Origin of the sequence: Devosia sp. 1635 (assembly GCF_013185955.1) — a bacterium.
Classification (GTDB): Bacteria; Pseudomonadota; Alphaproteobacteria; order Rhizobiales; family Devosiaceae; genus Devosia.
In genome coordinates this window covers 450128-506781 of the sequence record NZ_JABAOM010000001.1, presented here as the reverse complement: position 1 = coordinate 506781, position 56654 = coordinate 450128, and the positions used below count along the sequence as shown (strand labels likewise).

Genomic DNA, 56654 nt, shown 5'->3' with positions numbered 1-56654 from the left:
CGACACACCTTCGGTGACGTTGGCACCAACGGAGCCAGCGACGCCGTAGCCATCGTTGACCTCACCAGCGATTTCCGAACGCTGATACTCACCCGTCAGAGCCAGAGTGAACATGTCGAAGGTTGCAGCACCCGACACCAGGCCGTGGAAGCGGTCGATTTCGAAGATGTCGTTGTTGTAGTAACCAGCAGCGGCCGTGATACGGAACGCGTCGAACTTGCCGGTGACGCCAGCATGAGCGCCCCACTCGTCGATTTCGCCGTCCATCACGCCGATACCGAAACCGGTCAGGTGAGCGGTGATGTTTTCGCCAGCATAGCTGACAACACCAACCAACGAACCGATCCGATCGGTGGCGACATTCTGCACGCCCCAAGCGTCACGGCCATCGATGTTTTCGAGACCAACACCGACCTTGACGCCATTGCCAACATCCGAGGTAACCTGGATTACCGAGCCGCCGAGAACGTCGAGTTCGTCGTCGTTGTCGAACATCACGCCGTTGTCGACGCCGCTGTAGCCGAAGGTGCCGAGGAAGTTGAGCGGCTGGCTGTCACCGAAGAAGGCGATCGAAGACTTGCGACCAGCCATGATGGTGGTGGTGTCGCCGATGGAGACATAAGCCTCATCGATATGCAGCGGCTCGTCATCGCCCCATGGGCTGGGAGCTTCGTTGCGGTAGCGAACGGCGTCAACCTGCTTGAGTGTCAGGACAGCCTTGGCAGGGCCAAAATCGCTCGACGAGGTGCCAACGAACTTGAGCCATGCGGTAACCTTGGTCTGCCAGTCATTCGACTCGCCAGGAACGCCGGGTGCAATACCACCAGGCCCGAGGTTCTCGCCGCCAAAATCGGGACCAATGAAGTCAGGGCTACCAACGTTGCCGGGGAGCCAGTATTCGTTGCCAATTGGCGTCAGGGCATCGTCATCAGCAGCGCGGTAATCGCCGAAGCGGAATTCGTAAGCAACGCCGCCCGAGATCTGCAGGCAGTTGGTGTCGGACGAGATCGTCAGGCCGGACAGGCCAAGCGAGTCACAAACGTCGAGCGAAGTGAGAACGCCCAGGTCGGCGGCGAAGCCAGCGGTCGAGAGACCGGCAGCAGCAACAGAACCGAGGATAAGGCTCTTGAGTTTCATTGTTGTTGACCTCCAAAGTCAATTCTTGGTGCCGGTTGCCCAGCGGTGCCGTAACGCGACCACACTATCGTGGTGCAGTGTGTTGCCGTCGCGTCGCGACCGACAAACGATCCCATGCATGGATTCGCAAGACCCACTCTACGCATACGCCCAGAGTACGCAATCACAGACAGGCCGTTTTGCCGCCGCAGCAATATGGTTGCGAAGTGGATGTTGCAGATTCAGCACAGGAACGTGAACTTCCTGTTAATAGTCCTTAACATCGGGTTAATTTGCTTGCCGCGCGAGCCACTTAGCAGGGGATCGGGATAGATTTAACGAGTTGAAGCCGTGGTTTTGACTGCTTGGTGTGGCATCATGCTTTGGCAAAAGATGGCGGCATTGTGCTGGAACTGGGCGAGGGTGAGCATGAGCAAGGTTGCGGTAGTAACCGGTGGGAGTTCGGGAATCGGCCTTGCGGCCGCCCGGGGTTTGGCAGAAGCAGGCTATCAGGTAGCGATCTGCGGACGAAACGCGGAAGCGCTGGAGAGCGTAGCCAATTCGATTGATGGCCATTGGGCGCGCTGCGATGTCACCGATGACCGGGCGGTCGCGGCCTTCTTTGCCGGCGTAGTGGAGCGTTACGGGCGAATCGACCTCGTCTTCAACAATGCGGGGCGGTTTGCGCCCACCACCAATTTCGGTGACCTGCCCGTGGAAACCTGGCGGGAAATGATCGACACCAATCTCAACGGCGCGTTCTACGTTGCTCGCGAAGCCTTTCGGCAGATGCGCAGCCAAACGCCGCAGGGTGGGCGCATCATCAATAATGGTTCGATCTCGGCCTATACGCCCCGCCCGGGCGCTGCCTCTTATACTGCATCCAAGCACGCGATTACCGGGTTGACCAAGGCGATCTCGCTGGACGGGAGAGCGTTCAACATTGCCTGTGGCCAGCTCGACATCGGCAACGCCGCCACTGACATGACGAGCGGGATGAACGGCGGAGCGCTGCAGGCTAACGGGACGATCGCGCCCGAGCCCACTTTCGATCTACGATATGTGGTGGAGGGCTTGCTCTATATGGCGAGTTTACCGCTCGAGGCCAATGTGCAGTTCATGACGGTGATGGCGACCACCATGCCGTATATTGGCCGGGGCTAGTTAAGCTCGATATTGCTCGGTGCCGTTGATCCAGGTGGCCATCACTTCTCGCGACGCGGAGAGATGGACAAAGCTGGCAACGGCGCCGGGGCGGAGATGGCCGTGCTCGGCTTCGGCCCCAATAGCTTCGGCTGGATAAAGCGAGGCCATCCGCAATGCTTCCTCCCAAGCCACGCCAATCTCGGAATGCATGAAGCGGACGGCGTCGATCATATCGAGATCGGCGCCAGCGAGGGTGCCGTCAGCCAGGCGCAGCGCGCCATCGGCGCGATAGATGGTGCGGCCATTAAGTGTCAGCGTGCGCAGGTCGGTACCAGTCTGCGACATCGCGTCGGTCACGAGGAAGATGCGCCCCGGACCGGCCTTGCCGCGCAGCGCAACGGAAATGGCGGCGGGATGGACGTGGATCCCGTCGGCGATGAGACCCGCGAACACTGCGCCATGCATGAGCGTGGCACCGACCACTCCCGGCTCCCGATGGCCCAACTGGCTCATGGCATTAAACAGGTGCGTGGCCATGGTAGCTCCCGCGGCAAAGGCGCGCGAAGCGGTGGCATAGTCGGCATCGGAATGGCCGATGCTGACGGTGACGCCAGCCTCGGCCAGCGCCGCAATTTGCTCTGGAGTGACGGTTTCAGCGGCTACCGTGCAAATCAGATACGGGAGAAGTGTTACAGCGGCTTGCAGTCGCGCGAGATCGGCAGAGGTCATCGGACGGATCAGGCTGGGATCGTGCGTGCCCTTGCGCGCCACGGCGAGGTGCGGGCCTTCCAGATGCAGCCCGAAAAAACCAGGCACCCCAGCAGAGGCGGCCTGCGCCCCGGCGGCAATGGCGCGTTCGTTGACCTCGGGAGTGTCCGTGATCAAGGTCGGCAACAGCGCGGTGGTGCCGAACTGGGCATGGGCGGCGCAGATCGTGCGGATGGCCTCAAGGGAGGGATCATTGTTGAAGAGCACGCCACCGCCGCCATTGACCTGGAGATCAACGAACCCAGGCACGACGCTGCCGCCCTCCAGCACGACGCGCTCGGCATTGCCGGGAATCTGATGTGCATCCACGATCGCGGAGACGTGGCCGAACTCCACCAGCAATGCTGCATTCTCATGCCAGCGCTCGCCATCAAAGATCGGAGCGCCGGAAATGGCCAGAAGATCGCTCATGGGCGGAGGTCCGTGTTGTTGAGCCGAGATCCACGGCTGATTGTTCGGGCAGACCGGGCTGCATCGCGGCTCATATAGCAAACAAATGGGCCGGAGCGAGCCTGCTGTAAGCAAAGCAGCGACTGTGGGAGGAGGTGGCGCCGGAGGCCGCTTTCAGCACGCCACGAGTTGTTGTGCCCAGCCTTGATGCACTTTCGCCGGCGGGTCACGAGCGAGGACGACTAGCCAGGGCGCCGATACGGGAACCCTCACCCCAGGCGAGAGTTGGTGTTTCGACCCTGCCATAACCTGAGGACAACATCATGAATGAAGTATCTTCCATCTTCCTGAGCGGCCTTCGGAATGCGCATGCCATGGAGAACCAGGCCCTTTCCATCATGAAGCCGCAGGTGAGCCGCATCGAGAACTATCCCGAGGTGGCACGCCGGCTGGAGCAGCATATCGCCGAGACTGAAGTGCAACTCTCACGCCTTGACCAGTTGCTCGAGGGCATGGGTGGAGACAATTCGACGCTCAAGGACATGGCATTGTCCTTCACTGGCGCGATGGCGGCCCTTGGCCACACGGTCGCGCCCGACGAGATCGTCAAGAACTCGTTTGCCAACTACGCGTTCGAGCATTTCGAAATCGCCGCCTACAAGTCGCTGCTGGCGCTGGCCAACCATATCGGCGACACGCGCGCCGTTGAGTTGCTGACGCAGAACCTGCGCGAAGAGCAGGACATGGCGGCATGGCTCGACCAGCATATCGAGCCAGTTACCCTGCAATATGCAGCGCTGCGCGAAGTGGGCGAAACGGCCAAGAGGTAATCGCGCCGGAATCGCCGGCAAGGAGAAGCAAATGAGCAAAACTCCCGTAAGCCACAGCAAGACCGATGACGTCCCCGCTAAAGGGGCGGACCACAAGCCCAAAAAAGACAAGCCCAGCGAGGGCGAGACTTCAGACCATCACGTGCCGGGGGCCGATGGCCCGATCGGTGCCGAGGCCGAAGACGATAACAATCCCTAACGGCACCCGGGAGGAGCAGGCACCCTGCCCCTCCCTTTTTTCCGCCCAACAAGAGGTTTTCATGCCCATAGCGCAGCGTATTTCGATCAATTTGCTGACCCGCAATATCGCCGACAACATCGCGTTCTACCAAGCCCTTTGTGGCTTTCAGATCGTGCACCAGGAAGCCTGGTATGTAGTGCTGGCCGCCAGCCCCGAGAGCCAGTTCCAACTGGGGCTGATCGACTGGGTGAGTGAATTTGTGCCCCGCGCCGCCCGAGGCGAGCCGCAGGGCGCCTATCTCGAAGTGGTCGTCGAGGACGTGGCGGGGGCCGTCGAGGCCATTCGCCGCTTCGGCACCGAGATCATCGAAGAGCCCACCACATTCGGGCCCATGACCCGCGCGGTGCTGCGCGATCTTGATGGCCATGTGATCGATGTCGTCTCGCCGGGTGCGCGGTACACGATCCCACCGCGGCGCACCGTCGCCTGACCCCTGCGGTTCTTGCCCGCGCAGCTATTTCTGGCTGCGCGGCACCGCAATCTCCCGGAAGTTCTCGGCAAGCTGATGCAAGGCACCCTGCATTTCCGGCCCGCTCATTGCGCGGCCATGGCCGGTGACCACGAGCTCGGGCTCCAGCGCTGCCAGGAGGCGCACCGATTGTTCCGCCGCGATCCAGTCCGGGGTGAAGTAACGCGGCGGCCCGTGCATTTCGGGCTCCTGCACCATGACCTCATAAGCCGATTCTTGGCCCGTGGTGATAATCGCATCGCCCGCCACCAGCGTCCGGTCGGCTTCTCGCCAGAGCGAGATATGGCCCCGGGTGTGCCCCGGGGTGTGCAGCCAACGCCACCCGGGCAGCACCGGCACTGCGCCACTTGGCGGCAAGAGCTGCAGCCATTGAGTGATATCGACCGGGTCGCGCGGAAATAGCGGTGCCAGCTTGGGCATGATGCCGCCATCGGCTGCCGCATCTGGCGGTGGATAGGCCTCTTGCCCGGAAAGGAACGGTGCTTCGAGGGCATGGGCGTATACGGGCACATTCCAGTGCCGGGCCAGATCTTCCAGCACTCCGACATGATCGAAATGGCCGTGGGTCTGGATGATGGCCGAAGGCGGCACGGCGCCAAAGCGCGACTCTGCGGCGTCCAGGATCTTGTTGCGCGAGCCGGGCAGCCCGCTATCCACCAGCACCCAGGGTCCAGTCGGGGCGCCGATGAACACCACATTGACCATGACGATGCGCAGGTAAGCTAGATCGGGCGCCAGTTCGCGCAAATGCTCGTCCTGCTTGGTTTCGTCGGCTCGAGCGTCCTGGCTCAGGGGGATCTGAACAGCCATGGTGGTTCCTTTGTGCTGCGGATGGTCAAGGCAGAGCAGTGGGCGACTAGGCGCCCCGTGTTTTCTGACCGCCCAAGGCAAAGGGCGTTCCCTCAGTCAGTTTCTGACAAGCGCGTTCCACGTCCTCGTCGCTGACATCGACCGGCAAGGAGGTATCGTCAGGAAGGCCAGCGCCGGTCTGGGCAATGGTTTCGTCCTTGGGACGGTCGTTGGCGCCGGTAGTCACTTTACTGCTGCTCATCGCTGTTCTCCCAGTTAACGCACGTTATCGGGACCCGGTGGGGCTGGTTTCCCAATGGAGAGTGGAACTGCCTAGGCCCACGGCGGTTGCAGTAGCAGCAACATGGGAGTTGAAATGGAACAGGACGGGACCCCCAGCGACCAGCCGCAGTCCGAGACTTCGGCGACCGTGACCGACCGCGGACGTGGCCCGGCGGAACGCGCCGTATTGGGCGAGGACCCACGCGGCAGCATTGTCCGCATCGTGGTGGCGGTAATCGTCTTTATCGTTGTTGCGGGGACGATCTTTTACATGTCGATGGGGTGACAACGCCATCGCGCCCGGTATTTAGGGTAATACTAAAGAGCTGCGCGGTTTTACGGAACCCAAAGGGTCCGGGCGTGCTTGTTTGTTCATAACCTGCCCAGGAGGCACTTATGAAGGCTCTGAATCTGATTACTCTACTGTTAATCATCATCGGCGGCATCAACTGGCTGTTGGTTGGCGCCTTCCAGGTCGATCTGGTGGCACAACTGTTTGGCGGCCAGGACGGGGCAATCGCCCGTATCGTTTACGTGCTTGTCGGCCTGTCGGCCATCTACCAGCTGGTGCCGTTCTTCAAGGCCATGTCCACGGACGAAGTGATCGCCGAGCGCGGCACCACCACGACGACGCGCCTGTAGTTTTATGCGCCGGCGGCCGGAGCCACGCTCTGCCGCCGGTTTTTTGTGTCTAGCATGGAGGGGAAATTGAATACGGCCAATCTACAGCTCGAAGGGCTTTACCTGGCGCTTGCCGCGGTGAACCGCGCCCTGATCGATGCCGGCGTTGTCAGCACCGAGCAGCTCGACCTGGCGTTCCGCAAGACCGAAGCCATGGCCATGGGGGCCGAGCGGATGAACAGCCTGTCTCCAGCCGAGCGCGATGCCGTGTGTTTCCCCATCCGTTTGTTGCAGACTGCCCTCGAGTCTCCCGAAACGGCTGACTTCACCGAGCTGGCTCGTACCGTGGGGATGACCAAGCCACGCTACAACGATCAACAATAGGGTGGGCGAGATGGCGGGCGAACAAGGCTCTTATCGGCGGATCGCTGTTGGGGAAGACGCCGGCAATGCGGTAACGATCGGGATCGAAGCGGGTTCGGATGGGCGTCCATTTGCTGCGGTCTGGTGGCCGGCTAGCGGCGATGTGGACGGCGACGAAGCACAATATGATGATGTCGCGAGCGCCTTTGCTGCTGCCGAGGCAGCCCGGCAGTTGCATGGCTTTGCCGAAGTCGTCGTGGTGCTGCAGGACGATCTGCTTTGGAACCCGGCATGGGGCGAGATCGCGGCCGACCGAAATCGGGAACCGATTGGCGATGTTTCCGACACGGACCTTAATTCGCGCGAGGTTTACAACCTCGCGCGCGGGATTGAAGGCGAACGCGACGCCTAAGGCTCAGCCCATGGTGCCAAGCAGCGTAGCGCCGACCACCACGGCCGCACCGATCGCTACAAAGATCGCATAAAGTGCAGTGCCCGGCATCTTGGGTCCCTGGCGGTATTTCGGCCGGCTGGCGGCGTCCAGCTTGCGCTCCGAGGCGGTTGGGGGACTTCCACCTGCTTCAGCATCGGTCCCGAGTGGGGCCGCGGCGGGATCGGGGAAGCCGATTTTCTCGCCGGTCGCTCCGCTGTCGATTTCTTGGCGCAACTGGTCGGTGGTGGGTGCGTCTTTGGCCATTTACCGTCTCCGTTTGCAACGATAATGCCGAGGGTGGAGGTGTGTTCCGTCCGGGAACAATCGCCATGGGGTGGCGTTGACGCGGCACTTACTTGTGCGGATCAACCATGAATTTCACCAATTGTGTGCATCTCTGCGTGGACATGCAACGCATGTTCGCGGAGGAGACCGACTGGCATGTCGAAACGCTTGCCGGCGTGCTGCCCGCGATCGAGGCACTGACCGAGCCTCACGCCGCGCGGACGGTATTCACCCGTTTTGTGCCGCCGGAACGGGCTGAAGACGCGCAGGGGAGCTGGCAGGAATATTACGAGGCTTGGCCCAATATGCTGCGCGAGCGCATGGCGCCTGAGATGGTGGACCTGGTCCCCTCGCTGCAGCGCTTTGTTCCGCCGGCCGCAGTGATCGACAAACCGGTTTATTCACCCTGGTGGTCAGGCGCGCTGCACCAGCAGTTGCAAGCCAAAGGGGTCGACACGCTGGTGATTACCGGCGGCGAAACCGAGGTGTGCGTGTTGTCCACCCTCATGGGCGCGATCGATCTGGGATACCACGTTGTATTGCCCAAGGATGCGGTGTGCAGCTCGGCGGCCGAAACTCACGCCGCAATGCTTTCCATCTATGCCAGCCGCTTTGGCATCCAGCTGACGGCCTGCACGACCCAGGACGTGCTCGATCAATGGCGACGCGAGGGATAATCCATGCAGATCGGCTATCATGCTTCCCACGAACAGTTTGCTCCCTCGAGCCTGCTCAAGCTGGTGCAGCATGCGCAAGAAGCGGGTTTTTCCTGCGCCAAATCATCGGACCATTTCCATCCTTGGAGCGAGCGGCAGGGTCACTCGGGCTTTGCCTGGTCGTGGCTGGGGGCCGCCATGGCAGTGACCGATTTTCCGATCGGCTCCATTTCGGCCCCGGGATATCGCTATCACCCGGCCATCGTCGCGCAGGCCGCGGCAACGCTGGGGGAAATGTTTCCTAACCGGTTCTGGCTGGCTCTCGGCAGCGGGGAAGCGCTCAATGAATCGATCACCGGCACCTATTGGCCCGACAAGGCCGAGCGCAATGCCGTGCTGGCCGAGTGTGCCGCGGTCATCCGGGCGCTGTTTGCCGGCGAAACCGTCACCCATCGCGGCAGGGTCACAGTGGTGGAGGCCAAGCTTTATTCCCGGCCCACCCAGCCGGTGCCGCTGTTTGGCGCCGCCATTACCCCCAAGACCGCAGCGTTTGTTGCCGAATGGGCTGATGGCTTGTTGATCACCGGCGGCGGTGTGGAGGAGATCCGTCCGACCATTGAGGCCTTCCGCGACAATGGCGGTGCGAACAAGCCCGTTCATATCCAGCACGCGCTGTGCTGGGCGACGACCGAGGACGAGGCGTTCGAGCAGGCGCTGGATCAATGGTCGGCCAATGTCATTGGCGGCGAGGTCAACTGGGATCTGCGCCGTCCCAGCGACTTTGATGCGGCCACGCGCTTTGTGCGACGCGAAGACATGGCCAAAGCAGTGTTCGTGTCGGCCGATCTTGGCCGGCATCGCGCCGCTATCGAGGCTTACGGCGAATTGGGGGCGACCGCAGTGCATCTGCACCAGGTTGGGCGCAACCAGGCGGAGTTTATCGAGGCATTTGGCACCAAGGTGTTGCCGGGACTGGATCGGATCACGGCGAGCGCGCGTTAACCACGCAGCAAAGGCCAGCGGGAACGAGCATCGGCTCGGTTCCGAGGCTTATTCCTGCGGAAGGCGCGACTGGCGCTGGCCGCACCAACCCTGGAGAACCCAATGAAAGCGTTGTGCTGGCACGGCAAAGGCGATGTTCGCTACGATACCGTCGATGACCCCAAGATCGTCCATGGCCAGGACGCCATCATCAAGGTGACCTCCTGCGCGATCTGCGGCTCGGATCTGCATCTTTATGATGGGTTCATGCCCACGATGGAGTCAGGGGACGTGCTCGGCCACGAAACCATGGGCGAAGTGGTGGAGGTCGGCAAGGACAACACCAAGCTCAAGGTCGGCGACCGCGTCGTCGTGCCCTTCAACATTGCCTGCGGGCAGTGCTGGTTCTGCCAGAACCAGATGTTCTCACTATGCGACCGCTCCAATCCCAACGCGGCCATCGCGCGCGCGGCCATGGGCTATTCGCCCTCGGGCCTGTTTGGCTATTCACATATGCTGGGCGGCTATGCTGGCGGGCAGGCCGAATATCTGCGCGTGCCCTTTGCCGATGTCGGCCCGATCAAGGTGCCCGATGAACTGACCGACGAGCAGGTTCTGTTCCTAAGCGACATTTTCCCCACCGGCTATATGGCCGCGGAAAATGCCGAGATCGAGCCCGGCGACACCGTAGCCATCTGGGGTTGCGGTCCCGTCGGGCAATTCGCCATCCAGAGCGCGTGGCTGATGGGTGCTGGCCGCGTCGTCGCCATCGACAACGTGCCCGAGCGCCTGAAGATGGCCGAGGTGCATGGCAAGGCCGAGACCATCAATTTCGACGAAGCCAGCCCCTATGAAGTGCTGTTCCAGATGACCAATGGGCGCGGGCCCGACCGGGTCATCGATTGCGTGGGCACCGAGGCCCATGCGAGCGGCGCACCGGATTCAGTGATCGACAACGTCAAGCAGAAGGTGGGTCTCGGCACCGACCGGGCACATGTGCTGCGCGAGGCAATCATGTGTTGCCGGAAGGGCGGCACCATCTCGATGCCCGGCGTTTATATCGGCATGCTCGACAAGGTGCCCATGGGCGCCTTCATGAACAAGGGGCTGACGCTCAAGACCGGACAAACGCACACCCATCGCTATCTGGCGCCGCTGCTGCAGCTGGTGGTGGACGGCAAAATCGATCCGACCTTCGTGATCACCCACCAGGCCGATCTATCGGAAGGGCCCGAGCTTTATCGCAAGTTCCGGGACAAAGAAGATGGCTGCATCAAGGTGGTGATGAAGCCCGGCGCTTAACCCAGGTTGGCGCCCTATCGGGCGCCCGCCTGCCTTCTTTGATGCCTCCGGTAACAGCAAATTCGTGCTGGCGGGGATCGGGAAACGGGCTTGGGGAGTTGGATTAACCAAACCCACAGGAATGAACCCCCATGCGCAGAGCTTCTTCCTCCCTCGCCACCTCCGCAACCGTGCTGCTTGCCATTGCCAGCCCCGCGGCCGCCCAACCGCAGGGCACGGTCGGGCAATATTCCGATGTGACTATCGAGGGGTCGATCCTCGAACCCAATCCGCTCGAGATTGCTGACGATGCCGAGCTTGCGGGCAAGATCCAGGTGCCCGAGGGGTTCACGGTGGAAGTGGTCGGCCGCGATCTCGGCAATACGCGCATGCTGGCCGTGCATGAGGACGGGCATGTCTATGCCACCCGCCGCCAGGAAAGCGATGTCATCCGGCTGATCGACGCCGATCGCGATGGCAAGTTCGAGGATTTCGCCAAGGTCGCCGGCCGCCCGGGCATGCACGGCATCTTTATCGATGGCGACACCGCTTACCTTGCCACCGCCAAGGAGGTGTTCACTGCACCAATCGAGGACGATGGCAGCTTTGGCGAACTGACGCGGATCATCGACGATCTGCCCGATGCCGGCCAGCACCCCAACCGCACCCTGGCGATCGGCCCGGACGGGATGCTCTACATAACCGTGGGCTCGACCTGCAACGCCTGCGACGAGTCCAACCCGGAAAGCGCCACCATTCTGCGCGCCACCCCCGACGGCAAGACCCGCACCATCTTCGCCAGCGGTCTGCGCAATACGATCGGCTTTGGCTGGGAGCCCGGCACGGGCAAGCTTTACGGCGCCGATCACGGCACCGACTGGCTGGGTGACGAGGAGCAGAAGGAAGAGTTCAACCTCGTCGAACAAGGCAAGCAATATGGCTGGCCCTATATCTACGACTTCTCCAACTTCAATCCGCAGGACAATCCGCCCGAGGGCATTACGCTGGAGGAATGGGCCGAGGCGAGCGAGGAACCGCTGCTCGGCTATACCGCCCATGCCGCCCCCATGCAGATGACCTTCTACCAGGGCGAGGCCTTTCCCGAGGAATATCGCGGCGACGCCTTTATCGCCATGCGCGGCTCCTGGAACCGCCGCCCGCCGAGCGGCTATGAAATCACCCGGGTCGATTTCGAGGACGGCGAGCCCAAGGACTGGACCTCCTTTGCCACTGGTTGGCTGATCGAGAACGATGATCAAAGCTATGACTTCCTCGCCCGGCTTGCCGGATTGACCGAGGATATCGATGGCTCGCTGCTGCTGGCCGACGATTTCAACGGCATCCTCTACCGCATCAGCTATGAGGGCGAGGATGGGGCAGGCAGCGATGCGGCTGCCGCGTCCAGCACGCCCAATCTGGTCGAAACACCCGCGCCTTCCGACACCGCGATCAATCTCGTGGAGGCCGATGGCACGCTTGCTGTCAGCAGCTCGAGCTTTGCGGATAATGGTGCGATCCCCATCGCCCATGCCGCCGAAGGGCATAATGCCTCCCCGGCCCTCTCCTGGGACGAGGCGCCCGAAGGCACAAAGTCCTTCGCCGTGATCATGGATGATCCCGATGCCGACGAGCCCAAGCCCTTCGTGCACTGGGTGCTTTTCGACATCCCCGCTGACGTCACGACCCTGCGCGAGGGCATCAACACCGATCCGGTGCTGCAGGACCCCGAAGGGGCCAAGCAGGGCAGCAATAGCCGCGGCCAGACCGGCTATTACGGCCCCCGCCCGCCGCTCGAGGATCCCGCCCACAACTACCATTTCCAGGTCTTTGCGCTCGATCTGGCCGAGTTGCCGGTGGAACTGGGGGCCAAACGCGAGGACGTGCTGGCGGCGATGGAAGGCCATGTGCTGGCCAAGGGCGAAGTGGTGGGCACCTATCAGCGCCCCACCGAAGAAAAACCCAAGAACTAGCTAGCTCGGATCACGCGGGAGCGCGCCCGGGCGCGTTCCACGCCAGCAAGGATCAAGCCATGACCACGCCCGACACCCTGAGCGATGCGGCCCTCGCAGTATTCGCCTTTGCCATTTATCACCAGCTCGAAAGCGGCGATCCCGTCACCAAAGTGATCGCGGATGACGGCAAGGGCCACCACGCCGATCCAAAGGCCGTTGCCGAACTCGAAGAGCTGGGCCTGGCCACGCGCGAAGACAATTCGGTCAGCTTCACGCCCGAGGGCATGGAGATGATTACCCTCTTGATCGGCCGCCTGCGCGGGCGCTAGCCCATGGCTTTGCCGAGGCCAAGCGTCGCGATCAATTCGGCCGCTGCCGCCGCGCCCGCGCGGTTGGCGCCGATGGTGGACGCCGACGGGCCATAGCCGACCAGATGAACCCGCGGATCCCGCAAGACCTGGGTGGCCAGCCGCCCGCCCATGCGGATGCCACCGCCCTCTTCGCGTAAGTCGAGCGGGGCAAGATGATCGAGCGACGAGCGAAAGCCGGTGCACCAGAGGATGACATCGGCCCGCTCTTCCCTTCCATCGCTCCAGCGCACGCCGGATTCGGTAATCTCGCTGAACATCGGATGGCGCTGCAACACGCCACGCGCCCGCATCGCTGATATCGCCGGCGTTTCGGGCAGCCCCGTCACCGACACGACCGAAAGTGGCGGCAGGCCGGCCCGCACGCGTTGCTCCACCATAGCGACGGCGGTCCGGCCGGCTTCGATGTCGAAGGGTCCGGTGCGGAACTGCGGCTCACGCCGGGTTACCCAGAGCGTCGTGGTCACCTGCGAGATTTCGTCGAGCAGCTGGATGGCCGAAATGCCGCCGCCAACCACCACCACATGCTTGCCGCGGAAGTGCTCGGCCCCCTGATAGTCGGCGGTGTGCAATTGCTCGCCGCCGAACGTCTCGGCCCCCGGATAATGCGGCACGAAGGGCGCCGTCCAGGTGCCGGTGGCGTTGATGATGCCCCGGGCCGAGAACACGCCCCGGTCCGTTTCGATCCGCAGCCGCTCGCCACGGCTGACCACGCAGCGCGCGCTGACCGGCCGCAGCACCGGCAGCTCGAACCTGCGTTCATATTCAGCGAAATATTGCGGCACCGCCACCCGGGCCTGCACCTGCGGATCATCCAGCGCGATCGCGTCGCCAAAAGCCAGCCCCGGCAGATCATGGACGCGATTGACCGTGCTCAGGGTCAACGAGGGCCAGCGGAACTGCCAGGCGCCTCCTGGGGCCTCGGCACTGTCGAGCACGACAAAGCCGCGGCCCGCGACAATGCCGCGCTGGCGCAGGTGATAGGCGGCAGACAAACCCGCCTGCCCGGCGCCAATCACGACAATATCGGCCTTCCGAGCCACTCGAACGGAGGCGTCACCCAGTTGTGTTTGCTTGTCGGACAGTGGCCAAGCTCCAGAGTTGAATCAATCAACTGCGCCAAGTGACTGCAGTTGTTGGCTTCTATTCTTGATCGGCGCAAGGGAGAAAGCCGATTTTCCGTTGCGGGCAGTCTTTCCGCTCGCGCCGCAACCGGTTAGCGTCGGGGGTGTTTGAACTTAACCAAGCTGTCGATGAAAGCGAGCGTCTCATGGCCAGAAAAATCACCATCGCGCCCTATAGCGGACCGGCTGGCGGCTGGGGTTCAATCAAGTCCGTCAGCAGATATCTGGACAGCGAAGGCATTCTGGCGACGGGCCCCCTGGCGCTGCGCAAGCAAAACAAGCCCGAGGGCTTTGCCTGTGTCAGCTGCGCCTGGGCCAAGCCGGTGCCATCCCATCCCGCCGAGTTCTGCGAAAATGGCGCCAAGGCGACCGCCTGGGAGCTGACGCGCAAGCGGGTGACGCCGAGCTTTTTTGCCGAACACACGGTTAGCGAGCTCAAGACCTGGTCCGACCACGACCTCGAGGCCATTGGCCGGCTAACGACGCCGCTGCGCTACAACGCCCAAACCGACAAATACGAAGCCGTGGACTGGACCGAAGCCTTTGCCAGCATCGGACGCGAGCTGGCCGCCATTCGCGACATCGATCCCAAGCGCACGGTGTTCTATGCATCTGGCCGGGCGTCGCTTGAAACCTCCTATATGTATCAGCTGCTGGCGCGCCTCTATGGCAACAACAACCTGCCCGACAGCTCCAATATGTGCCACGAGTCCACTTCGGTGGGTCTGGCCGAAAGCATCGGGGTGCCGGTGGGCACGGTGGTGCTGGACGATTTCAAATCCGCCGATGCCCTATTCTTTTTCGGCCAGAATGTGGGCTCCAACAGCCCGCGCATGCTGCACCAGTTGCAGGAAGCCAGCGACCGCGGCGCGACAATTGTCAGCTTCAACCCGCTCAAGGAGCGGGGGCTCGAGCGGTTCGTCAATCCGCAGAACCCGGTGCAGATGCTGACGCAGCACGAAACCCGCATCAGCCGGGAATACTACCAGGTGCGCCCGGGCGGCGATATTTCGGTGGTGATCGGCATGTGCAAATGGCTGTTCGAGGCCGACGCCAAGGCGCAAGCCGAAAACCGCCAGCCGGTGCTGGACCACACCTTCATTGCCGAACACACCCATGGCATGGAGGAGTTCCGCGCCTTTGCCGAAGCGCAGGATTGGGCCGATCTCGAGCGCGAAACGGGGCTCACCCGCGCTCAGATCGAGCGCGCTGCCGCCATCTATGCCGCCGCCCCGGCCGCCATGGTGGTTTATGGCATGGGCATCACCCAGCATAAGCTGGGGGTCGAAGCGGTGCAGATGCTGGTCAATCTGGCGCTGCTGCGCGGTAATATCGGCCGGCCCGGCGCCGGCATCTGCCCGGTGCGTGGCCATTCCAATGTGCAGGGCCAGCGCACGGTTGGGATCGCTGAAAAGCCCGAACTCGTGCCGCTCGACCGGCTCGAGGAACTCTACCAGTTCAAGGCGCCGCGCGAAAAAGGCACGACCACGGTGGAAGCCTGCGAGGGCATCATCAATGGCACGATCGACGCCTTTATCGGGCTTGGCGGCAATTTCCTGCGCGCCGTGCCCGATCATGGGCCGATGGAAGAGCACTGGCCCAAGATGCGCCTGACCGTGCAGATCGCCACCAAGCTCAATCGCGGCCAACTGTTTTGCGGCAAGACGGCGTTCCTGCTGCCCTGCCTTGGACGGATCGAATATGACCGGCAGGCCACCGGCAAGCAGGTGGTGACGGTGGAGGATTCCACCGCCGTGATCCACCAGTCACGCGCCATCAACGAGCCCGCCAGCCCCGATCTGCTGTCGGAGCCGCGCATCGTGGCCGAGATCGCCAAGGCCACCCTGCCCCCCAATCCCAATGTCCCCTGGGACCAGTGGGTGGGCGATTATAGCCTCGTGCGCGACGCCATCGAGCGCACCTGGCCCGAAATGTTCAGGGACTTTAACCAGCGCATCAAAAAGCCCGAAGGCTTCCGCCGCCCGATCGCCGCCAGCCACCGCCAATGGAAGACCAAGACGGGCAAAGCCAATTTCAAGGTGCCCTCGGCTCTGGGCGGCAGCTTTGATGATGGCAAGGATCCCGATGTGCTGCGCCTCATCACCTTGCGCAGCAATGACCAGTTCAACACTACCGTTTATGGCTATCACGACCGCTTCCGCGGCGTGGAAGGCACCCGCGACGTGCTGTTCCTCAATGGCGAGGACATGGCGCGCTTCGGCATTGCCGATGGCAGCACTGTCGCCCTCGAAACGGTGGCCGATGATGGAGTGCCGCGTCGTCTCGGCGGGCTGCGCGCCATCAAATACGACATGCCCAAAGGCAGCTGCGGCGGCTATTATCCAGAATGCAATGTGCTGATCCCGGTCTACCAGCACGCCGGGAAAAGCCATGTGCCGGCCGCCAAGTCGGTGCCGGTGCGGATCGTGCCGGCGTGATCCCGACCCATCAGCCCATCGCGCATCAGCGCTGGGCCGGGCAGTTTGACCCGGCCGGGCGTGACATTGCCACCGAAGCGGCCGTGGCCGTGGTGGTCAATGGCTCGACCTATGCCGTGATGATGGCGACGCCGGCCGATCTTGAAGACTTCGCGATCGGCTTCGCGCTGACCGAGAGGATGATTGCCGAGCTCGGCGAAATCGAGCGCTTCGAAATCGTCGAGCACGCCGCCGGCGTGGAAGCACGCCTCTGGGTCGCCGAGGAACGGGCGCGCGCCCTCGCCGCCCGCCGCCGCGCCATGGCCGGCCCTACCGGTTGCGGGTTATGCGGCATCGAAAGCCTCGAACAGGCCCTCCGCTCCACGCCGCGGGTGGAGGCCGGGCTCACCCTGTCGCCCGACCAGATCATGGCCGCGGTGGCGGCGCTCCGGCCCGCCCAGTCGCTCAACGCCCTCACCCACGCCGTGCATGCCGCCGCGCTCTGGCAGCCCGAGGCGGGGCTGCTCGTTCTGCGCGAAGACGTCGGCCGCCACAACGCCCTCGACAAACTCGCCGGCGCCGCCCGCCGCCAGCACCTCCCCGCTGCGGACGCCGCCCTCCTCATCACCAGCCGCATCTCGGTGGAGCTCGTGCAAAAAGCCGCCGTGCTCGGCACCGGCATCCTCCTCGCCATTTCCGCCCCCACCACCCTCGCCATCCAAACCGCCCAAGCCGCCAACATCACCCTCCTCGGCGTGGCGCGAGACGATGGCTTCGAGGTGTTCACGCATGGCTGGCGGGTGGGATAGTTGGAGGGGCAGCCCTCCCGATACATAAGGTGGGCATTGCGTAAGTAGTTGTGCGCTGAGTTGGTGGCAATGCGCCTGCTAAAACCGGGAAACGGGTGCGGGCACCCGGCTTTGTAACCCCGGCCAGCATATGCCAGCTCTGAGCTTCGTCATCCCAATTCGCGACCATGCCGGTGTGGCCGACTGGCCTGCAGCCATGCGCAATCTGCAGGCTACCGCAGCCTCGATCGCGGCACAAACCAGCTCGAGCTGGCGATGCATTGTCGTGGCGAGCCGCCATTCTCCCCTGCCGCACTTGCCCGGCAAGATCGAAGTGCATCGCCTCGATCTGCCCACACCGGCGCCGTTGCCGCCCCTGGCCAATATGGAGCACCGGTTCGAGGCGATCCGGGCAGACAAGGGCCGCCGGGTGTTTGCGGGCATTCTTTCCGTCGCTCCGGACAATTATGTGATGACCGTCGACTACGATGATCTGGTCAGCAATCGCCTCGCCGCCTTCGCCGAAGCTCACCCTGCCCAGCCAGGCTGGTTTGTCGATAGCGGCTATCTCTATGACGGCTCATCGACCCTGATGCGGCTGGGGTCAGGCTTTGACGAGCTGTGCGGCACGTCCCTGATCATCCATGCCGATCGGCTGGTGCTGCCGCCCACGCTGGAAGCCATGCACGAAACTTATCTGCGCCAGTGGTTTGGCAGCCACAAGTTCGCCAAGCGCCTTCTCGCCCAAGCCGGCACTCCCCTCGCCCCACTACCATTCCCCGGAGCCATCTACCGAGTGGGGCATGCCGATGCCGTCAGCGCTTCAGCTGCGATTTGGCGGCAGTTCCGCCCCCGTCGGCGTCGCGTTCTGGCTCAGCTCCGGCTTCTCGCCCAGCTGCGCCTGCTCACCCCCAAACTACGGAGCGAGTACTTTGCCCGGCCATAGCAGCACAAGCGGCGAACAAATCCTCGTCGCCGTCGTCATCCCCTTTTACCAAAAGGAAGCCGGTATCCTCGCGCGGGCACTACGTTCGGTTGCGGCGCAGGAGCTTGCGGGCGCTATCAAGCTTACGGTGATTGTTGTCGATGATGCGTCCCCGATCCGGGCAAGTGATGAACTCGCCCTCGTGCGGTCGGGTTTCCCGCACGAGCTCATCCTGATCGAACAGTCGAATGGTGGCCCCGGCGCCGCTCGCAACACCGGCATCGATCGGGCGGTCGAGTTGGGCGCGGAGTTTATTGCCTTCCTCGATTCCGACGACGAATGGGCGCCACCTCATCTGCAAGAAGCGCTGGAGTGCCTCGGGTCAGAGGCATCGTTTTATTTTTGCGATCACACCCGGCAGGTTTGGGAGCACAGTCTATTTGGCGAACTCAACACCATGGCAGAATGGCAGCGGGGCGCATCGGGTGTCGTTTGGAGCGGAACGAGGGCGCTCGTGGACCGCGAGACCCTCCTCGCCGCTTACTTGCGTGAATATCTCAGCCAGACCTCGACGGTGGTGTACCGCCTGCGGGCCGCCCCCGATATGCGTTTTGACACGAGCTTGCGTGCGGCAGGGGAAGACTACTTGTTCTGGATCAAGCTGGGGCAGTTGGCAGGCGGCGCGAGCTTCTCCTGCTCGGTCAATGTGGTCTGTGGCACCGGCGTCAATATCTATATGTCTGCTTTCGACTGGTCCAAGAAGGAAACTGTGAGCCGCTACGGTTACCTCAAACTTCTCTGGCATCGCGTCCTAAGCGAGGTGGAATTGGACGATGAACAACGCGACATCGCCGGGCGCACCCTCAAGCTCATTGAGCGGGCCTATACCTTTCTTCTGCTCCGCCAACTCATCCGATTGTCGCTGCCCGATCTCGGCATGCTGCGAAAGCTAGCGGCAGCCGATCCATCCTTTCCGTTCCGGTTCCCCGTGACGCTTTGCACCGCCATCGCGACGGTGCGTCGAGACGCTGCCAATTGGTAGGGTACGCGGCTGTGTGGCTCTGCAAGACCACCCGGGAAGTCGTGTCTGATGGCCTATGATGCGCAGGTAGACCTCCATCTCGCCGGCTCCCGCAGCCGCGCGGCCGTTGTCGGGGTGCTCTGGTCGGTCTTCAGCAGCCTTACGCCGGGGCTGGTTAGCGCCGGAGTGTTTCTGGCAACCTCGCGTGCCCTTGGTCCCGATGATTTCGGCATCGTCGCCCTTGCCAGCACGATCATCGCCCTGCTCGGCGCGGTGGCGCCGACCGGTTTCGGACAAGCGCTCATTCAGCGCGCCAACATCACCGCGGCGCATCTTGACGTCGTGTTCTGGCTGGGTGCCGGGCTGGCTGCATTGCTTTATGCGCTGGTGTGCCTGCTCGCCCGACCGCTGGCGGAGACCATGGGTCAGCCTCTGCTTGCAGTGCTGATGCCCGTGCTAGGGCTCAAGATCGTGCTCGACCTCGTCGCCATCGTGCCGAACGCCCTGCTTGTTCGAACCATGTTGTTCCACAAACTCGCCTTGCGCACCGTGGTGGCCTCGCTTGCGGGCGCTGTGGTTTGCCTGGCTGTGTTGTTTGCCGGCTACGGGCTCTGGGCGCTCGCCTTGGCCCAGCTTGTTTCCTCGGCCGCGGCCACCCTAGCCTGCCTGGTCAGCGCCAAATGGCTGCCACGCGTCTCCTTCCGCCGGTCAGCCCTGCAGGAGCTGTCACGCTTTGGTGGCTTTGCCACGGGCGCTAACTTCATCAACAGCATCAACATCGACCAATTGCTGATCGGGAGCCTGCTGGGTCCCTATGCACTAGGCCTGTTCGGCTTCTCGCGGCGCATTTTCCAGTTGTTGAGCGATGTCATGGCCGGACCGCTCAACGCGGTCTCGTTCTCCCTGTTGTCCTCCATGCAGGACGAGTCGGAGTTGCGGCGCAAGGCCTTTCTCATCGCTACGTTCCTGTCCGCTTCGGTGTCGTTTCCCGTGTTCACCGGCGTGGCGCTTATCGCACCGGATTTGGTACCATTCCTTTTCGGTGCGCATTGGCGTGAGGCGGTGCCGGTGGTGCAGGCATTTTGTGCCATTGGACTATTGGCCTGTATCGGGGTGCTGCAAGGCTCGCTGATCAACAGCAATGGCGATGCGGATCTGTGGCTCTATTATTTGGTGGGTCGCCAGCTGGCGACCGGCATCTGCATCGTCCTGCTTTTCCGCTTTGGCGTTGCCGAACTCAGCATTGGCTTGGCCATCCAGACCTATCTGATGTGGCTGCCATCCGTGCATATGGTGGCGCGCATTCTGAACATGCCGATGCTCTGCTATCTCTGGGGCTTCCGGGTACCCGTTCTCGCTACGCTGGCCATGGCCGTTTCGATTCAATTTACGTCGGCGGCCTGGCCACTCACCGACCCGGCGGCGCGGATAATCGCGGCGGTGGCGGTCGGCGCCTTAGTGTATGGCAGCGTTGCCTGGTTGCTGGCGCACCGGCAGCTGTACGCAATCTGGGACATGATCTCAAAGCGGAGAAGCAGCAAGTGAAGCTGGTTTACTACCGCGGCCACACGCCCAATTTCGGCGATGAACTGAACACCTATCTGTGGCCCCACCTGTTGCCCAGCGGATTTTTGGACGAGGATGATAGCGAACTCTTTCTCGGCATCGGCTCGATCATCTGGGATTTCCTGCCCTCCACCTCGCGCAAATTCATTATCGGCTCGGGTTATGGCGGCTATAGCAAGCTGCCCAATCTGCATGATGGCAGCTGGTCGCCCGTCTTCGTGCGCGGACCGCGCACGGCACAGCTGCTCAGACTTCCCCCCGGGCTCGCCATTTGCGACAGCGCCGTTCTGTTACGCAAGATCTACCCCATCGGACGAGCCAGCCGATCCGGCACTGGCTTCATGCCGCATTTTGAAAGCCTTGCGAGAGGCCACTGGCAAGAGGCTTGTGCCCTTGCGGGCGTGAAGTTCATCGACCCCACGGCACCTGTGCAGCAAACGCTCAGCACTATTGCCGGTCTGGAGCGTCTCGTTACCGAAGCCATGCACGGTGCCATCGTCGCCGATGCGCTGCGAACGCCCTGGATTGCGGCCCAGCCTATTCATCCCTTGCATCACACCAAATGGCTCGATTGGTCTGAGGCACTCAGCACGCAGATCCGATGGAAGGAACTCTTTCCCACCAATGCGAAAGAGCTTTATTTCAAGATCACGGGCGGCAAGAAGTATTACGAAGGCCGTGCCAATCTCTTGATACATCACCCGGCCGCCAGAGCACCCAACAAGCTACTGACGCAGCTTGCAGCCAGAAGACTTTCCGCAATTGCGCGAGCCGAGCCGCAACTCAGTCCAGACCGGGTCATTGCCGAGGTGACCGATCGCGCGGACGCGGCGCTGCTCGGCTTTGTGCAAGCGCGCGCGACGGCTTCCTAGCCCCTCCTGCAATGAAAGGCGCAGCCCATCACCGGACTGCGCCCGGGTGTGGCTTTAGCCCACCCCCACTTCGCTGGCGGCGACGGCGGCCATGTTGACGATGCCGCGGCTGGTGACGGAGGGGGCGAGGATGTGGGCGGGCTGGTTGGTGCCCATGAGGATGGGGCCGATCGGGAGGGCGTTGTTGAGTTCCTTGAGCAGCGTCATGGACAGGTTGGCCGCTTCCAGATTGGGGAAGATCAGCAGATTGGCTTCGCCGCGCAGGAGCGAGTTCGGGACATAGCGCTCGCGCAGGTTTTCGTTGATCGCCAGATCCCCCTGCATTTCGCCATCGACCACAAGGTCGGGTGCGACCTGTTGCAGCTTTTCGAACACTTCGCGCATCTTGAGGCTCGTGGCGCCGTCGCGCGAGCCAAAATTGGAATAGCTCAGCAGCGCCGCCCGCGCCTCGATATTGAAGCGCTTGAGGTGGTCGCGCGCCTGCAGCGTGATGGCCACGATCTCGTCGGCGCTGGGATCGATGTTGACATAGGTGTCGGCGAGGAAAAACACGCCCCGGCTCATCACCAGCATGGAAAGCGCCGACAGCTGGCGCGACTGCGGCGCGAGGCCAATGATCGACTGGATATCACGCGCATGCTTGATGAAGCGGCCCTGTAGGCCGCAGATCAGCGCATCGGCTTCGCCGCGCTTGACGGCCAAGGCCCCAATCACCGTGGTGTTGGTGCGCACAATGGTGCGGGCGGTGTCGGGGGTGACGCCCTTGCGGCCCACCAGCGAGTGGAACAGGTCCACATAGTCGCGATAGCGCGGATCGTCTTCGGGGTTGATGACGTCAAAATCGCGCCCGGCCTCCAGCGTCAGGCCAAAGCGGGCGATGCGCTGCTCGATCACCGAAGGGCGGCCGATCAGGATGGCGCGGCCCATCTTGTCTTCCAGCAGCACCTGGGTGGCGCGCAGCACCCGCTCGTCCTCGCCATCGGCAAAGGCGATACGCTTGAGGCTTTCCTGCGCCCGCTCGATCATGGGCTTCATGACGAGGCCCGAGCGATACACAAACCGGTGCAGCGTGTCGCGATAAGCGGCCCAGTCCTCGATCGGGCGCTGGGCGACGCCGGTTTCCATCGCTGCCTTGGCGACAGCGGGGGCGATGCGCAGGATCAGGCGCTGATCAAAGGGGTTGGGGATGAGATAGTCCGGCCCGAAAATCGCGGGCACCCCATGGCTGCTGGCTTCGAGGCCCGGCTCATGGGCGAGCTGGGCGATCGCTTCGGCAGCCGCCGCTTTCATCGCCTCATTGATGACGGTCGCGCCGCAATCGAGCGCGCCGCGGAACAGGAACGGGAAGCAGAGGACATTGTTGACCTGGTTGGGATAGTCCGAGCGCCCGGTGCAGATCATCGCGTCAGGCCGCGCCTCGCGCGCCAGTTCGGGCATGATCTCGGGGATGGGGTTGGACAGCGCCAGGATCAGCGGATTGGGCGCCATGTCGCGCATCATTTCGGGCTTGAGCGCGCCGGCCTTGGACAGCCCGACATAGATATCGGCCCCGGCCATGACTTCGCTGAGCTCGGTCTTGTCGGTGTCCTGCGCGAAGGCACCGCGCCAGCGATCGACGGAGTTGTCGCGCTTGCGGGTCACGAGGCCCTTGCTATCGGCGATCCAGATGTTTTCGCGCTTGGCACCAACGGCGATCAGCATGTTCATGCAGGCAATAGCGGCAGCGCCCGCGCCAGAGGTGACGATCTTGGCCTTGGCGATGTCCTTGCCCACAAGGCGCATGGCGTTGATCACGGCGGCGGCCACGATGATGGCGGTACCGTGCTGGTCGTCATGGAACACCGGGATGTTCATGCGCTCGCGCAGCGCTTCCTCGATCTCGAAGCACTCGGGGGCCTTGATGTCCTCGAGATTGATGCCGCCAAAGCTGGGTTCGAGCGGGGCCACGATCTCGATGAAACGCTTGGGGTCCTGCTCGTTGACCTCCAGATCGATGGAATCGATGCCGGCGAACTTCTTGAACAGCACCGCCTTGCCTTCCATCACCGGCTTGGAGGCCAGCGCGCCGATATTGCCCAGGCCGAGCACGGCGGTGCCGTTGGAAATCACGGCAACCAGATTGCCCTTGGAGGTGTATTTGTAGGCGGCCTGGGGATCGGCGGCAATTTCCTCGCAGGGAATCGCCACGCCGGGCGAATAGGCTAGCGACAGATCACGGGTATTGGCGAGGGGCTTGGTCGCCACGATCTCGAGCTTGCCGGGCTTGGGATATTCGTGGAAATGCAGCGCGGCGTCGCGCAGGCTCGTGGTGTTGTCGTCAGCCATGGGTGGTTTCCTTTTCGGCAGCAGTTCGGGCGAGCCGTTCCGCCGTTAACATGCACGCGCAGCCAGGGCATGGCAAAACACCTCTGGTGTTGCCGCTGCGCAAGCGCAGCTTCTTGAGACCAGTTGCCGCGCGGCGTGAAAAGCTATGCTTTGGTCGTATGGCCCTGAGGTTTAGAGCTCTTGAGGTTAAGGTCAGAAGGCTTCTCGGGAAAAGTGAGGTGGCAACGTCGATGCTTCACTGGACGTTCCCCTCGGAAGCGCGGCATCCCTGCGTGGCTTGTCTGTGCGCGCTTGGGTCGCTAGAGGCTACGGGTCCATAGCCGGGCATAGTTAGGGAGGCTCTCGATGAGCAACAGAGAGCTGGCAGTGACTATCATCGGCGGGGGTGCCAGCGGCGTGTTGCTGGCCGCCCATTTGCTGCGCGACCCGGCCGCCTATATCCGCGTGACCCTTTTGGAGCGCCGGGGACAGGTTGGGCAAGGCGTCGCTTATTCCGCGACCCAGCGCGACCACAAGGTCAATGTGCCGGCGCGCGGCATGAGCGCCTTTGCCGATGATCCCGATCATTTCTGGCGCTGGCTGCAGGCCCGGGACTATCCGGCGCCCACCGGCTCCTGGGTCTTCGTGCCGCGCCGGCTGTATGGGGCTTATCTCGAGGATGTGCTTGCCGAAGCAGCCCAGGCGCGACCGGGGCGGCTCGTCGTGCTTAACGAAGAAGTTGTGCGCCTCACCGAAGGCCGCGACGAGGTGGAAACGCTGCTCGCCAACGGGTCGAACATCACCAGCCGCTTTGCCGTGCTGGCGGTGGGTCACGAAACCCAGCCGGCCCGGGGACGCGGCATTGCCGTGCGCGTCGGTTCGGAGGCCGATACGCCGCTTGATCCAGATGCGCCGGTGATGATCCTGGGCTCGGGTCTTTCCATGGTAGATGCCTGGCTGTCCCTAGCGAAAGCCGAGCATCGCGGCCCAACGCTCGTCGTGTCGCGCAATGGGCTGCTGCCCAAGGGGCACCGCGATATTCCCCCGCTCAGCATCGCGGAGGCCGATGTGCCCTTTGGCGCGTCCCTGCCCGAATTCATGGGCTGGTTCCGGGGCCTTGTGGCGCAGACCGAGGCGAATGGTGGCGACTGGCGCAGCGTCGTTGATGGCCTTCGCCCTTATAACCAGCGCATCTGGCAGAGCTGGTCCGATCACACGCGTCGCCAGGCGCTGCGCCATTTGCGGCCGTGGTGGAACATTCACCGCCACCGGCTGCCACCCGAGCTGCATCAGCGTCTCGAGGAAGCGGTCACCGAGGGTCAGGTGAGCCTCGTCGCGGCCGAGTTTGTCGGCATCGACCGCGCTCCAGAAGGGGTCCGTGCCACCATCCGCCGCCGGGGCACGCAGGAGCGCGAAACGCTCGATATCGCCCGGGTCTATGATTGCGGCGGGGTGAGCGTCGATGTGCTTTCGAGCTCCAGTCCGGTGATCCGCGACCTCGTGGCCAGCGGCGCCGCCCGCCCCGACCCGCTCCATATCGGGCTCGATGTCAGCCCCGACTGCTTTGTGGTCAATGCCGAAGGGCAGCCCTCGCGGCACCTGCTGGCGCTCGGTCCGCTGACGCGCGGGCGGTTCTTCGAGATCGAGGCCGTGCCCGATATCCGGGTGCAAGCCGCCGCGATCGCGCGCAAGATCCTCGAGAGTTAGGGGCTTCCCTGCCCCGCTACTCGCTGGTGTCCTTGTCGCGCAGCTTGTTGAAGGCGACCGCGAGCACGATGGCCGAGCCCACAAAGGTGCCCTGCCAGAACGTGCTGATCCCCAGGAGGATCAAGCTGTTGCGGATCACCTCGATCAGCGCCGCGCCCATCACCGCCCCAAGCGCCGAGCCGCTGCCGCCAGAGAGATTGGCGCCCCCGATCACGGCCGCGGCGATCACCGTCAGCTCCATGCCGGTGCCCAGCCCGGTGCTGACGCCGCCGAGCCAGCCCACTTCGAGAAAGCCCGTGAGGCCCGCGGTGAAGGCGGCGAACATATAGACCGAAACCTTGACGGCGCGGACCGGAATGCCGGTGAGGACAGCGGCATGTTCATTGCCGCCGATGGCCAGTACATGGCGGCCCCATTTGGTCCAGCGAAAGGCAAAGCCGGTGACCAGCGCCAGGGCAATCATCACCAGCAGCGGATTGGGCACGGGGAGCCCAAAGAACACCACCGAGCCGCCGCCAATGGCAAACAGCAGCCCCTGGTCGGGCCCGAATTCGTAGATCAGCTTGTTGTTGGACAGCACCATGCCCAGCGAGCGGGCGATCGACATCATGCCCAGCGTCACCACGAAAGGGGGCATGCCCAGAACCGCGACAAAGACCCCGTTGACGAGGCCGATCAGCAGCGCTGCCCCCAAAGCTGCCGGCATGGCGATACCCAATGGCAGCCCGCTGGCCATCAGCGTGCTGGTGACAATGGCGGCGACCAGCACGGTCGAGCCAACCGAAAGATCGATCCCTCCCGTCATGATCACCGCCGTCATGCCCAGCGCGATGATGCCGACAAACGCAAAATTGCGGGTGACGTTAAAGAGGTTCTGCGCCGTGCCAAAAGTCGAGGTGTAGAGCGACAGGAAGAGGCAGGCCCCGAGGGTAGCGACCACCACCCAGAACACTTGCCGGCTAAGCAGCCAGGGGAGGAAACCGCGATGGGTTTGCTGGTCGATCGCGCTCGAAAGGGATGAATCGGCGGCCATCTCTGTTGCTCCCTAGACCTGTTCAATGGCGCCGGTGATGAGGCCGGTGACCTCCTGGGGCGAGGAGTCGGCGACGCGCTTGTCGCCAACCTTACGCCCCCGCCGCAGCACGATCAGCCGGTCGCAAACTTCGAAAATATCGGGGATGCGGTGGCTGATCAGCACTACGGCCATGCCCTGGTCCTTGAGGCGCCGGATGAGGTTGAGCACTTCGGCCACCTGGCGCACGCTGATGGCCGCCGTCGGCTCGTCCATCAGCACGATCTTGGGGTTGGATAGCCGCGTTCGCGCAATCGCCACGGCCTGGCGCTGCCCGCCCGACATACGCCGCACCACATCGCGCGGCCGGGTTTCGGACTTCAGCTCGGCAAACAGCTCCCCTGCCCGCCTGTACATGCCGCGATAATCGAGAATGCCAAAGCCATTGGTGAGCTCGCGGCCCATGAAGATATTGGCGGCCGCGGTCAGATTGTCGGCCAGCGCCAGGTCCTGGTAGACGATCTCGATTCCCTTGGTGCGCGCGTCCTTAGGGCTATGCAGATCGGTCTTTTGCCCATCGATCCGGATTTCGCCGCTGCTCGGGTGGAAGTTACCGGCGATGATCTTGACCAGCGTCGACTTGCCCGCGCCATTGTCGCCCACCAGCCCCACGCATTCCCCGGCATTGAGCGTGAGGGAAACATCACTCAGGGCCTGGATCGCACCATAGTGCTTGGACACGTGGTCCAGCTCCAACACGCTCATGCCATCGCTCCTCGCCCCGGCGGTTTGCCCGCCTCCTTTGCCGGCAAGCTTAGGTTGGCCCAGTCGGGCACGTCAATGCTCCTGCTCGGCTGAGCCAAGCACAACCGCTCGAACTAGCCAGTTGACTTCGCGCTTGCGGGTACTAAGCATTGTATTGTGAGGAGGCTGGCGGCTTTTCAGCCAGTTGAAGACCCCGACTTTATTGAAGCCGACTGAGGAGCGGGCGTGTTGCCCGTGTCTGCTTATTGTTGCGGGCCAACGAGCCCGAGCTGAGAATATGGGAGTGAGACAATGAACACCAAACTGTGGCTGCTGCTCGCCGGCAGCGCCCTCGTCATGGCCTGCAACCCGGTCATGGCGCAGGACAAGAAAGAACTCGCCATCGTCGTCAAGGGCCTCGACAATCCCTATTTCGAGGAGATGCACCAGGGCTGCGAGTTGTGGAACGAGGAAAACCCGGATTCCGAGTATATCTGCACCTATACCGGCCCCGCCTTGTCATCGGATGAAGCAGGCGAGGTGCAGATTGTGGACGATCTGCTGACCCGCGGCGTTGCCGCCATGGCGATCTCGCCGTCCAACGCCCCGGCCATGGCGAACTTGCTGAAACAGCGTGCCCCCACGATCCCGATCATGACCATCGATGCCGATCTGCTGGAAGCCGATGCCGATCTGCGCAAGGGCTTCATTGGGCACTCCAACTATCTGCTGGGCGAGGAAATCGCCAAGGAGTTGATGGCGCTCAAGCCCGAGGGCGGCACGGTCTGCTTCCAGCTCGGCAATGTGGCGGCGGCCAACATCAATGAGCGCGTCGCCGGCGCGCGCGACACGCTCGCGGGCGCCGAAAACACCGACCGCCTCACCGGCCAGGGTGGCTGGACCGAAGTGGAAGGCTGCCCCGTTTACACCAATGACGACTCGGCGCTGGCCAATACGCAGCTCACCGACGTGCTGACCGCCAATCCCGATATCGACGCCCTCTTCCTCGTTGGCGGCTGGGCCCAGTTCAGCCCGCAGGCCTATACCCAGGTCACCGACCCGATCATGGACAAGCTCCAATCCAAGGAGATCGTGATCGTATCCTCGGACTTGCTCGACACCCAGGTCCAGGCGTTCAAGCAAGGCCGTTCGCACGCCAATGTGGCCCAGCAGCCCTTCGAGATGGGCCACCAGGCCCCCGACCTGATGATCAAGCTGATCGAAGGCGAGCCGGTGGAAGAATTCACCTATCTCGAATTCAACAAGTGCACCCAGGCCGATCCCGGCGCCTGCCAATAGTTCAGCCCAGCGATCGCCGTGGCGGGGCGCTCCCGGAGCGTTCCGCCGCCTGCCTTTCTCCCAACAACCGGCAGAACGGGTGTGACCGTGGCGGCAAGCGCGCCCCGGCACGCCTTTGCCGCGCCATGGTGCCCTATGCCCTCCGACGCCAAACCTCTCATCATCAGCGCGCCCCATCCCCGCAGCACCGATCTCATCTTCACCCCCGAAGCGCGCGCCGCGCTGTTTGCCCGCTATCGGGTGCTCGAGATCGAGCCAACCGAGCTCGATGCCGTCCCCGGAGAAAGTCTCGCCGTAGCGCGTTATATCCTGGGTCAGCCGCCCATCTCCCCGGCGGTTCTCGACCAGTTCACCAATCTGCGCTGCATCTTCAATGTCGAAAGCAATCTCATCAACAACATGCCCTACGACACGTTGTTCGAGCGGGGCATCCATGTGGTCACCACCGGAGCGGTGTTTGCCGAGCCGGTAGCGGAGCTTGGCCTCGGCCTCGCGCTCGATCTGGCGCGCGGGATCAGCGGCAATGATGCGGCCTTCCGCACCGGCACTGAGCTTTGGGGTGGCGACGGCAACCGGAGCGCCCGGCTGCTAAGCGGCTCGGAGATCGGGATTATCGGCTTTGGCGATCTGGGCCGCACGCTCAACCGGCTCCTCGCCGGCTTTCGCGCCCGGGTTCGCGTGTTCGACCCCTGGCTGCCACCATCGCTGCTCCAAGAGCATGGCGTGGTTCCGGCGACGCTCGACGACGTGCTGACGCAAAGCGACTTCGTGTTCGTCGTCGCTGCCGTAACCTCGGAAAACAAGGCGTTCCTTGGCGCCGAGGCGTTCAACAGCATGCGCCCGGGCGCCGCGTTCATCCTCCTCAGCCGCGCTGACGTGGTGGATTTCGACGCGCTGATGGAGGCGGTGCGCCGCGGTCATATCCGCGCGGCGACCGATGTCTTCCCCGAAGAGCCGCTGCCCCTCAATCATCCCGCCCGCAGTCTTGAGGGACTGTTGCGCTCGGCGCATCGGGCGGGGGCCCTCGATATCGCCTTCAAGCGCATGGGCGACATGGTGCTCGAGGATATGGCGCTGCTCGATCGCGGCCTGCCGCCGCTGCGCGGCAAGCGGGCGGAGCGCGAAACGGTGTCCCGCATGCGCTCGAGGCCCGTCGACAAGAACTGACCGGTTAGCGGTTGCTGAGCCGGCCCTCGATCTGGTCCAGGAGGGCAAAGGCAGCGGACAGCACATTGGTGCCGGGGCCAAAAATGGCCGCCACGCCAGCATCCAGCAAGAAGGCGTAATCCCCTTCCGGGATCACGCCACCCACGATCACGGTGGTGTCGCCAAGTGCCCGCTCGCGCAGGGCCGCAATCAATTCAGGCACCAGCGTCAGGTGCCCGGCCGCCAGCGACGATACGCCAACGGCATCGACATCGAGCCTGGCGGCATCATCGGCCACCTCCTGCGCCGTCTGGAACAATTGCCCCAGATGCACCGCGAAGCCCAGATCGGCGAAAGCCGAAGCGATGATCTTGGCGCCGCGATCGTGCCCGTCCTGCCCCATCTTGGCCACCAGCAGCGAGGGCGCCCGGCCCCGGCTCGCCTTGAACGCAGCAACGCGCCCGGCGACGGTGCTGTATTCGGGGTCGCCCTCGTAGCTGGCGGCATAGATGCCCGATATCACCCGGTTCGTGGCCGAATGACGGCCAAACACGTCCTCCAGCGCGGCGCTGATTTCCCCGAGCGTGGCGCGAGCGCGCGCCGCCGCGATGGCGGCCTCGAGCAAATTGCCTTCATCCATGGCCGCCATCTCCCGCAGGGCCGCGAGCATGGATTGGCAGAGGGCCTCGTCGCGGGTGCGGCGCACCTGCTCGAGGGCCGCGACCTGTTCGTCGCGCACCTTGGCATTGTCGATCTGGCGGGTGGCGAGCGGCTCTTCGGCATCGAGCCGGAAGCGGTTGACCCCCACGATGACGTCCTCGCCCCGATCGATGCGGGCCTGGCGCTGCGCTGCCGCGGTTTCAATGGCGAGCTTGGGGCCACCGCTTTGGACGGCCGCCGTCATGCCGTCCATCGCCTCCACTTCCCCGATCCGCGCCTTGGCGCCGGCAACGAGTTCGGCCGTGAGCGCCTCGATATAAAACGAGCCGCCCAGAGGATCGACCACATCGGTGATGCGGGTTTCGTGCTGGAGGATCAGCTGGGTGTTGCGCGCGATCCGGCTCGAAAATTCGGTGGGCAGCGCAATGGCTTCATCAAAGGAATTGGTGTGGAGCGACTGCGTGCCGCCCAGGGTGGCCGCCAGCGCCTCGATCGTCGTGCGGATGATATTGTTGTGCGGGTCCTGCTCGGTCAGCGACACACCCGAAGTCTGGCAATGGGTGCGCAGCATTTTCGAGCGCGGGTCCTTGGCCCCCAGCCCGGTCATGATCTCGCTCCAGAGCTGGCGCGCCGCGCGCAGCTTCGCGATCTCGAGAAAGAAGTTCATGCCGATGCCGAAGAAAAAGCTCAGCCGCCCGGCAAAGGCGTCGATATCGAGCCCGCGCCCCTGCGCCGCCCGCACATATTCGATCCCGTCGGCCAGCGTATAGGCGAGCTCCTGCACCGCCGTCGCCCCGGCTTCGTGCATGTGGTAGCCCGAAATCGAGATCGAGTTGAACCGCGGCATGTGCCGGGCGGTATAGGCGATGATGTCACCCACGATCCGCATGGAGGGCTCGGGCGGGTAGATATAGGTGTTGCGGACCATGAACTCCTTGAGGATGTCGTTCTGGATGGTCCCTTCGAGCTTTTCCTGCGGCACGCCCTGCTCTTCGGCCGCCACGATGAACATGGCCAAAACCGGGATCACCGCGCCATTCATCGTCATCGACACGCTCATCTGATCGAGCGGAATGCCGTTGAAAAGCGTTTTCATGTCCTCGACGCTGTCGATGGCCACCCCCGCCTTGCCGACATCGCCCACCACGCGGGGATGGTCACTGTCATAGCCGCGATGCGTCGCAAGGTCGAAGGCCACCGAAAGCCCCTTCTGCCCCCGCTCCAGCGCCTGGCGGTAAAACTCATTGGACTCCCGGGCGGTGGAAAAGCCCGCATATTGCCGGATGGTCCAGGGCCGGTTGGCATACATGGTCGCCCGAATGCCACGCGTAAACGGCTCGGCGCCCGGCACCTCGTTCATTTGACGCGCATCCTCGGCGAAATACACCGGCTTGACCCGCGTGCCGCCATAATCCCGATTGAGCGCGGACACCGGAGTATCGCGCAGTTCCTTTTGGGCGAGGGTTGCCCAGTGGGTGAAGTTCGCTTTGGCGTCAGACATGATTACCCCCAACGCCTGCCCATTCCGTCTCAACAACATGAAGACGAGGGAGCCGCAGGCGGAGTGCGCGTGATGGACGGATGATGGAGAGGGCCCCCCTCCCCCTTGAGGGGAGGGTCGGGGTGGGGGTCCTTCGGTTCATCACGGAACGACCCCCTCCCTCATTCCCTCCCCTCAAGGGGGAGGGAGGCGACAGCGGCGGCAGCGGTGCAGTCCAGGGCTGCATGTGCATCACACCGCCTCGAATTCCATGATCACCGCATCCACGGCCAGCACCGCGCCGGGGGCGGCGTGGATTTTGCTCACCCGGGCGCGCTTTTCGGCTCGGAGCACGTTCTCCATCTTCATCGCCTCGACAATGGCCAGAGTTTGGCCGTCCTCCACCACCTCGCCCTCGGCCACATCAATCCGGACGACCTGGCCGGGCATGGGGCAGAGGAGATACCGGCTCATATCGGGCGGCGTCTTGACGGGCATGTATTTGAGCAGGGCCGCGACATGGGGCGGCAGCACCAAAAGCTTGAGGTCGGCCCCCCGATAGCGGATGCGCGCCCCCGATGTGGTGGGCTCGACCTTGAGCACTGCCGTTTCGCCGGTCGACCACTCAATGGTCGCAAGACTGTCGCCGGGCTGCCAGGCAAAGCGTGCGGCGGTCAGCGCCGTATCAAAGAGGTTAAGCTCCCAGCTGCCGGCCGGATCGAGGCGGTGCAGCTTGACGGGCACCTGTTCGCCCTCGATCACCACCACCCATTCGCCATAGACTTCCACCGCCCCGCCAATGGGGGAATGGGACACGAGCCCCTTGCGGTCCTCCTCGGTCAGCCGCAGCATGGCCGCCGCTGCCGCCACCTCAATCAGCCGGCCGCGTGGCAATTGCGCGCCAGTAAAACCGTCCGGAAATTCCTCGGCAATATAGCCGGTGGTCAGCCGCCCCTCGCGGAAGCGCTCCTGGTCCATCACCGTTGACAGAAACGGCAGGTTGTTGCCCACCCCTTCGACCTCGAAACTGTCGAGGGCCACCGCCATGGCTTCTACGGCCTGCAGGCGTGTGGGCGCCCAGGTACACAGCTTGGCGATCATGGGATCGTAAAAGGTCGAGATTACCCCGCCTTCGAACACGCCCGTGTCGTTGCGCACCACCAGATCGGGCGCGTGGCTCTGGGCGGGCGGGCGATAGCGTGTCAGCCGCCCGGTCGAGGGCAGGAAATTGCGATAGGGATCCTCCGCGTAGAGGCGCGATTCGATGGCCCAGCCGTTCCGCTGGACCTCGGCCTGCGTCAGGGGCAGCGCTACGCCATCCGCCACGCGCAGCATCAGTTCCACCAGATCGAGGCCGGTGATCAGCTCGGTGACGGGATGTTCCACCTGCAGGCGGGTGTTCATCTCGAGAAAATAGAAATTGCGCTCGGCATCGACGATGAACTCCACCGTGCCGGCGCTGGTATAGCCCACCGCCTTTGCCAGCGCGACCGACTGCTCGCCCATGGCCCGGCGCGTCGCTTCGTCGAGAAAGGGCGATGGCGCCTCCTCGATCACCTTCTGGTTGCGTCGCTGGATCGAGCATTCCCGCTCGTTGAGATAAAGCACATTGCCGTGGCTGTCGCCGATCAGCTGGATCTCGATGTGGCGCGGTTCGGTGACGAATTTCTCGATGAAGATGCGATCATCGCCAAAGGATGAGGCCGCCTCTGACTTGCTCCGCTCAAAGCCTTCACGCGCTTCGGCATCGGTCCAGGCAATACGCATGCCCTTGCCGCCGCCGCCCGCTGAAGCCTTGATCATCACCGGGTAGCCGATGGACTGGCTGATCGAGACCGCCTCCTCGGCATCCTCGATCAGCCCCATATGCCCGGGCACGGTTGACACCCCTGCCTCGGCTGCGAGCTTCTTGGACGTGATCTTGTCACCCATCGCCTCGATCGCGCGGACCGGCGGGCCGACAAAGATGATCCCTGCCGCTTCCAGCGCCTGGGCAAAACGCGGATTTTCCGACAAGAACCCATAGCCGGGATGCACCGCCTGCGCCCCGGTCTGGCGGCAGGCCCCGATGATCTTGTCGATCTGGAGATAAGAGTCCCGCGCCGGCGACGGCCCGATATGCACGGCCTCATCGGCCATCTGCACATGTAGGGCATCACGGTCCGCATCGGAATAAACCGCAACCGTCGCGATCCCCATCCGCTTTGCCGTCCGGATCACCCGACAAGCAATCTCGCCCCGATTGGCAATGAGGAGTTTGGTGATGGTCATTGCTGGTCCTCATCAGAAGTCATGCGTGGGCCGTCCAGTGCACCGGCGGGGCTCCCTCCCCCACGCGGGGAGGGCTGGGGTGGGGGGCTGGATGGCAAGGTTTCGAGAAAAGAACTCAGGACCTGGAACACACCATCGGGATTGCTGGTCACCTCATCGTTGGTAAACCGCAGAACCGTAAAACCCCGGCCCCGTAGATAGTCATCGCGCACCGCGTCCTTTGCCTGCGCCCGGTCGGATCCATGGGTGTCGCCATCGATCTCCACGACCAAACCGGCTTTGAGGCAGGCGAAGTCAACATAGTAGCTGCCCAGCAATTGCTGGCGTCGAAATGGCCAGCCGGCCTGCCGCAGCGACCAGGTCAGTTGCCAAAAATCCTGCTCGGCATAAGTGGCGTTGCGCCGGAGCTTCCTTGCGAGATGCTTGGCCATCCATCCCCCCACCCCGTCCCTCCCCGCGAGGGGGAGGGAGCCGCGCCGGTGTTCCCCCCTCACAGCGGAATATTCCCGTGCTTTTTCTTGGGCGCATGGCTCTGTTTGTGCCTCAATGTCGAAAACGCCCGGATCACGCGCCGCCTGGTGCCGTGGGGCATGATGACGTCGTCGATGAAGCCGCGTTCGGCGGCGACGAAAGGGTTGGCGAAGCGCGCTTCGTAGTCGGCCGTGCGCTGGGCGATCTTCTCCTTGTCCCCCAGCTCCGAGCGATAAAGGATTTCCGTTGCGCCCTTGGCTCCCATCACCGCGATTTCCGCCGAGGGCCAGGCATAGTTCACATCGGCCTTGATGTGCTTGCTCGCCATCACGTCATAGGCCCCGCCATAGGCTTTGCGGGTGATGACGGTGACGAGCGGCACCGTGGCTTCGGCATAGGCGAACAACAGCTTAGCGCCATGCTTGATGATGCCGCCATATTCCTGCGCCACGCCCGGCAAAAAGCCGGGCACATCGACAAAGGTGAGCACGGGGATTTCAAAGCAGTCGCAGAAGCGAATGAACCGGGCGGCCTTCTTGCTGGCTGAAATATCGAGGCACCCCGCGAGCACCAGCGGCTGGTTGGCCACCACCCCCACCGGATGGCCATCGAGCCGGATAAAGCCGCAGAGGATATTGCCGGCGTGATCCTTGCCGATCTCGAGGAAATCGCCCTCATCGGCAACCTTCTCGATCACTTCGCGCATGTCATAGGGCTGGTTGGCGCTGTCTGGAATGATCGTATCGAGCGAAAGATCGTCGCGGTTGAGCGGATCCATGGTCGGGCGGCGCGGCGGCTTCTGCCCGGCCGCCAGCGGCAGGAAGCCGAAGAGGCGACGCACTTCAAGCAGGGTTTCGATGTCGTTCTCGAAGGCCGCATCGGCCACTGAGGAAATTCTGGTGTGGGTGGAAGCGCCACCCAGCTCTTCCTGGGTCACGCTTTCATTGGTGACGGTCTTGACCACGTCGGGGCCGGTCACGAACATATAGCTGGTGTCCTTGACCATATAGATGAAGTCGGTCATCGCCGGGGAATAGACCGCCCCGCCCGCGCAGGGCCCCATGATCACCGAGATCTGGGGAATGGCGCCCGAAGCCTGCACATTGCGCCAGAACACATCGGCATAACCGCCCAGCGAGGCCACGCCTTCCTGGATGCGGGCGCCGCCGCTGTCGTTGAGCCCGATTAGCGGCGCGCCGTTCTGCATGGCCAGATCCATGATCTTGCAGATCTTTTCGGCATGGGTTTCCGACAGGGAGCCGCCAAAGACGGTGAAATCCTGGGAAAACACATAAACGAGGCGCCCCTCGATCGTGCCCCAGCCCGTCACCACGCCATCGCCCGGGATCACGGTTTCCCCGATGCCGAACTCGGTGGCGCGATGGGTGACGAACATGTCGTATTCTTCGAAACTGCCGGGATCGAGCAGCACATCGAGCCGTTCGCGCGCCGTCAGCTTGCCCTTGCCGTGCTGGGTGTCGATGCGCTTTTGCCCGCCTCCCAGTCTGGCTCCAGCCCGCTTGGCTTCAAGTTCGGCAATAACGGCTTTCATGGCTTACTCGGCTGCTTGAGTGCGCGGCGCTGCGGCAGTGCCGTAGGGCAGATTGCGCCCACCATAACGCCTGACGCGCAAATTGGCTTGCTCGGCGTGACCCACAAAACCCTCCAGCATGGAAAGGCGCGAGCCATATTCCCCGATGGCTGCCGAGGCCTCGTCCGTGGTGACCTGCTGCCAGGTGCAGGTCTTGAGGAACTTGCCCACCCATAGGCCCCCGGTATAGCGCGCCGCCTTCATGGTGGGCAGGGTATGGTTGGTGCCGATCACCTTGTCGCCATAGGCAACATTGGTGCGCGGGCCCAGAAACAGGGCGCCGTAATTGCTGATATGATCGCGGAACCACAGGTCCCGATCGGTCATCACCTGAACATGCTCGGAAGCAATGCGGTCAGCTTGGGCGAGCATTTCCTCGTAGCTCTCGCAAACGATCACCTCGCCGAAATCGGTCCAGGATTGGCGCGCGACTTCCCCGGTTGGGAGAATGGCGAGCAGGCGCTCGATTTCCCGCATCGTGTCGCGGGCGAGCTGTTCGGAATTGGTGAGGAGGATCGCGGGCGAGGTCGGGCCATGCTCGGCCTGGCCCAAGAGATCCGTGGCGCAGATTTCGCCATCCACCGTGTCGTCGGCGATGATCAGGGTTTCGGTCGGCCCGGCAAACAGGTCGATGCCGACCCGGCCATAAAGCTGGCGCTTGGCTTCGGCGACAAAGGCATTGCCCGGCCCCACCAGCATGTCGACGGGATCGATGCTTTGCGTGCCGATAGCCATGGCGCCAATGGCCTGGATGCCCCCCAGAACATAGATCTCGTCGGCGCCGGCCATGTGCTGGGCGGCGACAATGGCGGGTGCGGGCTTGCCGTTGAACGGGGGCGCGCAGGTGATGACGCGCTCGCAACCAGCGACCTTGGCCGTTATCACCGACATATGCGCAGAGGCGAGCAGCGGATATTTGCCGCCCGGCACATAACAGCCCACCGCGTTGATGGGCACATGCCGATGCCCCAGCGTCACGCCCGGCAGGGTTTCCACTTCGAGATCTTGCAAGGTCGCGCGCTGCTTTTGGGCGAAGTTGCGCACCTGGGTCTGGGCAAATTCGATGTCGTGCAGGTCTTGCGGCGTCAACTGGGCGAGGCAGGCGTCGATCTCGGCCGGGGCCAGGCGGAAATCGGGCCGATCCCAGTTGTCGAAGCGCGCTGACAGTTCGCGCACGGCCGCATCGCCGCGCCCTTCGATATCGGCCAGAATGGTTTCAACTGTGGCGCGCACCTGCCGATCGGCGGCGGCGCGCTCCTCAACATTTTTTCCGCGCTTGAGCCATTGGGGCATGGTGCATCCTTGTGGAAGGGAGAAAGGGAATAAGCGGGCTGGCGCTCAGTAGCGCTCGGACGGGTCGACCACACCTTCGAGGTCCTGCCCGCGCATGAACCGCTCCAGATTGGCGATGAAGAACGCCGTGGTGCGGCGATTACTCTCGGGCGAACTGCCCGAAATATGCGGAGACAGCCGCACCCGGGGATGGGTGTAGAGCCAGTGGCCCTCGGGCGGCGGCTCGGGATCGGTGACATCGAGCGTGGCGCAGGCCAGCGGGCCATCCAGTGCGGCGCGCAGTGCGTCGGTGTCGATCACCGCGCCCCGGCCGATGTTGATGAGATGGGCGCCGGGCTTGAGCGCGGCAAAGGCGTCTGCATCGAGCATGCCGCGGGTTTGCGGCGTCAGCGGCGCGCAAAGGGCAATATGGTCAGCGCGGCCAAGGAGATCTGGAAGCGAAACAATCTCGACGCCATCCATGCCGCTGGGCCCAGGCGAGCGGCGGGTCGCGAGCACCGTCATGCCAAAAGGCAGCGCCCGCTCGGCGACCGCCCGGCCGATCTCGCCAAAGCCGATGATCCCCAGCGTGCTGCCATGCAACTCGCCGAGCTTGTGGTGCCGCCAGACACTGCGCGCATCGGTCCAGATCTCGGGAATGCGCTTGGCGACGCTCAGCATGGCAGCCAGCACATATTCCGAGATCGGCACAGCCGAAGTGCCCCGGCTCACCGTCACCTTTGGCACGGCAAACACCCAGGCCGGGTATTTGTCGATGCCGGTGGAGCGCAGATGCACCCAGCGCAAATTGAACGGCCAGCCGGCGGGCTCAGGCATGCCGGGATGGAGGCCTACGGCGGCGCTGTCCTGGCTGACTAGCAGCACGTCAGCCTCAGGCGGCACCTGCCAAGCGGTGTGCGGCGTCGGCTCTAGGGCGTCAAAGCGCACGCCTTGGGGCAGTTCGGCGGCCACCGAAGCGGCCAGCCGCTCGCCGTATTGGTGGGCGATAACCAGGGTCATCGATCAGCGGGTCCGCACCAGAACGCGGCCCTTGACCTGGCCGGCAAGGATCCGCCCGGCCGCGTCGGGCAGCCCGTCGAGCCCGATCTCCTCGACCATGGCGCCATAGGCGGTCAGATCAAGGGTCTCGGCGATGCGGGACCAGGCCGCGATGCGCGCCTCATAGGGCTGCATGACGCTGTCGATGCCCAGCAGCGACACGGCACGCAGGATGAAGGGCAGCACATTGGTGTTGAGCTCGATGCCGGCCGCATTGCCGATCGCGGCAACCGCGCCACCATATTTGACCTGCTTGAGCAGCTTGCCGAGAATGGGGCCGCCGACATTGTCGATGGCCGCTGCCCAACGCGCCGATTCCAGCGGTTTGTCGGGCTGGGCGAGGAATTCGTCGCGCGCCAGGATGCTGGCGGCGCCCAGCGCCTTGAGGCTGTCGCCATGCTCGGGCCGGCCCGACAGCGCCACGGCCGTGTAGCCCAACTTACCCAGCAGCGACAGCGCCACGGTCCCCACGCCGCCGGCCGCGCCGGTGACCAGAACTTCGCCGGCGTCCGGCTTTAGCCCCGCCGCTTCCAGCCGGTTGATGGCGAGCATGGCGGTGAGCCCGGCCGTGCCCACGATCATGGCGTCGCGCGTCGTCAGTCCTTTGGGTAGCGGCACCAGCCAATCGGCATTGACGCGGGCGCGCTGGGCATAGCCGCCCCAATGGGCTTCGCCCACGCGCCAGCCGGTCAGCACCACGGGGTCGCCCGCCTTGTAGCGGCTGTCTTCGCTGTCACGCACGGTACCGGCAAAATCGATACCCGCCACATGGGGATAGTTGCGCACCAGCCCCCCTGCCCCGGTCAGGCACAGCCCGTCCTTGTAGTTGAGCCCGGCCCAATCGACATCCACAGTGACATTGCCTTGGGGCAAGCGATTGTCGGTGAGCGTCTGGAGCGCCGAGGAAACCTTCCCATCAGCGCTGCGGTCAGTGACGAGGGCCTGAAAACTCATGAAAACATCCTTGTTGTTCGGTGCCGGGGGACGAAGAAGGCGCTAGACCTTCCAGTCATCGCCCCAGATCTGCACGATATGGCCGGGTGAGATTTCCCGGTATTCCCGCTTGGGTGGCTCGAAATCCACCGGACGCAGCGGGCTTTTGATCTCGTCATTGTTGACGGGGCGCACCTGCAAGCGGCGGGCAGGATCGGGGACGGGCACGGCCGCCATCAGGCGCTTGGTATAGGGGTGCTGCGGATTGCCGAACACGGCCGCGACCGGACCCTTCTCGACGATCTCGCCGAGATACATCACTGCCACCTGGTGGCTGATGCGCTCCACTACGGCCATGTCGTGGGAGATGAAGAGGTAGGACAGCCCGAACTGCTCCTGCAGGTCCATCATCAGATTGACCACCTGCGCCTTGATCGAGACGTCCAGCGCCGAAACGCTTTCATCGGCCACGATCACCTTGGGCTCGAGCGACAGCGCCCGGGCGATGCAGATGCGCTGGCGCTGCCCCCCCGAAAACTGCGCGGGATAGCGGTTGGCCATTTCCGGGGTGAGCCCGACCCGCTTGAGCAGGTCCATGGTTTTGTCGCGCGCCTGGGCCTTGGTGCCCAGCTTGTGGGTCAGGAAGGGCTCGGCAATGGCATCGCCCACGGTGATGCGCGGATTAAGGCTGGCATAGGGATCCTGGAAGATCATCTGGATATGCCGGCGCATGCCGCGCATCCGCTCCTTGTCGAGCGCGCGGATATCGGTGCCGCCGATGCTGATCTCCCCACTTTGCGGCTCGATGAGGCGCATGATTGCCCGGCCGGTGGTGGACTTGCCGCAACCCGATTCCCCTACCAGCGAGAGCGTTTCCCCGCCGCGCAGATCAAAGCTCACCTTTTCGACGGCATGAACGCGGCCCGTTGGCCCACCAAATAGGCCCCCCGGGATATCGAAGCGCTTGACCAGTTCGCGCACCCGCAACACCGGCTCGGCGTCACGGCGCACCGTATCGGGACGCTGCCGACCCGGCACGATCACACCGGTGGCGCGATCGAGAATGGGAAAATGCTGCGGCCCGTGTTCACTGCCCTCGCCCAGCTTGGGCACCGCGGCGATCAGGGCGCGGGTGTAGGGGTTTTGCGCGCGGGCAAAGATGGCTTCGGTGGTGTCCGACTCCACCGCGCGCCCTTCCAGCATCACCACGGTGCGGTCGGCCACTTCGGCCACCACGCCCATGTCATGGGTGATGAACAGCACGCCCATGCCTTCTTCCTTTTGCAGCTGCTTGATCAGCTGCAGGATCTGAGCCTGGATGGTGACGTCGAGCGCGGTCGTGGGCTCGTCGGCGATCAGCAGCTTGGGCTTGCAGGCCAGCGCCATGGCGATCATCACGCGCTGACGCATGCCGCCCGAAAGCGAATGGGGATAATCCTTGAGGCGAGACGCGGCCCCCGGGATGCGCACCCGCTCGAGCAGCCGCAACGCTTCCTGCATCGCCGCCTGTCCCGAATACTGACCATGGATGGTCAGCACTTCGGCGATCTGGTTGCCCACGGTCTGGAGCGGATTGAGGCTGGTCATGGCCTCCTGGAAGATCATGCCCATCTGCCGTCCGCGCACAGTGCGGATCTCCGCTGGCGGCAGTGTCAGGAGTTCACGACCCTCCAACTGCACCGAGCCTTCGACGCGGCTCGCGGCCGGATCAAGCAGGCGCATGATCGTAAGCGCCGTCACCGACTTGCCCGAACCGGATTCCCCGACCACGGCGACCGTTTCCTCGGCCCCGATGTCAAAGGAGAGGCCTTTAACAATCTCCACCCACCCGTTGGAGGTCAGAAAGGATGTGCGCAGATCCCGCACGGACAGCACCGACTCGGCCGCGGGATCGGGCACGACGCGTTCAACAGCAAGAGCACCCGTATTGGCCATGATTTCTCCTATCGGGCGGTCGAGGGGTCGAGCGCATCGCGGATCGCGTCGCCGACCAGGTTGAAGGACAGAACCACGAGCGTAATGGCGACGCCGGCGCCGATGATCGGCCACGGCGAACCAAAGAGGCTATTGAGGCCATCGCGGATGATGTTGCCCCAGCTCGGATTGGGCGCGCGCGTGCCGATGCCCAGAAAGCTCAGCGAGGCCTCGATGCGGATGGCCGAGGCTACCCACAGCGTCATCAGCGCCACGATCGGAGCCATGATATTGGGGATGATGTGGCGGATGATGATCACCGGGGTGCGCACGCCAACAGCGATGGCCGATTCCACAAAGGGCTCCTGCTTGATCGAGAGCGTCTGGGCGCGCGCGACACGGGCAAAGCCGGGAATGAAGGCCACGGTGATCACCGCGATGATGTTCCAGAACCCGCCCCCGAGCACGGCTGCGATCAGGATCGCCAGCAGCAATTCGGGGAAGGCCAGCAAGAGATCGATCACACGCGAAATCAGCCGGTCGGTGATGCCCCCGAAATAGCCGGCCGTCACGCCCAGCAGGGTGCCGAACAAGGCAGCCAGCACCGGCGAGATGAAGCCGAACAGCAGCGAATTGCGCGAACCATAGATGAGGCGGCTGAGCACATCGCGGCCGAACTGGTCGGTGCCGAGCCAATTCTCGGCGCTGGGCAGCCGGTTGATTTTGAGGATCGACTGCGCCAGCGGATCATAGGGCGCGAGCCACGGCGCGAGCAGCGCCACCAGGATGAAAATGCCGATCATGATGGTGGCGAGCGTCGTTTCGATGCGCCCGAACAGCAGCTTGCCCACTTTCTGGAAGGCATTGGGCTGCGCGGGAGCGAGGCGAACGGGATCGTTGGTTACGACAGTCATATCAGCTCACCCGCACACGAGGATCGACGACGACATAAACAAGGTCCATCAGGAGGTTGATGAGGACCACGAAAACCGCAAAGACCAGCACGCCGCCCTGGATCACCGCGTAATCGCGCTGCGCGATGGCATCGATCAAGAGGCGCCCGATACCCGGGCGGTTGAACACCAGCTCCACCGCGACCGAGCCCGAGAGCGTCGAGAGCAGGCTGAGGCCCAGCCCGGTGGTGATAGGCAGCATGGCGTTGCGCAGCCCGTGATTATAGATCACCCGCTTTTCGCGGGCGCCCTTGGCGCGGGCGGTGCGCACATAGTCCTTGCCCAGCACTTCGAGCAGGCTCGTTCGCGTCAGCCGGCCGAGAAACGCGGCCTTGACGAAGGCGAGGGTCAGCGCCGGCAGGAAGATATGGTGCATGCGGCTGGCAAAATCAGTGCCTGCGCCATTGATCGGGAACCAGCCCAGATTGAGCGCAAAGGTGATCAGCAACAGCGCCCCGAGGAAAAAGTCCGGAATGGCGTAGCCGATCAGTGAAAACAGGCGCACGCCAGTGTCGGGGAGCTTGTTGCGATTGGTGGCGGCCAAAACGCCCATAGGAATGCCGGCGACGATGCCCATGGCCATCGCGGCAAGGGTCAGCTCGATCGTATAGGGCAGGTTCTGCGCAATCAGCGTCAGCACGGGCGTGTTGGACAGGAGCGAGCGGCCGAAATCGAGCGTCAGCACGCCGCCGAGGAAATTGAAATATTGCTGCCAGAGCGGGACATTGAGGCCCATGCGCTCCCGGAACTCAGCCAGTTGTTCGGGCAAGGCCGCGTCACCCAACGCGGCGAGCGCGGGATCACCCGGCAGGATGCGCATGGCGATAAAGACCAGGGTCAACACCAGGAACAGGGTTGGGATGGCATCGCCCAATCGAAGAAGCAGATATCTGGCCATGAGTGCACCGCCTTGGAGTGGCCGGGCTCCCGTCGGGAGCCCGGATAGGGGATTGGGTTAGACCGTCTTGGTCGCGCGGTGGAAGCGCCAGCGCGCATAGCCGCTCTCGACCTCATAGCCGAGGTCGACCTTGGCCGAGCGCACCGCCGTAAAGCCCAGCGTCGAGAGCCCGATCAGGGGCAGGTCACGCAGTACCTGCAGCTCGATCTGCTTGCACAGGTCTAGATAGGTCTCGTAATCCGAAGCGGTCAGCGCCTGGTTCAGGAGGTCGTCGATGCCGGGCATGGCCACGCCATAATGGCTGTAATTGCCCCCGCCTGAGCCGTCCGACTTCACTTCCGAAGCCGAGGCCAGCTGCTGGAAATAGATCTGGGTCGGGATCGGCGGATAGCTGGAGGAGTGCATCGCCAGGGTGTTTTTGTCCGAGCGATTATCGGCGTGATAAGCGGTGTGATCGCCGATGATGAGGTTCATGTTGAACCCGGCCGGGCGGATCAGCTCCTGCACGATCAGCATGGTCGAGGAATAATCCTCCCGCTGCGAGCACAGCGAGTCAAAGCTGATGCCATTGGGGAAACCGGCCTCGGCCAGCAATGCCTTGGATTTTTCGGGGTCGTAGGGATATTGCAGCTCTGCCGGCAAATCCTCGGTCTTGAAGCCGGCGGGGAAGAAATCGGGCTGCAGGCCCGCCATGACCCCACCCATCGGCGCCAGTGCCGCGGCAACCGCCGGGCGGTCGATCGCATGCATCAACGCTTGGCGGACCAGCAGATTGTCGAAGGGCTTGCGCGTCAGGTTGATGTGGAGCGTGTTGAACGAGCCCGGGGTCGTCATATCGATCTTGAGCGTGGGGTCACGCTGCAGGATGGAGTCGATCCAGCCAGGCGCTCGGACCGCTTCGATAATGTCCACGTCGCCAGCCAACAGCGCCAGGGTGCGGGCGGTGGTGTCGGCGATATAAACGCATTCCACATTGGCAATTTTGGCCTTGTCGCCCCAATAGCCTTCATGGCGCTTGAGGCGGGTGCCGAATTCAGGGTCGAACTGCACCAACTCGTATGGCCCGGTGCCCACCGCATCGGTGGCAAAAGCCTCGCCCCCAATTTCCTCATAGGCCTTTTTGGAGACGATGGAGGTGTTGTTGTTGAAGATCGAAGTGCCCAGCAGGTTCACATCGGGCTGCTTGAGGGTAATGGCGATCTCATAGGGCCCGGTCGCGACAACGCTCTCGATATTGGAGAGGATGGTGCGGTTGGTGCCTTCCTTGATAGCCCGCTCGAACGAAAAGACGACGTCCTCCGAAGTCATCTCACCGTAGTTGCGGTGGAACTGCACCCCTTCGCGCAGCTTGAACGTCCAGGATTTGGCATCCTCTGATTGCGTCCATTCCGTTGCAAGCGTAGGCAGGTATTCCTCTGGTTTCAGCGCAAACCGCCCATCGTCTGGGCGCACGAGTTGCTCATACATCTGCTCGGTGGCCCAGTTGTCTGAACCTTGCGTGGTCAGGTTCGGGTCCGAGTGGCGGGGGCCATTGGCGGCAATGCCGATCCGCAGGGTATCGGCGTCCTGCGCGTGGCTGGCCTGCACACCAATGGCTGTCAAAGCCGTGGTGGCTGCCGCTAATTCCAGAAAACTCCGTCTGTTCAAAGCCATGGGTTCCTCCTCCCTGGTTGAACGGCGCCGGATGGGTCCGGCGCCGGCATGGATCACGCCTTGGTGGCGCGATGTAGTCGCCACCGTGCGTAGCCGCTCTCCACCTCGTAGCCGAGGTCGAGGCGCGGATTGCGCACCATGGTGTAGGACAGTGTCGACAGACCGATCAGGGGCAGGTCGCGCAGCACCTGCAGCTCGATCTCGCGGCACAATTGCAGATAGGTGTCGTAGTCGGTGGCGCTGAGCGCCTGCTCGAGCAGTGCATCAACACCCGGGATGGCCACGCCATAATGGCTGTAATTGCCGCCGCCCGAGCCATCGGCCTTCACCTCAGCCTTGGAATAGAGCTGCTGGATGTAGATCTGGGTCGGAATCGGCGGATAGCTCGAAGCATGCATCGCCAGGGTGTTTTTGTCCGAGCGGTTGTCGGCGTGGTAGGCGGTGTGATCGCCGATAATGAGGTTCATGTTGAACCCGGCCGGTCGGATCAGCTCCTGCACGATCAGCATGGTCGAGGAATAATCCTCGCGCTGGCTACACAGGGCATCAAAGCTCACCCCGTTGGGGAAGCCCGCTTCAGCCAGGAGGGCCTTGGATTTTTCCGGATCATATTCGTAGCGCAGTTCGGGCGGCAGATCCTCGGTCTTGAGCCCGGGCGGGAAGAAGTCGGGCTGCAAGCCGACCAGTACGCCACCCATAGGTGCCAGCGCATCGGCCACGGTCTTGCGATCGATTGCATGCATCAGCGCCTGGCGCACCAGGAGATTGTCAAAGGGCGCGCGGGTGAGATTGACATGAAGGGTGTTGAACGAACCCGGCACCGTCATGTCGATCTTCATGTTGGGGTCGCGCTGCAGGATCGAGTCAATCCAGCCTGGTGCGCGCACCGCCTCGATCATGTCCACCTGCCCTGACACCAGGGCCAGCGTGCGCGCCGTGGTATCGGCAATATACAGGCACTCGATATTGCTGACCTTGGCCGGCTCGCCCCAATAGTCCTCGAAACGCTTGAGATAGGTGCCGCTTTCGGAATCGTACTTGGCCAATTCATAGGGTCCGGTGCCCACGGCGTCGGTGGTGAACTTCTCCACCCCGATTTCCTCATAAGCCCTCTTGGACACGATATTGGCGTTGAGCGAGAAGACCGTCGTGCCCAGGAAGTTGACATCGGGCTGGTGCAGGCTGATCACCACTTCATAGGGGCCATTGGCCACGGCATCGGCGATGTTGGCGAAGATCACCCGGCCAGTGCCGAAATCCTTGGCCTTGAGGAAGGTGAACGCCACGTCGTCGGCGGTCATCTCGCCATAACCGCGGTGGAACTGCACGCCCTCGCGCAGCTTGAAGGTCCAGGTCTTGGCATCCTCGGACATGGTCCATTCGGTGGCCAGCACCGGCTGGTAGTCCTCCGGCGTCAGCGCGAACTTGCCATCTTCGGGACGCACCAGCTGCTCGTACATCTGCTCCACGGCCCAGTTGTCCGGCCCTTGCGTGGTCTGGTTGGGGTCCGAGTGACGCGGATTGTTGGCGGCAATGCCGATGCGGATGGTATCGTCGCCCTGGGCATGGGCGGCCGAAATGCTCAGCGCGGAAAGCGCGGTGCCGGCTGCGGCCAGTTCCAGGAAGTTGCGGCGGTTCAGTGTCATTGGGGTCTCCTCTTGTTCTTGTGGTCGCGCGGCTCTAGCGGACGCGCCGTTGTTCGAGTTCGGCATCGATCAGTTCGAGCCCGAGGCCGGGAGCCGAGGGGATCTGGAACTTGCCATCCACCGGCTTGGGCGGATTGCGGAAGCCGGGATACATGCGGGTGTCGGGATCGGCGAATTCGGCCGGCTTGGTCAGGTGCATGATGGTCGCGAGCACATGCAGATTGGCCATGTGGCCGATCGTAGGCTGAGTCTGGTGCGGCACCAGTTCCACGCCATGGGCGTAAGCAATGGCGGCGCATTGCATGAGCCCGGTGATGCCGCCCATCTTGACGATATCGGGCTGCACCATGCGCACGCCGGCATTGATCATGTCGACAAGGGCCTGGGTCGTATAGGTCTGCTCGGCCGCCGAAACGGTGATGTCGAGGCGCTGGGCCACTTCGCCCATGGCGCGCACATCGTAGTGCTGCACCGGCTCCTCGAACCAGACATAGCCCAGCTCTTCGAGGGCGCGACCGACCCGGATGGCGCCGCCGACCGAATATTGGTTGTTGGCATCAAAGGCGAGCGGGAAGTCTGGTCCCACGAGTTCACGCACGGCCCTGGCCTTGGCGATGTCGCCGGGAATGTCATAGTCCTGCCGGGTACGGTCGCCATCCCAGCGGATCTTGATCGCCGCCGGCTTTTCGGCCAGCCAGCGCTGTTCGACCACCCGCACCGTCTCATCAACGGTACGATTGGCATTGCCGCCGATCGAGGCATAGAACGGCACTTCGGTGCGCCAGGCGCCGCCCAGCAGCTTGTAGATGGGCTGGTTGAACAGCTTGCCCTTGAGGTCCCAAAGCGCAATGTCGAGCGCCGCCAAGGCGCCGGTGACCGCCCCTTCGGGCCCCAGCTTGATATAGCGGTGCAGCAGGCGGTCATAGATCACGCCATGATCAAGCACGTCGGCCCCCACCAGCGAGTCCGCGGCATCGCGCAACACCCAGAGCGAGTGCTCGCCGCCATACATCGGCGAGGCCTCGCCATAGCCCACCAGCCCCTCGGTGGTGGTGACGCGCACAAAGGCGGTGCGGCGGCCCGGCGGATCACCGGGGTTCCAGGCAACCTGGAAGGCATCGACGGATCTGATGGTTGAAGCTGTAGCCACGGTCGGATCTTTCAGGCGGGATGGTGGATGGATTGCAGATGCTGGCGCAGCGGTTCGGGCAAAGGCGCCGGGCGCTTGGTTTGGGTGTCCACGAACACATGGACGAAGTGGCCCTGGGCCACGGCCGTCTCGTTCTCGTTGGTGAAGGCGGCAAGCCCGTAGCGCACGGAGGAGGAGCCGACATGCTCCACCCGCAGGCCCATCTCGAGCCGATCGGTGAAGACAATTTCGCGCACGAAGCGGCAGCCATTTTCAGCCACGACCAGGCTCGCTCCGCCCGTGCCGATGCCGAAATCTTGCTGGTGCAGGAACTGCAACACGGCCGTGTCGAAGAACTCGTAATAGCGCGCATTGTTGACGTGACCGAAGATGTCGATGTCGTTCCAGCGCAGCGAAACAACACAGAACCAGCGGTAGTCGGCGCGGCGGGCGGGTGGCTGACGCTCCATCGCTCAGCCGCGCGCGCGAGCAGGCATGGCCAGCTCCGCTCTAGTCATGGGGCTTCTCCCTTTGCGGCATGGCGACGGCTTGGCGTGCCGTTCTTATCCATGCGTTGCATTCACCTTACATTATATGCATCCGTATGCAAGCGGCCCGAACAGCTAGTTTGCATCCGGATGCAGCCACTTCATGATGTGCTCGGCCACAGCCACGGTTTGCCCGTCCTGATTGCTCGCTTCGAGCGTTGCCACCGAGCGGCGGCGCTCCGCGTCAACACCGGTTACCGTGTAGGTCACGGTGATGGTATCGCCAAAGAACACTGGCCCTACAAAGCGCATCCGGTCATAGCCGAGCGACACCGGCACGGTAGTGTTGCCCCGCCCTTGCGACGCGCGGATCGCCTTGGTGCCGGCGGCCGACATATAGCCCACCAGCAATGCGCCATGGGCGATGCGCCGCCCGAACTGCGAGCCGGCCATGAAGGCCTCATCGGTATGGGCCTCATAGTCGTCCCCGCTCAGCTCGACAAAGCGCGCCACATCCTCGGCGCTGGGGGAAGCGGTGTAGCTGACCGACAATCCCTCAACCGTTTCGATCCAGTTCTCAGCCATAGATCTGCGTTCTCCGGAAGCGCGCCGCGATCTCCCCGTCAGCCAGGAAATATTCCTCGGCCACGAAGTAGTGCTTGCCCTTGCGTTCATAGGTCTGGGCGATCCAGCCAGCGGTGCGGATGGCCTGGACGGGGTAAACCGGGCGGAAATGCTGGGTTTCGGTTTCCACCAGCACCACGGCTGCCGGAAACTTCCAACCGCTATTGGTGTCGCCCATTGCCAGCCGCATCAGCATGCCCGAATGCACGATGCCGCTTTGTGCATAGAGCGGATGGTTTTCGGCAAAGGCGCTTTTGGAGATGGCAACGTCTTCGGGAGTCAGCACGCGATTTCGACTATGCAGCGGCGCGCCCACCGGCAATTCACCGGGATTGACCGCCGGCGCAACCTGGGGCGGCAGGAGCAAGCTCAACTCTCGGCCGGGGGTCGGCTGTTGCGGCACATGCGCGAGGGCAATGGAGCCGGTGGCGACGGTTTCGCCCTCCCCATTCAGCACGGTCACCGCGCTGCGCAGGAACTCGCCATCATCCTCCAGCGCCTCGCCCTTAACGATCAGATCGTCGTGGTTGTAGACCGGCTTGCGGAAGCGCGCCGACATGGCGCCGCGCTCCGCCCAGGCCATGCCCCAGGCCTCGATCGCGAGCCGGCTGATATGGCCATAGACAAAGGCGCCGGGGATCAGCGCGGCCTTGTAGCCGCGCGCCCGCGCCACCGCATCATCATGGATCGAGCCCTTGTAATGCGGGGCATCGTCGAGCAGCACATGCACGCTTAGCTCGCGGGGAAATTCGGCTTTGTCGAGCATGGCTCAAGCCCCCGCCAAAGGTTCGGTGCCCATGGCGTCGCTCGCTTCGATGCGCGCGATTTCCTCGGGGGGCAGGCGCAGAATGGATTGCAGCACATGCCGGTTGTGCCCGCCGAACGTGGGGGCGGACCGGATCTGGGCGCCGGGCGTGGCGCTGAGGTGAATGGGCAGGCTCGGATGCGGGTGCCGGCCGGCATCGGGATGCTCGAGCTCGGTGAAAAAGCCGCGATAACCGAGATAGGGATCCTCGGCCAGATCCTTGGGGTTCTGCACCGGCGCTGCGGCAATCCCGGCGGCTTGCAACTGCTGGGCAAGGGCATGCTTGTCCTTGTCGGTGGTCCAGCCACTGATGATTGCTCGCAGCGCTTCGTCATTGTCTCGCCGCCGATCGAGGTTGGCGAAGCGCGGATCAGTGGCCAGCTCGGGACTGCCCATCTCCATGCACAGCCGCTGCCACTGCCCTTCGTCCATGGCCGCAATGGCGATCCATTGATCATCGCCGAGCGTGGGGAAGGCATCATGCGGGGCCGCGTAGGGCACGCGGTTGCCGTTGAGCGGCGGGTCATCGCCGGTCTCAGCGGCCTTGAGGATTTCCGCACCGATCAGGTGCATGGCCGCTTCCACCTGCGGGATCTCCACATATTGCCCCTCCCCCGTGCGCTGGCGATGCACCAGGGCCGTGAGGATCGCAGCGGCCGAATTGAAGCCCCCGATGGGGTCCAGATAAGAAGGGCCGGTGACTTCGGGCTGCCCGCCGGGATAGCCGATCATCGCCGACATACCGGCCGCCATTTCCATGGTGGGCCCGAGCGCGGCATGGTTGGACATGGGTCCGGTCACGCCAAAGGCGGGCAGTTCGGCCACGATGATATCGGGCTTGATGGCGGCGAGGCTTTGGTAGTCGAGCCCAAGCTTTTTCAGCGTATTGGGCCGGAAATTGCAGATCAGCACATCGGCGACCTCAACCAGGCGCCGCAGGGTCGCCCTGCCCTCCTCGGTCTTGAGGTTGAGGATGCAGCTGAGCTTGTTGACGTTCTGGGAATTGAACAGGAACGAGCGGTCATACCAGCGGGCGCCCGGCTCCCGATCGGGAAAGTTGACCGGATTGGGTTTGTCCTTGTTGAGCCGCCAGGAATTGACTCGGTTGGGCGCTTCGACATGGATGGATTCAGCGCCGAAATAGGCCAGCACCCGGCCGGCCATCGGCCCAGCCCACGCGGTCGTCAACTCGATCACGCGGATATCTTGCAGGGGCTTATCGTGGCGAGGCGGCGCGCTGGGCGCGGGCCGCGCCGATGGGAGGTTTTCGGTCGGGCCCGCACCCAGTGCCGGTGCCAGCGAGCGCAGTTGGCGTGGCGTCGCTGACAAGCGGAAGGGCGCCCCCAGAACGGTCCGGCCGTCCAGGGTCTGCCAATAATTGCGCTCGCGCAGATGGCGGCTGTTGATCAATTCGGATGGGCGATAAGCCTTGGCGGCAATCACCTGCGCTTGTTGCAGCCGTTCCACCAGCGCCTCGGCCTCGAGATCGGCGACCTTAGCCTGGAAGATGGCAAACAGCGTATCCCAATTGGCACGCCGGTCGGCGGGATCGGCAAAGCGCGGATCATGCTCGAGCTCGGGGAGCTCGAGCGCCCCCAGCAGTGCATGCCAGCGGAAGTTATAGATCCAGATGCACACCCAGCCGTCGCGGCAAAGCACCTGCCCCGCCTGCACGGCCTGTTCCGTGCGCTGCCGCACGGAGCCATTATAGATATGCTGCATCACATAGGGGAAACACATGGCGGCGGCGGTTTCGGCGGCATCGATCTGCACGATCTGGCCGGGACCGGTTTCGCCGCGAGCATAAACCGCGGCAAGCGTACCAATAAAGGCGCCGATGCCGCTGGCCATGGCGGCGCGATTGCCGGTGCCAAACAGCGGCTCGCGTCCGGCCGCACCATTATTGTGCATCATGCCTGACAGGGCCTGCAACACGATTTCCGGGCCTTGCCACTGGGCGCGGGGACCATCAGCCCCAAAGCTCGAGGGCTGCACCACGATGCAGGCGGGGTTCTGCCGGCTGATCCGTTGCGCATCGGCACCGGGGGGCAGCACGGCTATGTCGGCGCCGACCAGCAGCATGGCCAGCCGCTCGGCGGCATCGGGTGCATCGGGATCGAGCACCAGTGAGCTTTTGCCCGAATTGAGATGGAAGAACTGCAGGGAATCGCCGTGGCGCGAAAACGGGGCCATGCGGCGGACGGGCGAGCCGTCCGGTCCTTCCACAAGAATAACGGAAGCGCCGTAATCGGCCAGCAGGCGGGCGCAGTATTGCCCGGCCAGAGTATCTGAATAATCGACCACGCGCAGGTGGTCCAAGGCGCCCGTCATGGCCCCTCCCAATGACAAGTCAAGCAAACAGGATTGCAGCGCACTCACCTCCCTGCCGCACCAATGGCGCGGACGGATCGGCGTTGGCCGGACTTTTCTGCGAAGTCCTTTGCCTGCCACACGCCAACGATAACATGCTTGCATACGGATGCAACCGCTTGTTTGCATCCGTATGCAAAGATATGTCCTAAGCTGGAGCGATGCGCTATGCTGCCCAGACAATCGAGACGCTTGATGACCAAGACCGACCCCGAGGCACTGCAACTGCGCCATAAGCCCCGTACGGCGCGTGAACTGGCGCGCCTGATGGGTGTCAGCCAGTCAGCCGTGTCGCGCGCCTTCACGCCGGGCAGTTCGATCTCACCGGAATTACGGCAGCGCATCCTGCGGGCGGCCGAAGAGCTCGACTACCAGCCCAATGCCATCGCCTCCATGCTCTCCACCCGACGCAGCAATATTGCGGGCATTGTCGTGTCGGAGATGCAGAACCCGTTTTATCCCAGCCTGATCGAAAAGCTCTCGCGCGGCTTGCAGCGGGTGGGTTTGCAGAGCCTCATGTTCAACATCACCCGTGGCTCCAATATCGAAGAGCAACTGCTCGCCCTGCGGAAATACAATGTTGATGCGGTGGTGATTATTTCGGCCACCGTGCTGTCCGGCGCTTCCCTGCGCTGGGCCACCGAAGGACGGGCAGCGGTGCTGGTCAACCGCACCATTCCCGATCTCAGCCTGACTTCCGTCAGCTGCAACAACATCGAGGGGGCCCGCGCTATTGCCGACCACTTCTATGCCATCGGCCGGCAGCGCGTCGCCTATGTGGCCGGCCTGCCCCATACCTCGACCAATCTTGAGCGCCAGAATGCCTTTGTCACCCGGGTGGCGGAACTCGGCATGCGCCTAAGCCACTGCATTGCCGGCGGCGAATATAGCTATGAGGCCGGCTATCGCTCGGCTCTCGAGATCGCGCGCGGCGAAGCCACCGATGCGGTGTTTTTCGCCAATGACATCCTCGCTGCAGGCGGCATGGATGCGCTGACGGAAGCGGCCGGCCTGCGCGTGCCCGAGGACATCGCCGTTGCCGGGTTCGACGATGTCGAACTCACGCGCTGGCCCCACTATTCGCTTACGACTTTCAGCCAGCCAGTGGATGCCATGGTCGACAAGGCCGTGGAGCTGATCCTGGGCCAGCTCGCCAATCCCGAGCTGGCGCCCTCCCACAATCCGCTGAGCGGCGAACTCATCGTGCGCCGGTCCACCATTGGCGGCAACACCGAAGCCTTGCCGCTCAAGGCGCCCTCCGTTTAAGGGTGCCGCTTTCTCTTGTTGCGCTCCCGACACAAGCGGCTCCGCGACGGGCACAATTGCCAATTCGGCCTTGGTTTTGACCGAACCATCTGAGATGCTGGGTGAGCCAGGCTTGCAGTAAGGAGTTTTCGTTTGGGACGCGTGATCAGCTTTGCGGTTTGCAGCTTGCTTGTGGGGGCTTTGGCGATGCCGGCTCTTGCCCAGGAAGTGGAGGTTCCCGCTCTCGACAAGAACGGCAATGTGTTCCTGTTCGGTGGCGTTTATTCCAGCGAATCGGTCGGCGAAACTTTCAACTTCATCGCCACCGACTACCAGGACGCGTATATGCTGGGCGCGGGCTATCAGCACTTCTTCCTCGGCCATGAGAACGGTTTCCGGCTCGGGCTCGAGGGCGGCGCGGCCGTGCGCAAGGGCCCCGATTTTGCCGGCGAAGTGTGGGCAGGCGTCGTGGCGCGCTCGGACGGGTTCATCAACACCGACAAGATCAAGATCTCGGCCAGCATCACCGGCGGGCTGTCCCTGATCACCAATCCGCTCGATGTCGAAGTGGTGCGCGAGCTAAAGCGCGATGGCGACAGCACGTTCCTGTTCTACATGGCCCCGGAGCTCAGCATCTCCACCCACGACAATCCGGATATGGAATTTTTCTGGCGCCTGCAGCACCGCTCGGGCGGCTGGAATACGCTTGGGCATATGGGCGAAGGCGCCAATGCCAATACCTTAGGCGTGCGCTGGTCCTTCTAGGCGCGCCGCCAGTGCCGACCAAATGGGGAGAGCGCCCGGCGCCCTCCCCTTTTCTTTGCCCCTTCGCTCAGGCGCCGCCGGCAATCGCCGTGCGCAGCAGATCCGACAAGATCTCCGCCACGCCATTGCGGATGATGACGATCTCTTCGAGCCGCAGGCCGAACCGGCCCTGCAGGTAAATCCCCGGCTCGATCGAAAACACCATGCCCTCTTCCAGCACCGTGTCGGAGGTTGCGGTGATGTAGGGCGTTTCGTGGATGTCGATCCCCAGCCCATGCCCGGTGCGGTGCAGGAAATTGGGGCCGTAGCCAGCCGCGGTGATCACATCGCGGGCCGCCTTGTCGACCTCCCGCGCCAGGACGCCCGGCTTGGCCGCGGCAATCGCCGCCTCCACGGCCCGGTCGAGCACGCCATGGATCTCGTCAAACCCTTCCGGCGCCGTGCCGAGATAGCCCACCCGCGTCATGTCGGAGGGATAGCCGCCGATGCGCGCGCCGGTATCGATCAGCACCGCATCGCCCGCCTTGAGCTGGGTGTCGCCGGTGTGGTGATGGGGAAAGGCGCCATTGGGGCCAAAGCAGATGCTGGTGAATTCGCGCGCCGCGCCATGATCCTTGTAGAACTGCCCGATCACATCGGCCACTTCGCGCTCGGTGATCCCCGGCCGCAGCGCGGCAAAGCCCGCGAGCATGGCGGCGTCATTGAGCACGGCACTGGCTTTGAGCGCGGCATATTCCGCCTCGTCTTTGCGCGAACGCAGATAGCTCACCGTATCGCCGGTGAAGCGGCGCTGGGCGCCCGGCAGCGCATCGAGCACCAGCAGGGCGAAATCGGCGCGCATGGTTTCATCGAGCACGACCGAAGCGCCGCTGCGCGGCACGCCCGTGGCCTCTAGCAACTGTTCGAGCGCCGCATCGGGGCCTTCGGCATCGGCCCAGGGAAAGAACGGCAGATCGGTGTGCTGGCGGGCGCTGTCGACATTGAGCGCCGGCATCAGGAAACCCGCAAAGCTCTGGCTGACCATCAGCAGCACCGGGCGTTCGTCGCCATGGGGCGACAGATCGGCCAGATAGAGCATGTGGCTGGACGGGCCGATCACCACAAGGTCGGTGGAAGTGGCAGCCATCCGCTCGCGCAGCCTGGCCATACGGGTGGAAAGAACGGGATTCATCGAGGGCGATACTCGTTTGCGGGAGAAACCTGGCTCAAAAAAGGAGCGCGATGGGAATGGCTACTACACCCCTGCACGCGTGGCCACCACCCGTCACGTCCTGGCTAGCGGCCGCGCTGGTCACCTCATCGCCACCCAATGTTGTGATTTTCCAATGGCATAGAAAAAACGAGGCTGGGCGGCGGTTCCCGGGTTGTCAACACTCTCACCCGGCAAACTTTCTCGATTTCCCAAGAAACCGGCCGAAACCACCAGCCACCCTCTGCGTTGTCGGGCGCAATGTTCAAGGGTCGGATTCTTGCTGGTTTACTACAAAAGGCACGTCATCGTGGTTCTGGCAGACAAGATCCTCACAGCAGAAGTGACCGAACAGGCCACCCGCGCCTTGCTGCCCACCAAGGTTTCCGCTTCCTATGAAGAAGGGCTCGACCTCGTGGTCGAGCGTGCCAAGGCGCTGGTTGATCTTTACACCTCGCCCGCCCCGCGCTGAGGTGCTTCAGGTAAAGCGGCGCGACCTTTGCGGCGCGGGGGCGTTATCCAACCTCCCCACTCCGGAGGTCCGCATGACGAGCGTTGCTTATCTGCCCATCAACGAGCCCAAGCCCGTCGCCCCAGATCTCTGGATCGTCGATAGTGGCCCCATGCATCTGGCCGGCATGCCCATTCCCCTGCGCATGACGGTGATCCGGCTTGGCAATGGCGAACTGGTGCTCCATTCACCCACTCAGTTCAGCTTCGAGCTGCGCGCGCGGCTGGAGACGATCGGCCGCATCGGGCATCTGGTGGCACCAAACACCGTGCACTGGTCATTCATGAAGGAATGGCAGGAGCATTATCCCGGCGTCGTTTCGTGGGGTGCCCCGACGCTCAAGGAGCGGCCGGCGGTGCAAAAGGCCGATCTAAAGCTCGATCGGGTGCTGGAAGACGGGGCGCCTGGCGAATGGAATGGTGAGGTCGAAGTGGTGGTGGTGCGCGGCGGCGCCATTGCAGAAGCCGCCCTGTTCCACCGCCCCTCGCACAGCCTGGTGCTCACCGATCTGGTGGTCAATGTGGAGCCCGAAAAGCTGCCCCCGTTGATGAAGATCGGCGCCAAGCTGGTGGGGTCGGCCGCGCCCGACGGCAAAGCGCCGGTTTATGCCCGTGCCGCCTTCAAGGCCGGTGGTGCGGCGGCATCGGCGGCCGCGGCGCGGCTGGTCGCGCTGGATCCGGAACGGGTGATCTTTGCCCATGGCCGCTGGTTCGAGCAGAACGGCAAGCAGCAATTGCAGCAATCGTTGCGCTGGCTGCTGCCCGCCTGACGCCTTATCTCTTATCCTAGGGGAAGAGCAAACGACGTCTCTCAACCATTCCATTCACGCCA

The 56654-nt window shown here is 63.4% G+C and carries 53 protein-coding genes (1 of these 53 cut by a window edge); 26 read left to right on the top strand and 27 right to left on the bottom strand.

Annotated elements, in window-relative coordinates:
• On the bottom strand, positions 1-1137 hold the 5' portion of the coding sequence (locus HRU92_RS02505) for a hypothetical protein (RefSeq protein WP_172122877.1). It extends 327 nt beyond the left edge of the window; only the first 1137 of its 1464 coding nucleotides appear in the window; it begins with the start codon at positions 1135-1137; its stop codon lies off the left edge, out of view.
• Between the two features lie 408 nt (positions 1138-1545).
• Between HRU92_RS02505 and HRU92_RS02500 the strand changes: the two genes are divergently transcribed.
• Complete coding sequence (locus tag HRU92_RS02500; protein ID WP_127752499.1) at positions 1546-2280, top strand: SDR family oxidoreductase; 735 nt, start codon at positions 1546-1548, stop codon at positions 2278-2280.
• On the opposite strand, the gene nagA is transcribed toward HRU92_RS02500, so the two are convergent.
• Positions 2281-3441, bottom strand: a complete 1161-nt coding sequence (gene nagA, locus HRU92_RS02495; protein ID WP_127752498.1) for an N-acetylglucosamine-6-phosphate deacetylase — start codon at positions 3439-3441, stop codon at positions 2281-2283. It abuts the gene before it with no gap.
• Positions 3442-3743: 302 nt separating this feature from the next.
• Between nagA and HRU92_RS02490 the strand changes: the two genes are divergently transcribed.
• The 3 genes from HRU92_RS02490 to HRU92_RS02480 all read left to right on the top strand — a co-directional run bounded on the left by HRU92_RS02490 (position 3744) and on the right by HRU92_RS02480 (position 4921).
• Positions 3744-4250, top strand: a complete 507-nt coding sequence (locus HRU92_RS02490; protein WP_127752497.1) for a ferritin-like domain-containing protein — start codon at positions 3744-3746, stop codon at positions 4248-4250.
• Between the two features lie 31 nt (positions 4251-4281).
• Complete coding sequence (locus HRU92_RS02485) at positions 4282-4449, top strand: hypothetical protein (RefSeq protein ID WP_173087510.1); 168 nt, start codon at positions 4282-4284, stop codon at positions 4447-4449.
• A 61-nt stretch (positions 4450-4510) separates the two neighbouring features.
• A complete protein-coding gene (locus HRU92_RS02480) occupies positions 4511-4921 on the top strand; it encodes a VOC family protein (RefSeq protein ID WP_172122874.1) in 411 nt (136 codons plus the stop codon).
• 24 nt (positions 4922-4945) lie between these two features.
• Here HRU92_RS02480 and HRU92_RS02475 read toward each other — a convergent pair whose 3' ends face one another.
• Both HRU92_RS02475 and HRU92_RS02470 read right to left on the bottom strand, forming a co-directional pair.
• Complete coding sequence (locus tag HRU92_RS02475; protein WP_172122873.1) at positions 4946-5770, bottom strand: MBL fold metallo-hydrolase; 825 nt, start codon at positions 5768-5770, stop codon at positions 4946-4948.
• A gap of 46 nt (positions 5771-5816) precedes the next feature.
• Complete coding sequence (locus tag HRU92_RS02470) at positions 5817-6011, bottom strand: hypothetical protein (RefSeq protein ID WP_172122872.1); 195 nt, start codon at positions 6009-6011, stop codon at positions 5817-5819.
• A 114-nt stretch (positions 6012-6125) separates the two neighbouring features.
• On the opposite strand from HRU92_RS02470, the gene HRU92_RS02465 reads away from it, so the two are divergent.
• The 4 genes from HRU92_RS02465 to HRU92_RS02450 all read left to right on the top strand — a co-directional run bounded on the left by HRU92_RS02465 (position 6126) and on the right by HRU92_RS02450 (position 7427).
• Positions 6126-6317: a hypothetical protein gene (locus tag HRU92_RS02465; protein WP_127752493.1), complete on the top strand. Its 192-nt coding sequence runs from the start codon at positions 6126-6128 to the stop codon at positions 6315-6317.
• A gap of 110 nt (positions 6318-6427) precedes the next feature.
• Entirely contained in the window at positions 6428-6673 is a 246-nt protein-coding gene (locus HRU92_RS02460) for a DUF378 domain-containing protein (protein ID WP_127752492.1), read from the top strand.
• 66 nt (positions 6674-6739) lie between these two features.
• Entirely contained in the window at positions 6740-7036 is a 297-nt protein-coding gene (locus HRU92_RS02455; protein ID WP_127752491.1) for a hypothetical protein, read from the top strand.
• A 10-nt stretch (positions 7037-7046) separates the two neighbouring features.
• On the top strand, positions 7047-7427 hold the full coding sequence (locus tag HRU92_RS02450) for a hypothetical protein (RefSeq protein ID WP_172122871.1): 381 nt from the start codon (positions 7047-7049) through the stop codon (positions 7425-7427).
• A gap of 3 nt (positions 7428-7430) precedes the next feature.
• Here HRU92_RS02450 and HRU92_RS02445 read toward each other — a convergent pair whose 3' ends face one another.
• Entirely contained in the window at positions 7431-7712 is a 282-nt protein-coding gene (locus HRU92_RS02445) for a hypothetical protein (RefSeq protein WP_206524699.1), read from the bottom strand.
• 107 nt (positions 7713-7819) lie between these two features.
• On the opposite strand from HRU92_RS02445, the gene HRU92_RS02440 reads away from it, so the two are divergent.
• The 5 genes from HRU92_RS02440 (at position 7820) to HRU92_RS02420 (ending at position 12932) form a co-directional block, all read left to right on the top strand.
• Positions 7820-8410: a cysteine hydrolase gene (locus tag HRU92_RS02440; protein WP_173087508.1), complete on the top strand. Its 591-nt coding sequence runs from the start codon at positions 7820-7822 to the stop codon at positions 8408-8410.
• Between the two features lie 3 nt (positions 8411-8413).
• Positions 8414-9391 carry a TIGR03885 family FMN-dependent LLM class oxidoreductase gene (locus HRU92_RS02435; protein WP_173087506.1) on the top strand — a complete coding sequence of 326 codons (978 nt, stop codon included), beginning with the start codon at positions 8414-8416 and terminating at the stop codon, positions 9389-9391.
• A 102-nt stretch (positions 9392-9493) separates the two neighbouring features.
• Positions 9494-10672 carry a zinc-dependent alcohol dehydrogenase gene (locus HRU92_RS02430; RefSeq protein ID WP_172122868.1) on the top strand — a complete coding sequence of 393 codons (1179 nt, stop codon included), beginning with the start codon at positions 9494-9496 and terminating at the stop codon, positions 10670-10672.
• Positions 10673-10803: 131 nt separating this feature from the next.
• A complete protein-coding gene (locus HRU92_RS02425; protein WP_172122867.1) occupies positions 10804-12621 on the top strand; it encodes a YbhB/YbcL family Raf kinase inhibitor-like protein in 1818 nt (605 codons plus the stop codon).
• Positions 12622-12680: 59 nt separating this feature from the next.
• Positions 12681-12932 carry a hypothetical protein gene (locus HRU92_RS02420; protein WP_127752485.1) on the top strand — a complete coding sequence of 84 codons (252 nt, stop codon included), beginning with the start codon at positions 12681-12683 and terminating at the stop codon, positions 12930-12932.
• Here HRU92_RS02420 and HRU92_RS02415 read toward each other — a convergent pair.
• Positions 12929-14014, bottom strand: coding sequence for an NAD(P)-binding domain-containing protein (locus HRU92_RS02415; RefSeq protein WP_349236682.1), 1086 nt, complete (start codon positions 14012-14014; stop codon positions 12929-12931). The genes HRU92_RS02420 and HRU92_RS02415 overlap by 4 nt on opposite strands.
• A 227-nt stretch (positions 14015-14241) precedes the next feature.
• Here HRU92_RS02415 and HRU92_RS02410 point away from each other — a divergent pair, with 227 nt between their 5' ends.
• The 6 genes from HRU92_RS02410 to HRU92_RS02385 all read left to right on the top strand — a co-directional run bounded on the left by HRU92_RS02410 (position 14242) and on the right by HRU92_RS02385 (position 21684).
• On the top strand, positions 14242-16533 hold the full coding sequence (locus HRU92_RS02410) for an FdhF/YdeP family oxidoreductase (protein WP_173087504.1): 2292 nt from the start codon (positions 14242-14244) through the stop codon (positions 16531-16533).
• Positions 16530-17321, top strand: coding sequence for a formate dehydrogenase accessory sulfurtransferase FdhD (gene fdhD, locus HRU92_RS02405; RefSeq protein ID WP_210258523.1), 792 nt, complete (start codon positions 16530-16532; stop codon positions 17319-17321). The genes HRU92_RS02410 and fdhD overlap by 4 nt, the downstream gene beginning before the upstream one ends.
• 130 nt (positions 17322-17451) lie before the next feature.
• Positions 17452-18246, top strand: a complete 795-nt coding sequence (locus tag HRU92_RS02400) for a galactosyl transferase (protein WP_173087502.1) — start codon at positions 17452-17454, stop codon at positions 18244-18246.
• Entirely contained in the window at positions 18233-19267 is a 1035-nt protein-coding gene (locus HRU92_RS02395; protein ID WP_172122863.1) for a glycosyltransferase family 2 protein, read from the top strand. Before HRU92_RS02400 ends, HRU92_RS02395 begins: the two co-directional genes overlap by 14 nt.
• Positions 19268-19315: 48 nt before the next feature.
• Positions 19316-20791 carry a lipopolysaccharide biosynthesis protein gene (locus HRU92_RS02390; protein WP_172122862.1) on the top strand — a complete coding sequence of 492 codons (1476 nt, stop codon included), beginning with the start codon at positions 19316-19318 and terminating at the stop codon, positions 20789-20791.
• Positions 20788-21684, top strand: coding sequence for a polysaccharide pyruvyl transferase family protein (locus HRU92_RS02385; protein ID WP_127752479.1), 897 nt, complete (start codon positions 20788-20790; stop codon positions 21682-21684). Before HRU92_RS02390 ends, HRU92_RS02385 begins: the two co-directional genes overlap by 4 nt.
• Positions 21685-21738: 54 nt before the next feature.
• Here HRU92_RS02385 and HRU92_RS02380 read toward each other — a convergent pair whose 3' ends face one another.
• A complete protein-coding gene (locus HRU92_RS02380; protein ID WP_172122861.1) occupies positions 21739-24009 on the bottom strand; it encodes an NADP-dependent malic enzyme in 2271 nt (756 codons plus the stop codon).
• 345 nt (positions 24010-24354) lie between these two features.
• On the opposite strand from HRU92_RS02380, the gene HRU92_RS02375 reads away from it, so the two are divergent.
• The gene (locus tag HRU92_RS02375) at positions 24355-25695 is read left to right on the top strand and encodes an FAD/NAD(P)-binding protein (protein ID WP_172122860.1); all 1341 of its coding nucleotides are present in this window, start codon (positions 24355-24357) and stop codon (positions 25693-25695) included.
• Between the two features lie 16 nt (positions 25696-25711).
• Here HRU92_RS02375 and HRU92_RS02370 read toward each other — a convergent pair whose 3' ends face one another.
• Positions 25712-26728, bottom strand: coding sequence for an ABC transporter permease (locus HRU92_RS02370; protein WP_127752476.1), 1017 nt, complete (start codon positions 26726-26728; stop codon positions 25712-25714).
• Positions 26729-26740: 12 nt separating this feature from the next.
• Positions 26741-27472 carry an ATP-binding cassette domain-containing protein gene (locus HRU92_RS02365; protein ID WP_172122859.1) on the bottom strand — a complete coding sequence of 244 codons (732 nt, stop codon included), beginning with the start codon at positions 27470-27472 and terminating at the stop codon, positions 26741-26743.
• 291 nt (positions 27473-27763) lie between these two features.
• Between HRU92_RS02365 and HRU92_RS02360 the strand changes: the two genes are divergently transcribed.
• Together HRU92_RS02360 and HRU92_RS02355 are read left to right on the top strand one after the other, a co-directional pair.
• The gene (locus HRU92_RS02360; RefSeq protein WP_172122858.1) at positions 27764-28750 is read left to right on the top strand and encodes a substrate-binding domain-containing protein; all 987 of its coding nucleotides are present in this window, start codon (positions 27764-27766) and stop codon (positions 28748-28750) included.
• A 135-nt stretch (positions 28751-28885) separates the two neighbouring features.
• Positions 28886-29917: a hydroxyacid dehydrogenase gene (locus HRU92_RS02355; RefSeq protein WP_172122857.1), complete on the top strand. Its 1032-nt coding sequence runs from the start codon at positions 28886-28888 to the stop codon at positions 29915-29917.
• A 4-nt stretch (positions 29918-29921) separates the two neighbouring features.
• On the opposite strand, the gene scpA is transcribed toward HRU92_RS02355, so the two are convergent.
• From scpA to HRU92_RS02270, 17 genes are all read right to left on the bottom strand, one after another.
• Positions 29922-32057, bottom strand: a complete 2136-nt coding sequence (scpA, locus tag HRU92_RS02350) for a methylmalonyl-CoA mutase (RefSeq protein ID WP_172122856.1) — start codon at positions 32055-32057, stop codon at positions 29922-29924.
• Between the two features lie 231 nt (positions 32058-32288).
• On the bottom strand, positions 32289-34307 hold the full coding sequence (locus tag HRU92_RS02345) for an acetyl/propionyl/methylcrotonyl-CoA carboxylase subunit alpha (protein WP_172122855.1): 2019 nt from the start codon (positions 34305-34307) through the stop codon (positions 32289-32291).
• On the bottom strand, positions 34304-34738 hold the full coding sequence (locus tag HRU92_RS02340) for a DUF559 domain-containing protein (protein WP_172122854.1): 435 nt from the start codon (positions 34736-34738) through the stop codon (positions 34304-34306). The genes HRU92_RS02345 and HRU92_RS02340 overlap by 4 nt, the downstream gene beginning before the upstream one ends.
• A gap of 59 nt (positions 34739-34797) precedes the next feature.
• Entirely contained in the window at positions 34798-36330 is a 1533-nt protein-coding gene (locus tag HRU92_RS02335; RefSeq protein WP_172122853.1) for an acyl-CoA carboxylase subunit beta, read from the bottom strand.
• Between the two features lie 3 nt (positions 36331-36333).
• Entirely contained in the window at positions 36334-37662 is a 1329-nt protein-coding gene (gene hisD / locus HRU92_RS02330; protein WP_172122852.1) for a histidinol dehydrogenase, read from the bottom strand.
• 45 nt (positions 37663-37707) lie between these two features.
• On the bottom strand, positions 37708-38661 hold the full coding sequence (locus HRU92_RS02325; protein ID WP_172122851.1) for an NAD(P)-dependent oxidoreductase: 954 nt from the start codon (positions 38659-38661) through the stop codon (positions 37708-37710).
• Between the two features lie 3 nt (positions 38662-38664).
• On the bottom strand, positions 38665-39654 hold the full coding sequence (locus HRU92_RS02320) for an oxidoreductase (RefSeq protein ID WP_172122850.1): 990 nt from the start codon (positions 39652-39654) through the stop codon (positions 38665-38667).
• Between the two features lie 42 nt (positions 39655-39696).
• A complete protein-coding gene (locus HRU92_RS02315; protein ID WP_172122849.1) occupies positions 39697-41568 on the bottom strand; it encodes an ABC transporter ATP-binding protein in 1872 nt (623 codons plus the stop codon).
• An 8-nt stretch (positions 41569-41576) separates the two neighbouring features.
• On the bottom strand, positions 41577-42461 hold the full coding sequence (locus HRU92_RS02310) for an ABC transporter permease (RefSeq protein WP_172122848.1): 885 nt from the start codon (positions 42459-42461) through the stop codon (positions 41577-41579).
• A gap of 1 nt (position 42462) precedes the next feature.
• Positions 42463-43398, bottom strand: coding sequence for an ABC transporter permease (locus tag HRU92_RS02305; protein WP_172122847.1), 936 nt, complete (start codon positions 43396-43398; stop codon positions 42463-42465).
• A gap of 57 nt (positions 43399-43455) precedes the next feature.
• Positions 43456-45051 carry an ABC transporter substrate-binding protein gene (locus HRU92_RS02300; RefSeq protein WP_172122846.1) on the bottom strand — a complete coding sequence of 532 codons (1596 nt, stop codon included), beginning with the start codon at positions 45049-45051 and terminating at the stop codon, positions 43456-43458.
• A gap of 53 nt (positions 45052-45104) precedes the next feature.
• A complete protein-coding gene (locus tag HRU92_RS02295; protein WP_172122845.1) occupies positions 45105-46697 on the bottom strand; it encodes an ABC transporter substrate-binding protein in 1593 nt (530 codons plus the stop codon).
• Between the two features lie 34 nt (positions 46698-46731).
• Entirely contained in the window at positions 46732-47847 is a 1116-nt protein-coding gene (locus HRU92_RS02290; RefSeq protein WP_172122844.1) for a mandelate racemase/muconate lactonizing enzyme family protein, read from the bottom strand.
• 11 nt (positions 47848-47858) lie between these two features.
• Complete coding sequence (locus HRU92_RS02285; protein ID WP_127752459.1) at positions 47859-48296, bottom strand: thioesterase family protein; 438 nt, start codon at positions 48294-48296, stop codon at positions 47859-47861.
• A 153-nt stretch (positions 48297-48449) separates the two neighbouring features.
• Positions 48450-48899: a MaoC/PaaZ C-terminal domain-containing protein gene (locus HRU92_RS02280; protein WP_172122843.1), complete on the bottom strand. Its 450-nt coding sequence runs from the start codon at positions 48897-48899 to the stop codon at positions 48450-48452.
• Positions 48892-49704: a MaoC family dehydratase gene (locus HRU92_RS02275; protein ID WP_172122842.1), complete on the bottom strand. Its 813-nt coding sequence runs from the start codon at positions 49702-49704 to the stop codon at positions 48892-48894. Before HRU92_RS02275 ends, HRU92_RS02280 begins: the two co-directional genes overlap by 8 nt.
• Positions 49705-49707: 3 nt before the next feature.
• On the bottom strand, positions 49708-52074 hold the full coding sequence (locus HRU92_RS02270; RefSeq protein ID WP_172122841.1) for a CoA transferase: 2367 nt from the start codon (positions 52072-52074) through the stop codon (positions 49708-49710).
• Between the two features lie 234 nt (positions 52075-52308).
• Here HRU92_RS02270 and HRU92_RS02265 point away from each other — a divergent pair, with 234 nt between their 5' ends.
• Positions 52309-53379: a LacI family DNA-binding transcriptional regulator gene (locus HRU92_RS02265; RefSeq protein WP_172122840.1), complete on the top strand. Its 1071-nt coding sequence runs from the start codon at positions 52309-52311 to the stop codon at positions 53377-53379.
• Between the two features lie 186 nt (positions 53380-53565).
• On the top strand, positions 53566-54123 hold the full coding sequence (locus HRU92_RS02260; RefSeq protein WP_172122839.1) for a hypothetical protein: 558 nt from the start codon (positions 53566-53568) through the stop codon (positions 54121-54123).
• A gap of 67 nt (positions 54124-54190) precedes the next feature.
• On the opposite strand, the gene HRU92_RS02255 is transcribed toward HRU92_RS02260, so the two are convergent.
• Positions 54191-55294, bottom strand: coding sequence for a M24 family metallopeptidase (locus HRU92_RS02255; protein ID WP_172122838.1), 1104 nt, complete (start codon positions 55292-55294; stop codon positions 54191-54193).
• A 298-nt stretch (positions 55295-55592) separates the two neighbouring features.
• On the opposite strand from HRU92_RS02255, the gene HRU92_RS02250 reads away from it, so the two are divergent.
• Together HRU92_RS02250 and HRU92_RS02245 are read left to right on the top strand one after the other, a co-directional pair.
• The gene (locus tag HRU92_RS02250; protein ID WP_127752452.1) at positions 55593-55784 is read left to right on the top strand and encodes a hypothetical protein; all 192 of its coding nucleotides are present in this window, start codon (positions 55593-55595) and stop codon (positions 55782-55784) included.
• A gap of 73 nt (positions 55785-55857) precedes the next feature.
• On the top strand, positions 55858-56592 hold the full coding sequence (locus HRU92_RS02245; RefSeq protein ID WP_172122837.1) for a DUF4336 domain-containing protein: 735 nt from the start codon (positions 55858-55860) through the stop codon (positions 56590-56592).
• The last annotated feature ends 62 nt before the right edge of the window (positions 56593-56654 follow it).

What these genes read in the sequence shown, in the direction of transcription:
- HRU92_RS02375 (WP_172122860.1), top strand. Translation starts at nt 24,355, where the DNA reads ATGAGCAACAGAGAGCTGGCAGTGACTATCATCGGCGGGGGTGCCAGC.
- HRU92_RS02420 (WP_127752485.1), top strand. Translation starts at nt 12,681, where the DNA reads ATGACCACGCCCGACACCCTGAGCGATGCGGCCCTCGCAGTATTCGCC.
- HRU92_RS02265 (WP_172122840.1), top strand. Translation starts at nt 52,309, where the DNA reads ATGACCAAGACCGACCCCGAGGCACTGCAACTGCGCCATAAGCCCCGT.
- HRU92_RS02470 (WP_172122872.1), bottom strand. Translation starts at nt 6,011, where the DNA reads ATGAGCAGCAGTAAAGTGACTACCGGCGCCAACGACCGTCCCAAGGAC.
- HRU92_RS02390 (WP_172122862.1), top strand. Translation starts at nt 19,316, where the DNA reads ATGGCCTATGATGCGCAGGTAGACCTCCATCTCGCCGGCTCCCGCAGC.
- scpA (WP_172122856.1), bottom strand. Translation starts at nt 32,057, where the DNA reads ATGTCTGACGCCAAAGCGAACTTCACCCACTGGGCAACCCTCGCCCAA.
- HRU92_RS02270 (WP_172122841.1), bottom strand. Translation starts at nt 52,074, where the DNA reads ATGACGGGCGCCTTGGACCACCTGCGCGTGGTCGATTATTCAGATACT.
- HRU92_RS02450 (WP_172122871.1), top strand. Translation starts at nt 7,047, where the DNA reads ATGGCGGGCGAACAAGGCTCTTATCGGCGGATCGCTGTTGGGGAAGAC.
- HRU92_RS02305 (WP_172122847.1), bottom strand. Translation starts at nt 43,398, where the DNA reads ATGGCCAGATATCTGCTTCTTCGATTGGGCGATGCCATCCCAACCCTG.
- HRU92_RS02445 (WP_206524699.1), bottom strand. Translation starts at nt 7,712, where the DNA reads ATGGCCAAAGACGCACCCACCACCGACCAGTTGCGCCAAGAAATCGAC.
- HRU92_RS02460 (WP_127752492.1), top strand. Translation starts at nt 6,428, where the DNA reads ATGAAGGCTCTGAATCTGATTACTCTACTGTTAATCATCATCGGCGGC.
- HRU92_RS02300 (WP_172122846.1), bottom strand. Translation starts at nt 45,051, where the DNA reads ATGGCTTTGAACAGACGGAGTTTTCTGGAATTAGCGGCAGCCACCACG.
- HRU92_RS02485 (WP_173087510.1), top strand. Translation starts at nt 4,282, where the DNA reads ATGAGCAAAACTCCCGTAAGCCACAGCAAGACCGATGACGTCCCCGCT.
- HRU92_RS02365 (WP_172122859.1), bottom strand. Translation starts at nt 27,472, where the DNA reads ATGAGCGTGTTGGAGCTGGACCACGTGTCCAAGCACTATGGTGCGATC.
- nagA (WP_127752498.1), bottom strand. Translation starts at nt 3,441, where the DNA reads ATGAGCGATCTTCTGGCCATTTCCGGCGCTCCGATCTTTGATGGCGAG.
- HRU92_RS02345 (WP_172122855.1), bottom strand. Translation starts at nt 34,307, where the DNA reads ATGACCATCACCAAACTCCTCATTGCCAATCGGGGCGAGATTGCTTGT.
- HRU92_RS02380 (WP_172122861.1), bottom strand. Translation starts at nt 24,009, where the DNA reads ATGGCTGACGACAACACCACGAGCCTGCGCGACGCCGCGCTGCATTTC.
- HRU92_RS02480 (WP_172122874.1), top strand. Translation starts at nt 4,511, where the DNA reads ATGCCCATAGCGCAGCGTATTTCGATCAATTTGCTGACCCGCAATATC.
- HRU92_RS02335 (WP_172122853.1), bottom strand. Translation starts at nt 36,330, where the DNA reads ATGAAAGCCGTTATTGCCGAACTTGAAGCCAAGCGGGCTGGAGCCAGA.
- HRU92_RS02260 (WP_172122839.1), top strand. Translation starts at nt 53,566, where the DNA reads ATGCCGGCTCTTGCCCAGGAAGTGGAGGTTCCCGCTCTCGACAAGAAC.
- HRU92_RS02435 (WP_173087506.1), top strand. Translation starts at nt 8,414, where the DNA reads ATGCAGATCGGCTATCATGCTTCCCACGAACAGTTTGCTCCCTCGAGC.
- HRU92_RS02430 (WP_172122868.1), top strand. Translation starts at nt 9,494, where the DNA reads ATGAAAGCGTTGTGCTGGCACGGCAAAGGCGATGTTCGCTACGATACC.
- HRU92_RS02475 (WP_172122873.1), bottom strand. Translation starts at nt 5,770, where the DNA reads ATGGCTGTTCAGATCCCCCTGAGCCAGGACGCTCGAGCCGACGAAACC.
- HRU92_RS02370 (WP_127752476.1), bottom strand. Translation starts at nt 26,728, where the DNA reads ATGGCCGCCGATTCATCCCTTTCGAGCGCGATCGACCAGCAAACCCAT.
- HRU92_RS02360 (WP_172122858.1), top strand. Translation starts at nt 27,764, where the DNA reads ATGAACACCAAACTGTGGCTGCTGCTCGCCGGCAGCGCCCTCGTCATG.
- HRU92_RS02320 (WP_172122850.1), bottom strand. Translation starts at nt 39,654, where the DNA reads ATGAGTTTTCAGGCCCTCGTCACTGACCGCAGCGCTGATGGGAAGGTT.
- HRU92_RS02440 (WP_173087508.1), top strand. Translation starts at nt 7,820, where the DNA reads ATGAATTTCACCAATTGTGTGCATCTCTGCGTGGACATGCAACGCATG.
- HRU92_RS02465 (WP_127752493.1), top strand. Translation starts at nt 6,126, where the DNA reads ATGGAACAGGACGGGACCCCCAGCGACCAGCCGCAGTCCGAGACTTCG.
- HRU92_RS02280 (WP_172122843.1), bottom strand. Translation starts at nt 48,899, where the DNA reads ATGGCTGAGAACTGGATCGAAACGGTTGAGGGATTGTCGGTCAGCTAC.
- HRU92_RS02255 (WP_172122838.1), bottom strand. Translation starts at nt 55,294, where the DNA reads ATGAATCCCGTTCTTTCCACCCGTATGGCCAGGCTGCGCGAGCGGATG.
- HRU92_RS02355 (WP_172122857.1), top strand. Translation starts at nt 28,886, where the DNA reads ATGCCCTCCGACGCCAAACCTCTCATCATCAGCGCGCCCCATCCCCGC.
- HRU92_RS02245 (WP_172122837.1), top strand. Translation starts at nt 55,858, where the DNA reads ATGACGAGCGTTGCTTATCTGCCCATCAACGAGCCCAAGCCCGTCGCC.
- HRU92_RS02340 (WP_172122854.1), bottom strand. Translation starts at nt 34,738, where the DNA reads ATGGCCAAGCATCTCGCAAGGAAGCTCCGGCGCAACGCCACTTATGCC.
- HRU92_RS02400 (WP_173087502.1), top strand. Translation starts at nt 17,452, where the DNA reads ATGCCAGCTCTGAGCTTCGTCATCCCAATTCGCGACCATGCCGGTGTG.
- hisD (WP_172122852.1), bottom strand. Translation starts at nt 37,662, where the DNA reads ATGCCCCAATGGCTCAAGCGCGGAAAAAATGTTGAGGAGCGCGCCGCC.
- HRU92_RS02325 (WP_172122851.1), bottom strand. Translation starts at nt 38,661, where the DNA reads ATGACCCTGGTTATCGCCCACCAATACGGCGAGCGGCTGGCCGCTTCG.
- HRU92_RS02490 (WP_127752497.1), top strand. Translation starts at nt 3,744, where the DNA reads ATGAATGAAGTATCTTCCATCTTCCTGAGCGGCCTTCGGAATGCGCAT.
- HRU92_RS02310 (WP_172122848.1), bottom strand. Translation starts at nt 42,461, where the DNA reads ATGACTGTCGTAACCAACGATCCCGTTCGCCTCGCTCCCGCGCAGCCC.
- HRU92_RS02425 (WP_172122867.1), top strand. Translation starts at nt 10,804, where the DNA reads ATGCGCAGAGCTTCTTCCTCCCTCGCCACCTCCGCAACCGTGCTGCTT.
- HRU92_RS02410 (WP_173087504.1), top strand. Translation starts at nt 14,242, where the DNA reads ATGGCCAGAAAAATCACCATCGCGCCCTATAGCGGACCGGCTGGCGGC.
- HRU92_RS02275 (WP_172122842.1), bottom strand. Translation starts at nt 49,704, where the DNA reads ATGCTCGACAAAGCCGAATTTCCCCGCGAGCTAAGCGTGCATGTGCTG.
- HRU92_RS02500 (WP_127752499.1), top strand. Translation starts at nt 1,546, where the DNA reads ATGAGCAAGGTTGCGGTAGTAACCGGTGGGAGTTCGGGAATCGGCCTT.
- HRU92_RS02295 (WP_172122845.1), bottom strand. Translation starts at nt 46,697, where the DNA reads ATGACACTGAACCGCCGCAACTTCCTGGAACTGGCCGCAGCCGGCACC.
- HRU92_RS02285 (WP_127752459.1), bottom strand. Translation starts at nt 48,296, where the DNA reads ATGGAGCGTCAGCCACCCGCCCGCCGCGCCGACTACCGCTGGTTCTGT.
- HRU92_RS02315 (WP_172122849.1), bottom strand. Translation starts at nt 41,568, where the DNA reads ATGGCCAATACGGGTGCTCTTGCTGTTGAACGCGTCGTGCCCGATCCC.